The following is a 57,671-nucleotide window of genomic DNA, read 5'->3' as shown; positions in this document are numbered from 1 at the left end:
GTCGCGCACCTACGAGAAGGTGATCAACAGCATCCGCCATGGTGTGATCGAAACCCGCTACGCGATTTACCCGCAGCACAGCGGCACCCTGGCGATCCCGGCGCAGACCTTCAGCGCGACGCTGGTGGAATCGCGCCCGGCCCAGGAAAACACCCTGCAGGGCACCAAGCCCGGCAAGCTGATCCACGTCAGCTCTGCGGAGCTGCCCCTGGTGGTCAAACCCAAACCCGCGCTGTACCCGGCGGATACGCCCTGGTTGCCGGCGCGCAGCCTGACCCTGAGCGAAAACTGGAACCCGGAGCCTGAGCACGTGCAGGTCGGCGATTCGCTGACCCGCAGCCTCACGGTGAAGGCCGAGGGCCTGTCCAGCGCGCAACTGCCGGCCCTGCCCAGCACCGACATCAGCGGCTTGCGTCGCTACCCGGACCAACCGGTGCTCGGCAACCAGACCAACGACCGCGGCCTGATCGGCAGCCGTGAAGACCGCGAAGCCCTGGTGCCCAACCGTGCCGGCGCCCTGGAGCTGCCTGCCGTGGACGTGGTGTGGTGGAACACCCACGAAGACCACCTTGAGCGCACCAGCTTGCCGGCCCGCACCCTGCAGGTTGCCATCAACCCGAGCCTGGCCGTGGATACCCCCGCCACGCCAACGGTGATCACCGCGCCGGATGATGAACGCCTGTGGCTGTGGCAACTGAGCACATTGATCCTCGCCTGCACCACATTGCTGGGATTTGGCCTCTGGTGGCGCGCACGTCGCCAACCCGCTGTGCAACGCGCCGCGCAAACCGGCCCAAGCCCACGTACCCTGCTCGACGACCTCAAGCGCGCCACCCAGGCCAATGACCCGCAGGCCACCCGCCAGGCCCTCGACGCCTGGGCTCGCCAGCAGCCGGAAACGCTCGCAGACATGGCGGCGCGGTTTGTGCCGCTGTCGGATGCGTTGGATGGTTTGAACGGCGCACTGTACAGCGAGAGTGGGCATTTCTGGCTGGGTGAGGACTTGTGGCGTGCGGTCAAGGCCATTCCGGTGGCCGAGCGTGAACAAGACCCGGCCACCGACACGACCAGCCTGCCGCCGCTCTACCCCAAATAACCCCGATATCCCTGACACGACCCACATCAAAATAGGGGAAACCCTGGCTGGCCGCCTGCAACCAAAGCCTTAAGCAACGGCACAATCCTGTAGGAGCCGGCTTGCCGGCGATTGCGGTCTATCAGCCACATAGGCAGTAACGGGTCGGACGCTATCGCCGGCAAGCCGGCTCCTACAGCAGGTGCGCCGGGGCATTTACAGGTAAACTCCCCTCCTTTTCATCTTTTCCACGGAGTTCGCCTTGCGTCTGTTTCACACCTCCGACTGGCACCTGGGCCAAAACCTCCATGGCCAGGAACGCGACTTCGAACACGCCTGTTTCCTCAAATGGCTGTTGGACCAATTAAAGGACCATCAGCCGGATGCGCTGCTCATCGCCGGCGATATCTTCGACACGGTCAACCCGCCGCTCAAGGCCCAGGAGCGGCTGTATGACTTCATCATCAGCGCCCACGAGCAAAACCCGAAGCTGACCATCGTAATGATCGCCGGCAACCATGATTCCGGCTCGCGGATCGAGCTGCCCGCGCCGTTGATGCGTCGCCTGCGTACTCACGCCCTCGGCCGCGTGCTGTGGCTGGATGACGGCCAGCTGGACGCCGAACGCCTTCTGATCCCGCTGCCGGATGCCAAGGGCAAGGTCGCCGCCTGGTGCCTGGCCCTGCCCTTCCTGCGCCCGGCGGAAGTCACCGGTGCACACCTGGGTGACGATTACCTGCACGGTATCGGCCAGGTGCATGAAGGGTTGATCGCCGCCGCCAACGCCAAGCGCAAAAAAGGCCAGGCGCTGATTGCCATCAGTCACGCGCACATGGCCGGAGGCTCGGTGTCGGAAGACTCCGAGCGCAGCCTGATCATCGGCAATGCCGAGGCGTTGCCGGCCAAGCTCTTCGACAGAAGTGTCGCCTATGTTGCCCTCGGCCACTTGCACAAGCCGCAAAAGGTCAATGGCGAAGAGCGCATTCGCTACAGCGGTTCGCCGATTCCACTGTCATTTTCCGAAATCGGCTACAAGCACCAGGTGCTCGACGTGACGTTCCAGGGCCAATGCCTGGTGAGTGTCGAACCGATCCTGATCCCCCGCTCGGTCGACCTGCAACGCCTGGAAGCCGCCCCACTGGCGGAGATCCTCACGGCGCTGGCCGACTTGCCAGACGTCGACCTGCTCGCCGAAACCCAGCGCCATCCCTGGCTGGAAGTGCGCGTGCGCCTCGACGAGCCGCAGCCCGACCTGCGCCAGCAGATCGAAACCGCACTGCAAGGCAAAGCCGTGCGCCTGGTACGCATTGCCGCCGAGTACGCCGGCAAACGCGGCAGCGACGACACGGACGATGAGCGCCTGATCGAACTTGACCAGCTCACGCCCCAGGAACTGTTCAGCCGTGCCTGGCAGGACAGCTACGGCAGTGAAGTGGATGAACAGACTTTGAAGGATTTCGCCGTGCTGCTCCAGGAAGTGCAACAGGAGGGTGAACAGCCATGAAGATCCTCGCCATCCGCCTGAAAAACCTCGCCTCCCTGGCCGGCCCGTTTGAGATCGACTTCACCGCCGAGCCCCTCGCCAGTGCCGGGTTGTTCGCGATTACCGGGCCAACCGGCGCCGGTAAAAGCACCCTGCTCGATGCCCTGTGCCTGGCGCTGTTTGGCGCAGTGCCACGCCTGGGCGATACTGGCCAGGCGAAGATGCCGGATGCCGACAGCGATATTTCCATCGGTGACCCACGCACCCTGCTGCGGCGCGGCACTGGCGGCGGTTATGCCGAGGTGGATTTTGTCGGCGTCAACGGCCGCCGCTACCGTGCGCGCTGGGAAGCCAACCGCGCCCGCGACAAGGCCAGCGGCAAGTTGCAGAACAGCCGCCAGAGCCTGTTCGACCTGGATAGCGACCAATTGCTGGCCAGCCAGAAAACCGAATACAAGACTCAGCTGGAACTGGCCCTTGGCCTGAACTTCGAGCAGTTCACCCGCGCCGTGTTACTGGCGCAAAGTGAGTTCAGTGCCTTCCTCAAGGCCAACGACAACGAACGCAGCGAACTGCTGGAAAAACTCACTGACACGGCCCTCTACACCCAGCTCGGCCGGCGCGCCTTCGACAAGGCCAAAGAGGCCAGGGACGCCCACAAGCAGTTGCAGGACCAGGCCACCGGCGTGGTGCCCCTGGCGCCCGAAGACCGCGCCGAACTGGATCAGCAATTCGACGCCGCGCAACAACAGCTCAAGGCCGAGCAAGCACAACTCAAGCAGCTTGAGCTTCAGCACACCTGGCTCAAGGAACTGCGTGAATGGCAGGAACGCCAACTCGCCGCTAACGAACAGCTGCAACGCGCGCAGTCCGACTGGGACAACCAAGGGCCGCAACGCCAGGACCTGAGCCGCCTGGACCAGTTGGCACCGCAACGTCATCAATTCGCCCGCCAGGCCGAACTCAGCACGCTGCTCACCCCACTGGCCGCGCAGATCCAGCTGCATATTCAACAACAAGCCGACCTGCATACCCGCCAGGAACAGGCCCAGCAACAGCAAGCCACCGCGCAGAGCGCATTGGCGCAAGCCCTGAAAAACCAGGGCGATGCCGTGCCGTTGTTGCGCCAGGCGTTTGAACAGCAAAGCACCCTCGCCCACTTGAGCCAGGCACTGGCCAAGCGCACCGAGGACACACAGCAGCACGAACGGGCCTGCGCCGAAGGCCAGGCCCTGCTCAACGGTTTGCAGGAAAAACAGGGCCAGGTCGCCGAACGCCTGCACCGCTTGAGTGCCGAGCTTGAAAGCAGTGCTGCCCTCGCTCCACTGGGCGATGCCTGGAACGCCTACCGCGACCGCCTGCAACAGTTGGTTTTGATCGGTAATCGCCTGAACAAGGGTGAGGCCGAACTGCCGCAATTGGAACAGCGCGCCACCCTTGCCGCCGAACAGTTCACCCAGCAACGCGAAGCGCTCGACCTGCTGTATCAGGAAGCCGGCGCCGAACCCCACGCTGTGGCCGAGCAGATCCAGTTGCTGGCCAGTCTGCTCCAGGACAATCGCAAACAGCAGCGCGCCTTCGAAGACCTGGCGCGTCTGTGGGACACCCAGCAGCAACTGGACCAGCACGCCAGCGCACTGACGCAAAAGCTCACCGATGCTCAACAAAAACGCGAGCAACTGAACCAGACCGGCCTGCAGACCAAGGCTGAGCTGACCGTTGCCGAACAGACCCTGACCGTGACCAAGCAACTGCTGGAACGCCAGCGCCTGGCCCGCAGCGCGAGCGTCGAGGAATTGCGCGAGCAGTTGCAGGACGATCAGCCCTGCCCGGTGTGCGGCAGCCATGAACACCCGTACCACCAGCCCGAAGCCCTGCTGCAAAGCCTCGGTCGCCATGACGAAAACGAAGAAGCCACCGCGCAGAAAGCCGTCGACACCCTCAAGGAGACGCTTACGGAGCTGCGCGGTGAAGTGGGTGGCCTGATCGCCCAGCAAAAGGAATATCTGCACCAGCAGGAGCAGTTGGCGACGCAACAGCAAGCACTCAAACCCAGCCTGGATGCGCACCCACTGGCCGCCACCTTGTTCAACCAGGACGCCGCCAAACGCAGCGCCTGGCTTGACCAGCAACTGAGCCAACTGTCCCAGAGCATTACTCAGGACGAACAGCGTCAAGGCGCCCTGCTCAACCTGCAACAAAACGCCGGCCGCTTGCAGCAACAATTGCAGGCTGCCCAGGAAGCGAGCCAGCAGTCCCGCCAATTGCTGGTAGACCAGCAGCGTGAACTGGCCAGCGACCGCGAACGCCTGGAGCAGGAACTGAACGCGTTCACCAGCCTGTTGCCTGCCGACACCCTGGAAGGTCTGCGCGCCGAGCCCGCCGCCACGTTCATGCAGTTGGACCAGCAGGTCAGCCAGCGCCTTGAACAGCTGGGCCATCAACGTGATGAACTGGCCGAGCAACAAGAGCGTCAACAGGTCATCGAGAAAGAACAGACCCATCAGCAGCATCGCCAGCAACAACGCGACGCACTGATTCAGCAGGTTACCGAGCTGGCCGCACAACAACAGGCCGGCCAGGAAAAGCTCTGCGCATTGCTCGGCGAGCACAGCACTGCCGAGCAGTGGCAGCATCACCTGGATCAGGCCGTGACCCTGTCGCGCGACAGCGAGGCCGACGCCAACAAACAACTGCAAGCGCTCCACAACGCCCTGATCCAACTGGCCGGTGACCTCAAGTCCCAGCAGGAACGCGAACAGGCGATGCAGGCCGAGCAACAGACCCTCGACACGCGCATCAGCGAGTGGCGCGCCCTGCACCCGGAACTCGACGATGCAGGCCTCAACCGCTTGCTCGGCTACGATGACGCCCAGGTCAGCCAACTGCGCCAACAGGTGCAGCACAGCGAAAAAGCCGTCGAGCAGGCCAAGGTCTTGCTGCAAGAACGTGAGCAACGTCTCGCCGAACACCAGGCCTTGCACAATGGCAATCTCGACGCCGAGGCACTGGAGAGCGCCCTGGCCGCCCTCAACCAGCAATTGGCCGACAGCGAGAAAAGTTGCGCCGAATTACGTGCGCGCCAGTCCGAAGACCAGCGCCGCCAGGACGCCAACCAGGCCTTCGCCGAGCAGATCGCCAGGGCCTATGACGAGTGGCAGCGCTGGGCCCGCCTGAATGCGCTGATCGGCTCGGCCACTGGCGACACCTTCCGCAAGATCGCCCAGGCCTACAACCTCGACCTGCTGGTGCACCACGCCAATGTGCAGCTGCGCCAACTGGTGCGTCGCTACCGCCTCAAACGCGGCGGCAGCATGCTCGGCCTGCTGGTGATGGACACAGAAATGGGCGATGAGCTGCGCTCGGTGCATTCGTTGTCTGGCGGCGAAACGTTCCTGGTGTCCCTGGCGCTGGCACTCGGCCTGGCGTCGATGGCCTCCAGCACACTGAAGATCGAGTCGCTGTTTATCGATGAAGGCTTTGGCAGCCTGGACCCGGAATCGCTGCAATTGGCCATGGACGCCCTGGACGGCTTGCAGGCCCAAGGGCGCAAGGTGGCGGTGATCTCCCACGTGCAGGAAATGCACGAACGGATTCCGGTACAAATTCAGGTCAAGCGCCAGGGCAATGGCCTGAGCACCCTGGAGGTCAAGTGAACGAAGTGTTGCTGTATTCGTTCCGGCGCTGCCCGTACGCGATGCGGGCACGCCTGGCCCTGCGCTACGCCGGCGTGCCGGTACGTATCGTCGAGGTGAGCCTCAAGGCCAAGCCAGCGGAGATGCTGGCACTCTCGCCCAAGGGCACGGTGCCGGTGTTGAGTGTGGAGGGCGAGGTGATCGACGAAAGCCTGGCAATCATGCAGTGGGCGCTGGCCCGGCACGATCCGGATAATTGGCTGCTACAGGGTGATCCCGCGGTATTGGCGTTGATTGCCGAGAACGACCAAGGCTTCAAGTATCACTTGGATCGATACAAGTACGCCGAACGCTACCCGCAATTTCCAATGGAGCATTATCGGGCCGAGAGTGAGACGTTCTTGCAGAAGTTGGAGGGGTTACTGGCGGACCGCGCCTATTTGCTGGCCGATCACCCGAGCCTGGCGGACATGGCCCTGGCGCCGTTTGTGCGGCAGTTTGCCCATGTGGATCGGGATTGGTTTGCCAGTGCACCCTACCCTGGATTGCAGCGCTGGCTAGACGCGTTCCTGCAGTCACCGTTGTTCATCGGTGTAATGGCAAAGCATTAACCGGGATAAGCAGGCCTGTTGTGGTGAGCGGGCTCATCACACATGAGGCAGTATCAGCCTTCGACCAGGTTCAACAATCGCTCGCGCGCCAGCTCCGGCTCACCGTCCACCGGTTGCACGGAGGACAGGATGGGGGCGGAATAGAGGAACAGGATTACTGCGGCGAGTCGGAGTGCCATGCTGTCGATTCCAGGGAAAGCGCGTCAATATTTGAGCGCCAAATTTAAACACATGGCAATGTGATATCAATCTTTTTTATTCGGCAGATGCACAAACGCCAAACCACTCGAACGAGCCAGGCTTCGTTCCAGTGGTTTGGCGTCTGCAGGTGTGCAGGGTCAATCAGCGCTCATTGCTGGGTTTTGTGATCCAGCGCGGCGTAGAAGTTAGCGCTTTGTTGCAGGTATTTCTGGGTGTAGGCGCTGGTGCTGGATTTTTTGCCGGTGACTTCCACGCTGGCCGCCGCTGGCAGCGCGACAGTGGCGGAAACAGCAGAAGCGGCGATGATGGAGAAGAGATTCAGATTCATGTCGGTAACCCTTGTGTTCGTTTGGTTGGTGGCCGGGGAAGGCCTTGGAACCAAACTTACGCCCGGGGACCGAGCCTTAGAAATGCTTTGAAACAGTAGCCGCTATTAATAGAATTAATACAAAGGCTCAGGCCCCGCAATGCGGGGCCTGTGGCTTATTGACGCACCAGGAACTTGAGGTCGCTGGGCGCATCGATCGGCAATGTCTGCACGGTTTTACCCAGCAGGCCGGTCTTCGGGTCACGTTCGACCACCACGATTGCATTGCTCTTCTGGTTGGCGATCAGCAAAAACTTGCCGGTCGGGTCCAGGCTGAACTCGCGCGGGTGATCGCCTTCCACTGAACGACGCTGCACCTCCTTGAGGTGTGCGGTGGCCGGGTCAATGCTGAACACCAGCAATTGGTTGGCCGTACCACGGTTGCTCACATACAGGAACTTGCCGTCGCTTGAAGCGTGCAACGCGGCGCCGGCCTTGTCGGACACCGGCTGCCCGGCGGCGAAGTCCACCAGCTGAGTCTGGGTCAGCGTGCCATCGTTGTAGTCGAACACCGCGACCTGGGCGCTCATCTCGGTGGTCAGCCAGGCATGCTTGCCATCGGCGCTGAACAACAGGTGGCGCGGGCCACTGCCCGGCGGCAATTGCACCGAGGCCGGATCGGCCGGGGTCAAGGGCAGCTCATGGTTGGCCTTGGGGTCGTAGTGGTAGGCAAACACCTTGTCCGCCCCCAGGTCCTGCACAAACACATACTTGCCATCCGGCGATGACACCACCGAGTGCACGTGGTTTGACGCCTGGCGTTCCGGGTTTACGCGGCTGGCCGGGTGCCCGCTCAGTTGCACCGGGGGCGACAGCTTGCCCGTGACGTCGACCGGCAGCACCGCCAGGCTGCCGCCCGGGTCTTCCAGCACCGAATAGTTGGCCACGAACAGGTAACGCCCATCGGCGGCAACGCTGGAATGGGTCGGCTCATTGCCCAGGCTCTGCACCTGGTTGATCAAGGTCAGTTGGTGATTCTGCGGGTCGATGCTGTAGCTGCTCACGCGCCCCACCGGGTCTTTCTGGCCGGGGCCATTCTCATTGACCACAAACAGGCGCTTCTGGTCCTTGGAGATCGTCAGCCACGACGGGTTGGCAGCCTTGGCCGCCAGCACTGGCGGCCCCTGGAACCGACCGGTACGGCTGTCGAATTGCAGGCGATAGATCCCTTCACTGCTGCCGGCGGTGTAGCTGCCCACCAACAGTTCAAACGTGTCGGCCGGTGCAGCTTGCACCGACATCGCACCGACACTGCCCGCTATCAGCAGGGGCCAGAATTTACGCATCATCATCCGCTTCATCCTCGTCGTTATTGTTGCCGGTGAACGCGCTGAGGCAGATCAGGCGGTGCTCGCCCGAATCACCGGTAAGGGTCCAGCTTTGCAGCGTGTCGTCGAAGGTGGCTGCCCGTACCTGCTCCAGGCTGAAACGCCAGCGTTTTTCAGCACGGCCGTCCATGGCGGTGATCAGTAGTGTCTCGGCGTCCAGGCTGAAATCGAAGGCGTGCAGGCCGTCGATCTCCAGCATGTCGGCGTGTTCAAGGACGGTGGTCAGGGTCTCGGCAGTCATGGCAGTCAATCGTCTACGGGAAAGCGCCAATGATAGCCCAGCATGGCAGGTAGAGCGGCGCTTTCATCCATGGGGCTGCTGCAAACACCTGGAAACAGAAGGCTCAAGCTCCCGCCAATCCAAGTGCTCGCCGGCCTAAGCTCACTGCGGCGAAACAGTTGATAACGCATTGTCGCCCCGCCTGCATGAATGCTCGGTTATTTTTCCTGCCGTACTTGTTTGTCACCCACGCCAAGGAGGCGCCCGCATGCAATCGGTAAGAAACACTCCACGCCTGTACAGGGTTAACCTGCCCACCACGCCCCAACTTCCTGGCGTGCTTGCCCCCCCAGCCGAACCCGCAATCTCCACGGTTGCTCGCCCACAAATACGCACCTCTAGCGTCCAACCGACGTTAAGCTCGCGTTTTACGATCCCGCCGGCAAGCACAACAGAAAACGTCGTTGCCGCGCATTTCGCCAATCGCCCGACGCTACGTTCGGTGGTCGCAGGAATGCTGACCGATGCACTCAAGACCCAGTACCCCTCCCTGGATATCAATGTCGCCACGACTTCTCTGGCCGTCCCCAGCCAGGCCGCCCCCCTGCAGTACGTATTGACGCCTCTGCTCGACCTGGCCCTTGACCACCTGGCCTCGGGCACCGACCTGGATTTCACTGATCGCCATGGCGAGCCCTGCAAATGGATTGATACCCCCCACTTCAGGTTCCTCAAAATCATCGACGACAATGGTCTTCGCTCGCGCCTCCTGGATATGTCAACGGTGGAGTTGGCCATACGCGCCCTGCGGCCCAACCTGAAAAGCGCCTTCGCCCAAGCGCTGAGCCAGTATTGGGGCCAGGCCGCCTTCCGCACAGACCCGGCCAGCAGCCATTGGTCCTGGCTCAGCGATACGCTGCACACAACCCTGAGCATCGCCAGCCTGAGACAACCCGACCTGGATGAGCTGCAACGCCAGACGCTGGACCAGGTGACGCACTACCCGGACGCCGCGCAACGTCAGCAGGCGGCGGGAGACGACGCGGCGAAGGTCTACGTGATAGACACAACGTTGAGCAAGGGCGCAGTGAAGGCCACCCTCCTGAGTGCCGATCTGTTGATCACGCGCCAGGTCGGGGAGCGCACCATCGTCCTGCACGCAACAGCCGCAGGCAAGGTCACGCCCTATGCCTCGCTGGAAGCGTTCGCCAGCGCCTGGAGCCAGCAATTGGCGCAGCCATTCGATTTCGACCAGATGACCTGGCAGCGCAGAGCGATCGACGGCAACCTCTTCGATACCCAGGCCGCGATCATGCTCAACCAACAACTGGAAAACCTCGACGCCGTCACGCTGCCAGCCAGCAGCAGCCCTGAAGACCTGGCACAACTGTTCGCTGCCGCTACCGCCACCGCGCCCTGGTTCGTTGGCGCGCCCGTGCCGTCGACGTCGCACGCACGATCACTGGCCAGCAAGCTCCCCACCTGGCTCAAGCAAGCCAGCGACGCCGAACGCTTTGCCTACCAACGCCTCACCGCGTCCCTTGCCACCAGCGTACAGCGCAATGCGGGACGCACCTTCCTCGACAGTATCCCCGACATACGCCTCTATACCCAGCAGCAACTCGACCTGGCGCTGAGCACTAAAGGCTACGCCGCCAAAGATGTGGAGGTGGTGTTCAAGGTCCCCGTGGGCAACATGGGCAGTGGGTATATCGAACGGGTGAAGATGAGCCTTACTGACATGGCCTTGGAGAACCTTTCCGGCCTGCCCAAGGGCGAGATGGACGTCTACGTGCGCGGGCAACAGGTAGTCGACTCAAGCTTGCCGAAAATGCTCAAGGACCTTATCAGCAAGGTCGACATCGGCAAGCAGTATCCCGCCCTGCTGGAACGTGAACTGTTGAGTGGTACCGAGGCTGCCCAGCAACGGCAGGCGCGGTTCATAGATCAGGTGCCGATCCAGCTCGCCATGCAAGCGCTGGAATTGAAGCTCAAGGGCGATTCGGGCCTGAGCGCCCTCGGGTATCAGTATATCAACGCGGTTCTCCAGCCCGGGGCCGGCGCCAAACGCGTGGACGGCCAGGAGGTCACCGTGCGCCCACTGGCGTTTGTACGTAAACCGGGCGCGACACCGGATGTGGTCGAGAGCATGTTCCTGATCGAACCCCTGGATGCCAACCAAGGCCCACATATCCTCTACCAGCCCCAACTGCAACCGACGCTGCAGGAGTTTGCCAGCCGGGAAGCCTTGCTGGAGGCCATCCGCCAACCCGGCACGTTGCAACAGAACGTGCTGAACTGGCTTGCGGATCACCGCACGCGGGCGGTGTATGCCAACGGTGGTTTCAACATCCCCCATATTGCCCGCTACACCCGGTTCAATGAGTTCGACCCACCGGCGACCCCGGCGCCGACGACCCTGGCGGTCGATGGCTATGACGCCGCCAGTACCTTGCGCCAGGACCTGTTGACCGGTGACCTGGCCAAGCATCTGTTCCAATCCAACGCGCACAGCCTGGTCAACCTGGCAAACGGCCAATCCACCTCCGACACCGAAAGCCGCTGGGCGTCGTTCAAGGAGGTGGGCTTGTTGTTGCTCAATACATTGCTTCCGGTATTACGCGGCCCCGGCGCGATGGCTGGTTGGCTGATGCAACTGGCCAGCATGGAAAATGATATCGAGCAGATCAGTGAGCCCAACGGCAAGGACCGCTCCGCAGCGGTCGTCGACCTACTGGTCAACGTGGCCCTGTCGCTGGGTCACGTGAGTCCAACCACGCCCACCCGCACCTCGCGTTTTATCGATCGTCCCGAGGCATCGATTCCCTTGCGTCGTGAAGCAACTACCGCCCCCCGGACGGTCGATGCATCAATTCAGCAGGTTGCCCCCCTGGAAAACGGCCTGACAGTGGGCAACGATCATGACGCGTTCGACTTCGCTTTCTCCAACCCGCGAAGGCTGACGCCCGCCCAACGTGCCCATATTGAATCCTTCAGCGTCACTGCGCCGGCGCCGAGCGCAGAGCCGATCAACAACGGAGCCAGCAAAGGGCTCTTCAGCATCGACAACCACCTGTATGCACACATCGACAACCTATGGTACCGGGTGGCTCGGGACCTGGACGGCACCTTCATCATCGACCCGCAAAACAAGGCACGTACAGGGCCTCCCTTGAAGTCCGGCCCAGACGGCCGATGGTACCCGGATATCAGCCCCAAGCTAAAAGGCGGCATGCCCAGGCGCAAGAGCATAAAAGACATGATCAGGGAAAACGCCAGGGCCCAGAAAGAGATGATCGTCCAATACGAACAAAGCCGCCTGGAAGGCGAAAAAACCCAAAAAGCTCTCTTTGCAGCCGTTCGGGCGCTCAATAGAGATCTCGATGCATTCACCACCGCACGAAAAAAACTCATGGAGCAATGGGGGCTGAACAAAGGCGACACAGCAAGCCAATACGCCGCGACTTATGCAGAACAATTGCAATCTACGCGTAACCTCAGACTGAAGATTGACCAGGGTCTTCCCGAGCTGGAGAGGGCGGCCCAATCCGACATCGCCAGCAACGAAAGAACCATCGAACTCATCACCCCGAAAAAAATCGGTGCGATCGATGATTTCGCCCAGCTCAAGTCCATGCGTTCGTTGACCTATTCAAAGAGCATGCTGGGCTTGGTGCTGGTCAATAAGATTTACGCCCGACTTAACAATGACACTACCGAAATCAGTCTCAGCGGTGAGCCCTTGTCCGACATGATGAGTCGAGTCGGGTCAGGCGCAGAAAAAGCTACCTACGATGAGGCGATTGAAAACCTTAAGATCATCAATCAGGACCGCGAAGGTATGTGGAGGTCCCAGCAAGCACTTGTTGACCAACTCGAGAAATGGAAAAACGATTCGCCTTCCGCCAGACACAGCGCCGAGAAGTTCCTCAGCGAGCGGAAGATGGTTGCGCCGTCCATCGAAGCTAAAGCCTCGCAGCTGTCCATCATGGCCAATTTCAAGGAGTTGAGCATCATCGGGGGGGCTAACGCGCCGTCAAACTATGGCGTCTTTTTGAAGGAGCGGCTGCAATCGACCAGCCTGAGGCCCGTCAACCAAACCTTCCTTGACCAACATGAATATCAGGGCTACACGTTCACTGAACGCAAGGCTGCATTGACGACGGTGATCGACACCTACGAACAGTCACTGAACGACGTTGAGACCTTGCATGAACTTCACCCCGAGGTTTTTCGCGACGAATACCGCCCACTGTTCATCCAACGCGTCACTGAAGTCCTCGATGAAGCCAGGACCGACTTGGCCGATGCGCTGCGCGAAGAACAAGATTTGTCGCCCGTATTACCCAAGCGCGCCGACAAGCCGGAAAAAGACTCGAAACGGCGAGTCTTCACCACGCGGGACAAGCAAACCCTGATCGGGACATTGCGTGCCCCCACGGAAGGTCAGAATAATGTTATTGACGTGCTGGACCCGAAAACCGGACAGCCTATTGCGACCTATAACGAGCACCCGGCCCAGCGTGAATGGGTCAAGCAAGTTGCATATAAACCCCCCGTCGCTAAGCCGCCCCGACCGTCCCAGCCCCTGAATACCTACAAAAACGAGGTGAGGAAAATCATCGAGGACAGCGTCGACAACGAACGTACAATCGCGTTTCAGAAAAGAAAGCTCAATGATCCAACAAGACGCGACGGTCTCACCCCACTTGACTGGAACGACATGTGCGAGAACTTGGCTAACAGGCTCAAGGCAACGGCCCAGCAAGTTGAAACCGAGCATGGCAACAAGCCAGGCACAAAGGAGCTGGTCGCCCAATGGCGCGCAAAGTCCGATGAGCTGCTGCAAGAGGGACGTCAGCATACGGCCGACGGCTATAAGGTCCAAACACCGAGACAGGAAAATGTCGACTTCCTTTGGACGCACGGCTTCGTCGACATCAACCTGGTCAAACGCGCAATTCCTTCGGGATCCGGCGATGTGTTTACCGAGTATGCGGTGCGGGAAAAGGGTTCGCACGAGGTGCTGTGGTACGCGCACTTTCACTACCCGGACGCTGCGACGCCGCGCAATGCGTACACCGCGGCGCACCTGAAAATCCCGTCCCAGCGCTATGAGACGCAAAAGACGATGATTGCCAAGGCGGGCAACGACAAAAAAGAGGTGGAAAAGATCGTCCGTGCCCGGATCACACCGCCACTGGACGAAAAGCTCTTCTTGAAGTTATGACCGTGCCCGTCCCGACGCCGCGCCTGGCGCGACGTTGGGGCGGTCGACTTCAATGGGCGAACAACGAATTGCCCTTCTGCCCCGCCAGCTTCTCGGGCTTGATCAGGAACCGTGCCAGTGCCGGCAACAGCCACAGGGCACCGAACATGTTCCACAGCAGCATGAAGGTCAGCATCAGGCCCATGTCAGCCTGGAACTTGATCGCCGAGAAGATCCAGGTGCACACGCCGATCGCCAGGCACAGGCCGGTGAACAGCACGGCTTTGCCGGTGGACTTGAGCGTCTGGTAGTACGCCTCCTGCAGCGGCAGGCCCGCACGCAGGAAGCTTTCCAGACGGCTGTAGATGTAGATGCCGTAGTCCACGCCAATCCCCACGCCCAGGGCCACCACCGGCAAGGTCGCGACCTTGACGCCAATGCCCATGAACGCCATCAGCGCGTTGCCCAGCACCGAGGTCAGCACCAGCGGCAACACGATGCACAGGGTCGCCGCCCAGGAGCGGAAGGTGATCATGCACATGGTGGCCACGCACAGGTAAACCAGGATCAAGATGGTCAACTCCGACTCCTTGATCACCTCGTTGGTGGCGGCCTCGATCCCGGCGTTACCGGCGGCGAGGATGAATTCCAGGCCGTCCTGGTTGTTTTCCTTGGCGAAGTCCTGCACCGCATGCACGGCGCGGTCGAGGGTTTCGGCCTTGTGGTCATTGAGGAACACCAGCACCGGTGCCAGCGAGCAATTGTTGTTGTACAAGCCATCGGCGCGGGCGATGGAGTTGTTCAGTACATCCGGGTTGCGCGACAGGGTTTCCCATTTCAGGTTGCCCTCGTTCATGCCCTTGATCATTTGCTTGGACACGGTCACCAGCGAGATCGCCGACTGCACGCCCTCGGTGTTCTGCATCTTCCACATCAACTGGTCGATGGGCGCCATCGCTTCATACCGCGAGCAGCCTTCGGCCTTGGTCTTGACCATCACCACCAGTACGTCGGAGCTGGTGGAGTAATTGCTGATGATAAAGTTGTTGTCTTTGTTGTAGCGCGAGTCGGGACGCAGTTCCGGTGCGCCCTGGTCCAGGTCGCCAATCTTGAGGTTCTGGCTGTACCAAAGGCCGCCGCCAAAGGCGACCAGCGCCAGGGCGATGGAGATCGGTGCGACTTTCGGGTTGGCAAAGTTCGACAGCAGGCGCCAGAACGAATGTTCGCGGTTCGCGTCTTTCTTGCTCTTGGCGATGGCGCGCTTGCTGATGCCGACATAGGAAATCGCCACGGGCAGCAGGATCAGGTTGGTGAACACGATCACCGCAACGCCAATGGACGCGCCGATCGCCAGTTCGCGGATCACGCCGATGTCGATGATCAGCAGGGTGATGAAACCCACGGCGTCGGCCAGGATCGCGATCATCCCCGGCAGGAACAGTTGCCGGAAGGTGCGCCGCGCGGCGGTCAGGGCATTGTCCGCCTCGCTGGATTGCAGGGCGATACCGTTGATCTTCTGTACGCCGTGGGAGATACCGATGGCGAAGATCAGGAACGGCACCAGCATCGAATACGGATCAAGACCGAACCCGAAGAAGTGCATCAGCCCAAGCTGCCAGATCACCGCCACCAGCGTGGTGCTCAACACCGCGACGGTGCTGCGCAGGCAGTTGGTGAACCACAGCAACAGGATCAAGGTGATGATGAAGGCAATGCCGAAGAACATCACCACCATCACCAGCCCGTCGATCAGGTCACCGACCTTCTTGGCAAAGCCAACGATGTGGATCTTGACGTTGGGGTTCTGGGCTTCGAACTTGTCGCGGATCTTGTCTTCCAGTTCGTGGGAGAACTTGCGGTAGTCCAGGGCCAGTAACTTGCCCTGGTCCTGCGGGTCCGGGTAGGACTCCAGCAGCGGAATATCGACGATGCTCGACTTGAAGTCGTTGGCCACCAGGCGCCCGACCTGGCCAGACTTGAGCACGTTGTTGCGCAGTTGATCGAGGCTTGCCGGCGAGCCGTTGTAGCTCTGCGGGATCACTTCACCGCCGGCAAAGCCTTCTTCGGTCACTTCGGTCCAGCGCACGCTGGGGCTCCACAGCGACTTGAGGCCCGAGCGGTCGACGCCGGAGATGTAGAACACCTCGTCGTTGATCTGGCGCAGGGTCTCCATGTACTCCTGGGTGAATATGTCACCGTCCTTGGCCTCCACCGAGATGCGCACGGTGTTGCCCAGGTTGGCCAGGTCGTTGCGATGCTCCATCATCTTCTCGATGAAGGGGTGCTTGAGGGGGATCATCTTTTCGAAGCTGGTGGACGGGCGAATCAACGTCGCCTGCCAGAACAGGAAGATACTGACCAACAGGCAGATCACGATCACTGCCGGGCGATTGTTGAAGATCAGGCGCTCAAGAAAGGTCGCTTTATCGTTGTGATGACTGCTCATTCTTTCCCCGCCCTTATTATTGTTTTACGAGTTCGGCGCCGTTGGGCGCGGCGACGCGAACGCCACCCTGCCCCGCCAGAATCAAGTTGCCGTTGCCTGCCGCCGTGACGGACGACAGCGAAATACGGTCCGGACGGTTGAACACGCTGAAGGTCAGCCCATCGTCATGGCTAACCACCACGCTGCCGCCGTTACCCACGACGACGATGGCACCGTCATCCAGCAAGGTCGCGCCCGACAGGCCAAACTCCAGCGCTCCCCGCGCCGCGTTCAATTCGACGGGCTCCCAAGTGCTGCCGAAATCCGTGGAGCGGTACAAGTTGCCGCGCAAGCCATAAGCCAGCAGGGTCTGCGGTTGCGCTGTGCTGATCACGCCAAACAGCGAGCCCTCGTAGGGGCCTTCGAGTTTTTCCCAGGTCTGGCCGTCGTCGCTGGAGCGGAACATGCTGCCCTGCTCGCCGACGATGAACAGGCCGGCGTCCTTGATGTGGGCGATGGCGTTGAGGTGGTACTGGTCTTCGTTGTCGAGGCGGTCGCTGACGTCATTCCAGCTCTTGCCGCCGTCGGTGGTTTCGATCAGCGCACCGTAGGCGCCCACGGCCAGGCCGTGGCTGGCATCGTTGAACCACACATCCAACAAAGGAGCTTCACGCTTGAGGTCCTGGTATTGCTGGGTCCAAGTGGCACCGCCATCGGAACTGGCAAGGATTTGCGCATCATGGCCAACCGCCCAGCCCTGCTTGTCATCGACGAAAAACACCGCCGTGAGCAGTTGCCGGGTGGGGACTTTGGCTTGGGTCCAGGTAGTGCCCTGGTCATCGGAATAGAGGATATGCCCGCGATCACCGACCGCCACCAGGCGCTTGCCCGCATGGACCACGTCGATCATCAGGCCTTTGGCGGCCTTGGGGGATTCAATCGCAAAAGTGGTATCGCTGGCGGCCTGGACGGAGGTCGACAACGTGGCTGCCGTTATCCCCAGTCCAAACAGCGAGAGCGCTGCGGCCAGCATCGCAACCCTGCGTGCGGCGCGTGGGCGGCAAACAACCCAACCCATGACAGGCTCACTCATAGACCTTTCTCCCATTTATTATTGTTATCGCCTGCCTTCAAGGGCCTTGAAACCTGCAATCTAGAGCGCCTGGAGGAAGCAGGGGCCATCCTATCGGGCTTTCGAATCGTCTGACAATCGGCGCTACGTTATCTTTTGTTAACTGAGGGCCTTTCGTCAGCGCCTGAATATAGCTGCATTCGTGGGGGTGATCGTCAGCGCCTTAATGAATTTTTATTCCATCTATTGAAATTAGGGAATTTATATTCCATTAATAGGCCTTCTGAAAACAATAATGCAAAGGACCACGACGATGCGTGCACTCGGAATCGGCTTGATCGGTACAGGCTTCATGGGCCGCGCCCACGCCCTGGCTTTCAATAACGCCCGCGCGGTGTTCGAACTGCCGGTACACCTCAAGCTGGCCGCCCTGGCCGATGCCGACACCGAACGTGCCCAGCGTTGCGCCACAGCCTGGGGATTTGCCCAGGCCCATGGCGACTGGCAGGCGCTGGTCAACGACCCCAGTGTCGACGTCGTGGCCATCACCACGCCCAATCACCTGCACTACCCCATGGCGATGGCGGCCATTGCCGCTGGCAAGGCGGTGTACTGCGAAAAGCCCCTGGCCGTGAGCCTGGAACAGGCCGACGCCATGCGCCGCGCCGCCAGTGCCGCCGGGGTGGTGACGCGGGTGGGCTACAACTACCAGCACAATCCGATGATCACGCTGGCGCGGCAGATGATCGCCAACGGTGACCTCGGCGAGATCATCAGCTTCCAGGGTGAATTCAGCGAAGACTTCATGGCCGACCCCACCTCGCCATGGTCGTGGCGTTGCGAAGTCGAACATGCCGGCGGCGCCCTGGCGGACCTGGGCAGTCACTTGCTGTCGATGGCTCGTTATCTGGTAGGCGACGTGGTGAGTGTGTGTGCCGACACCCAGACCGTCCACGCCCGACGACCTGCCGTCAAAGGCAGTGCGGAGTTGAAACCCATCGCGGTGGATGACCAGGTGCACGCCCTGCTGCGCTTCGCCAATGGCGCGCGTGGAACGGTGAGCAGCAGTTGGCTCAAGCAGGGGTACAAAAACCACCTGAGTTTCGAAATCAGCGGGACCCATGGCACCTTGGCATTCGATCAAGAGCGCTTGAATGAACTACAGGTGTGTCGCGTCGGCCAGGACGGTTTCCAGCGTTTGCTCGCAGGCCCCGCCCTGCCCGGTTATGCGGCGTTCAGCCCGGCGGCGGGGCATCAGTTGGGCTACAACGAGTTGAAGACGCTGGAAGTTCAGGAGTTGATTCTGGCGCTGGCCGGTCAAGGTACAGATGGCACCGACTTTGAGGCAGCGTGGGAAGTGGAGCGGTTGGCGACGGCGATTCGCGTGGCGGCCAAAGAGGAGCGCTGGGTAACCGTGAACTCACGCTAAAATCCACCACAGAACTTTGTGGGAGCTGGCTTGCCTGCGATGGCGGCGTAACAGGTACACCGCTGTCGCAGGCATGCCAGCTCCCACATTTGAATCACCTAAACCTTCAAATTAGCGCAGTGCCCGGCGCAGGACTTTGCCGACGGTGGTCTTCGGCAGCTCAGTGGTGCGGAACTCCACATACCGGGGCACTTTGTACCCTGTCAGATACTCGCGGCAATGCGCCAGGATTTGCTCCTGGGTCAGGTTCGGGTCCTTGCGCACCACGATGATCTTCACTTTCTCCCCGGTCACGCCATCTTCCACCCCAATCGCAGCCACTTCCCCTACCCCAGGGTGCAGCGCCACCACGTCTTCGATTTCATTGGGGTACACGTTGAAACCCGAGACCAGGATCATGTCCTTCTTGCGATCAACCAGGCGAATGTAACCACGCTCGTCCATCACGCCGATATCACCGGTCGACAACCACCCTTCTGCATCCAGGACTTCGGCGGTGGCCTCCGGGCGCTTCCAGTAGCCCTGCATCACCTGCGGCCCACGTACCTGCAGTTCACCCTGCTCACCAATGTCGGCCAGCTCGCCGTCTTCGCGCACAAAACGTACCCAGGTCGACGGCAACGGCACACCGATGCTGCCGGTGAATTCCATCTCGCGCATGTGCGCAATGTTGATCGGGCTGATGCTTACCACCGGCGAACATTCAGTCAGGCCGTAGCCTTCGATGATCGGCAGCCCGGTGACTTCCTTCCAGCGCTTGGCCACCGCCGTGTGGGTGGCCATGCCGCCCGCGATCACCATGCGCAGGTCGGAAAAGTCCCGTGCGCAGAACTCTTTGTTTTCCAGCAAGCCGTTGAACAAGGTGTTGACCCCGGCAATGCCGTTGAAGCGTTCCTTGCGCAGGATCATCTGCACGCGCTTCACGTCCCGCGGGTTAGCGATCAGGATGTTGCGCCCGCCCAGGCACATGAACATCAGGCAATTCACCGTCAGCGAAAAGATGTGGTACAGCGGCAGCAAGGTGACGTTGGTTTCCTGCTTGTCTTGGTCCAATTGGTCACCGACCCAGGCCTTGGCTTGCAACAGGTTGGCGATAATATTGCGGTGGCTGAGCATCACGCCCTTGGCGTCGCCGGTGGTACCGCCGGTGTATTGCAAAAAGGCCAGGTCGTCGAGGTGCATCTCCACAGGAAAATGGTTAAGCCCACGGCCCTGTTTCAACGCCTGGTTGAAGCGTATCGAACCGCGCAAATTGAACGCGGGCACCTGTTTCTGCACGCGGCGCAGGATGAAATTCATCGCCGCGCCCTTGAAGGTACCCAGCAGGTCACCGATGGCGGCGATCACCACGCGCTTGACGCTGCTGCCAGTGATGACTTTCTCCAGGGTCTGCGCGAAGTTCTCAAAGATCACCACGGTTTCTGCGCCGCTGTCCTTGAGCAAATGCTTGAGTTCATGGGAGGTGTACAGCGGGTTGACGTTGACCACCACCGCGCCGGCCAGGATCGTACCCAGCAGGCAGATCGGGTACTGCAAGCAATTGGGCATCATCAGCGCCACGCGATCGCCCTTCTTGACGCCCTGCCCTTGCAGCCAGGCGGCGAAGGCATAGCCTTGCACCTGCCAGTCGGCGTAGGTCATTTCGGTGCCGATGCTGACGTAAGCCACCCGATCGCGAAACTTCTCCAGGTGCTCCAGGAACACCTCGCGCAGCGACGGGTAGTCCTCGATGCCGGCCTCGATATCCGCCGGGACGCCAGGCAGGTAAGCGTTCAACCAGATCCGTTCGGTATGTTCCAGGCTTACAGCGTTCATGGCAGTCTCCTTGTTGTTGTTTTTGATAGAGCTACTTTTCGACGATGGCGGTAATGCCCAGCCCGCCCGCCGCGCAGATGGAAATCAGGCCGCGTCCGCCGCCGTTCTCATGGATGATCTTGGCCAACGCCGCCAATTGCCGGCCCCCGGTGGCGGCGAAGGGATGGCCGCAACCAAGTGAGCCACCGTTGACGTTCATCTTGGCACGGTCGATGGCGCCCAGCGGTGCATCCAAGCCTAGGCGCTCGCGGCAATAATCGGCGTCTTCCCACGCCTTGAGCGTGCACAGCACCTGGGCGGCGAAGGCTTCGTGGATCTCGAAGAAATCGAAGTCATCGAAGCTCAGCCCTTCGCGCTTGAGCATGCGCGGCACCGCATAGGCCGGAGCCATCAGCAGGCCCTCGGTGCCATCGACGAAATTCACCGCCGCCGTTTCGCCGGTACGCAGATAGGCCAGCACCGGCCAGCCGTGCGCGGCCGCCCATTCCTCGCTGGCCAGCAGCACCACCGAGGCGCCATCGGTCAGCGGTGTTGAATTGCCCGCAGTGAGCGTGCCGTTTTGCCGGTCGTAGGCTGGGGACAGGCCGGCGAGTTTCTCCAGGCTCGCGTCGGCGCGCAGGTTATTGTCCCGGGCCAGGCCGCGATGGGGGCTGATCAGGTCATCGAAGAAACCGCGCTTGTAGGCCGCGTCCAGGCGTTGATGGCTGGTGAGGGTCAGTTCATCCTGGGCCAGGCGCTTGATCTGCCAGCGCTTGGCCATTTCTTCGCAGTGCTCGCCCATGGATAAACCGGTGCGCGGCTCGCCATTGCGCGGCAGCAATGGCTTGAAAAACATCGATGGCCGCACCTTGAGCAGCGCCTGCAACTTGGCGCCCATGCCCTTGGCGCGGTTGGCCGCGAGCAACGTGTGGCGCAGCGATTCGTTGATGCCGATCGGTGCGTCGGAGGTGGTGTCGGAACCGCCGGCGATGCCCACGTCGATCTGGCCCAGGGCGATCTTGTTCGCCACCAGCAAGGCCGCTTCCAGGCCGGTGCCACAGGCTTGCTGCACATCGTAGGCAGGCGTGTCCGGCGACAAGGTGGTGGACAGCAATGACTCGCGCGCCAGGTTGAAGTCCCGCGAATGCTTGATCACCGCCCCAGCGGCGAATTCGCCCAGGCGTTGGCCGTGCAGGTTGTAGCGGTCAACCAGGCCCTGCAGGGCGGCGACCAGCAGGTCCTGGTTGCTGTCGTGGGCGTACACCGTGTTGGAGCGAGCAAACGGGATGCGGTTGCCGCCGATAATCGCGACGCGACGAACCGGGGCCGGGTTGAAGCTGTAGTCACTCATTCCAGGTTCTCTTTCCAGATGAAAAGGCCACGCATATGGGGTTTGTCGCCGGCGAAATTGCGCACTTCGAATTCGCGGCGCGGGCCGGTCACCGGGTGACTCCAAAGAGCAACCTGGCCAGGCAGGAAAATCGGCAACTTGAAGTCACAATGCGCCTCGGCCTGGTCCAGCCCGCCGGGCGGTTGCTGTGCGGCGAGTGCGCGACCCAGGGTCCACATGCCGTGGGCGATGGCGCGGCGAAAGCCGAAGAGCTTGGCGCCGATCAGCGAGGTGTGAATCGGGTTGAAATCCCCTGACACCTTGGCAAAGCGCCGGCCCAGGTCAGCCGGCAACACCCAGCGCTGGGTACGTAGCAAACCGTCCTCCTGCAGCGGCAATACGTCGTCCCACGGTTCACCGACCGGGTCCTTGACGTCCCGGCGCAGGTACAGGCTGTCGCTTTCCCACACCAATGTGTCAGCGCCGTACGCACGGGTGGCGATGCTCAGCGCCTGGCCCTTGGGATGGGCAACCCAGCGCTCGCTATACACTTCCAGCCGCAACGCCTGGCCTGGGTGCAAGCGCTGGTGCTGACGAATGCGATTGGCCAGGTGCACCATGCCGCTGGCCGGGTACGGGAAGCTCGGCCGCGTCAGCAGCATCAGGTGCAATGGGAACGCCAGCACGTGGGGGTAGGACAACGGCACGCCCTGCTCGCGGCGAAAACCACAGGCGCGGCCATAGGCTTCAATATCAGCGGCAGACAACTGCGCCGCCGAGCGCACCAGGCGTTCCTTGGGCAGTACGGGCGCACCGTCGAGCTTGGGTTTACGCAAGGCGCGTACGCCATCGAGCAGCAAGCGCGTACGTGATGGCGGCGGGTCAATGATCTGCGTTACGTAGTCCATGGACTCAGGCTCCCAGCAGGCTTTGGCCGCACACACGGATGACCTGGCCGTTGACCCCGCCCGACGCCGGGTGTGCGAGCCAGGCAATGGTCTCGGCCACATCAATAGGTTGCCCGCCCTGGGACATCGAGTTCATGCGCCGCCCGGCTTCGCGGATCATCAGCGGGATTTTCGCGGTCATCTGCGTCTCGATAAACCCGGGTGCCACCGCATTCACCGTGACGTGCTGCGCCGCCGCTCGCGGTGCCAGGCCCTGCACCAAGCCGATCACCCCAGCCTTGGAGGTGGCGTAATTGCTTTGCCCAAGGTTGCCCGCGATGCCGGAAATCGACGACACGCAGACGATGCGCCCGCCGGGGTTCAGGCCCTGGCTGTCCAGCAGCGCATGGCTGAGTTGCAACGGCGCCTCTAAGTTCACGGCCAGCACACTGCGCCAAGCCTCCTCGGTCATCTTGGCGATGGTCTTGTCACGGGTGATCCCGGCGTTGTGCACCACCACATCGAAGGCGCCGTATTGGCTGACGTGGGCCTGCAACAGCGAGGCGGCATCGGTTGCGGTGATGTCCAGCGGCAGCGCCGAGCCGCCGACACTTTCCGCTGCCTGTTGCAGCGACGCCTGGGCCTGGGGCACGTCCACGCACACCACATGGGCGCCGTCCCGTGCCAACACCTGGGCAATCGCCAGGCCGATACCACGGGAAGCGCCGGTGACCAGCGCGCGACGGCCGGCGAAAGGTTTGTCCCAATTGACGCTGACCTGGCCGTCGACCGGTGTCTCCAGGCGGATCACCTGCCCCGAGACATAGGCCGAACGGCGCGACAGGAAGAACCGCAGGCTGCTGTCCAGCGCAGCTTCGGCGCCGGGGGCCACGTAGACCAATTGCACGGTGATCGCGCGCCGCAGCTCCTTGGCCAGCGAACGCACCAAGCCTTCAAGGGCGCGCTGGGCGATGGCCTGGGGCAAGTCCTGGCAGTGTTCCGGCGCGGTGCCGAGCACCACCACGCGGCCATGGTGGCCAATGCGCTTGGCATTGGCGTGGAAGAACACGTACAACTCATCCAATTGGTGCAGGTCGGTCACGGCACTTGCATCAAACACCGCGCCCTGCACCTTGACCGTGGACGGCGCCTTAAGCGTGGCCGGCGTGGCGATGACGGTGTCGGTGGCCGCGAACACCCGCTGCACCTCGACGGCCAGGCGCCCTGCCCCGGCGACGATCACCGGGTTGACCAGCCCTTGCTGGCCGCTGCGATGACGTTGCAGCGGCAAGGGCTGCGGCAAGCCGACGGCCTGGGCCAGGCGCCGGCCCCATGGGGAATTGACGAACGAAAGGTAGCTGTCACTCATAGAGACATTCACTCACAACACATTCTGACCGTGAAAATCCGATCCCTTGTGGGCGCTGGCTTGCCTGCGATACAGGCAACTCGGTGTATCAGTCGTACCGAGGTGATGCCTTCGCAGGCAAGCCAGCTCCCACCTTGACCGTGATTTTCCTAATTGACCGAGGCGTTTTCGCTTTGGTTGTTGCGACGTTTCGTCGTCGGTTCCAACGCCTGCTTGCGCTGCTGCAACGCTTCCAGCAAGCCGAAGTCCTGGGGGAAGTCGTCCACCTGGATGCCGTGGTCGGCGTATTCCACATAGCGCCCCAGCAAGGTGTCTTCGTCGTCGCTGATCAGGTCCAGTGCCCGCGCCTTGACGCGCCAGGCGGTGAAGGCCGTGGCCGAGATCGGCATCGGCGCGATCAGGCCCTGCTTGACCGCCGGCTTGAGTCGGGCGTCGATCAACTCGACTTGCGGCAGCAGGCGGAAGCCCAGTTCGCCGTAGGCCAACTTGTCGATTTCCGGACGGGGTATGTAGGAATTGGCCAATAGTCGGTCGCGGGTTTCGCCCGGTGTCTGCACCACATCAGCAACTTCGGCCAGCAGGCGGTCCGACGGTTTGCGCAGCGGGATACCGAACGGGAACGTCAACGCCTTCAGCACGCCTGCAGCCACTTTCGACGGGTAGTTATCGAGCACTTCGGCCAGCGCTTCATGGGCGCGCAACAACGCGTCCTGGGCCGCCCAGTGCACCAGCGGCAGGTCTGCCTGGGGCCGGCCGTCATCCTCGAAGCGCTTGAGCACGCAGGACAGGATGTACAGCTGCGACAGAATATCGCCCAGGCGCCCGGTGATACTTTCCTTGCGCTTGAGGGCACCGCCCAGCACGCCCATGGAAATGTCCGATGTCAGCGCAAGCACCACCGACAGGCGATTGGCCTGGCGGTAGTAGGACGCCAGTGCCGGGTCGGTCTTGGCCGGGGCGGAAATCAACCGCCCGCCTGTCAGGGCATGCACCGCTGCGCGCACGGTATTGGCCAGCACAAAGCTCACGTGGCCGAACATCGCGCTGTCAAACGCTTCCAGCGCCTGGCGCCGGTCCGGGTTGCGCGCGGCTTCCATCTCACGGAACACATAGGGATGGCAGCGGATCAGGCCCTGGCCAAAGATGATCAGGCAGCGCGTCATGATGTTCGCGCCCTCTACCGTAATCGCGATGGGGCTTTGCTGATAGGCACGGGCCAGGAAGTTGTTCGGGCCCATGCAGATGCCCTTGCCGGCGACGATGTCCATGCCGTCATTGACGATGATCCGCGCCCGCTCGGTGACGTGGTACTTGGCTATGGCCGAGATCACCGAAGGTTTCTCTCCCGCATCCAGGGACGCCACCGAGACCTTGCGCACCGCATCGCAGGCATACAGGTGCCCGGCCATGCGTGCCAGCGGCGCTTGCACGCCTTCGAACTTGCCGATGGGCAGGCCGAACTGCTTGCGCATCGCCGCGTAGGCGGTGGTGCCGCGCACAGCGACCTTGCCCAGGCCGACGTTGGCCGACGGCAGGGAAATCGCCCGGCCGGCTGCCAGGCATTCCATCAACATGCGCCAGCCGTTGCCGACTTGCTCGCGGCCACCGATCACCCATTCCAGCGGGATGAATACATCCTTGCCGGTGGTAGGACCGTTCTGGAACACGGCGTTGAGTGGCCAATGGCGGCGACCGCTGTTTACCCCCGGATGGGACGTCGGGATCAACGCACAGGTGATCCCCAGCGAGCCGGGCTGGCCAAGCAAGCCATCCGGGTCTTCGGCGCGAAACGCCAGGCCGAGCACAGTGGCAATCGGGCCCAGGGTGATGTAGCGCTTGTCCCAGGTCACACGGAAGCCCAGGACTTCCTCGCCTTCATGGTTACCTTTGCAGACGGTGCCCAAGTCGGGAATCGCCCCGGCATCGGACCCCGCATACGGGCTGGTGAGGGCAAAGCACGGGATGTCCTCACCCCGCGCCAGGCGCGGCAGGTAGTAATTGCGCTGGGCATCGGTGCCGTAGTGCAGCAGCAATTCGGCGGGGCCGAGGGAATTGGGCACCATCACCGAAATGGCGGCCGCCGAGCAACGCGTCGACAGCTTCATCACCACCTGCGAGTGCGCGTAGTGGGAGAAGCCTTTGCCGCCGTATTGCTTGGGAATGATCATGCCGAGGAAGCCGGCCTCCTTGGTGTATTGCCAACCTTCAGGCGACATGTCCTGCCACACCTGGGTGGTTTCCCAATCGTTGGCAATGTCGCACAGGGTTTCGACTTCGTTATCGAGGAAGGCTTGTTCTTCGGCGCTCAGGCTGGCCGGTGCGGCTTGCAGCAAGCGCTGCCAGTTGGGCTTGCCGCTGAACAGCTCGGCGTCCCACCACACGGTGCCGGACTCGATGGCGGCGCGCTCAGTGTCCGACATTGCCGGCATGATTGTACGAAACAGGCCCAAGGCCTTGCTGGTCAGCAAGGTGCGGCGCAGGGGTTTGATCGTCATCAGCAGCGCGGGCGCGACCACCAGCACCGCCGCGACAGTGGCGCCGAACCCGGCAACCACGTTGAGTAGGTAACCCGCTACCAGCCAGACCAGGCCTGCACCCAACCAGTGAAGGGCAACGGCTTGTCGATACGCCAGGGCAATCGCAGCTGCGAAACCCACCAATAACCAGATAACCATGGGATACCTCTACTTGATTCAGGGCAAGGCTTGGGTGCGGCAGGTCGGAATGACCCGCGACGTAAAACCACCTTACAAACTCGGGAGAAAAAATTAAAATATTATTTTAAATTTTTATTTAATTTCCAGGCAAAAAAAATAGCCGCTGAACCCGTCAGCCAGATTTCAGTGGGCCGTTGGAATTGGAACGGGTCGCATGGGCGACCCGTCGATGTGGTAAACCCGCGGAGCAACAGAAAGATGCGCTGACTGACTGCTCCACCACCCCATGCATTAGAACTTGTAAGTGGCCGACAGGCTGACAACCTCACCTTTGCTGTCGACTTTGCCATCCAGGCGCGCGGCGCCCAGGCGGTCGACGTTGACGGTTTTGAGCTTCACCTGCTCGACAAATTGCCGTGAGTAGGCACCGTCGATACTCAAGCCGGGGATGGCCTTGATATCGTAGCCAAAGCCAAGAGAAGCGAAGTAACGATCGCCGTCGGGGATACGTGGGTCACGCGTGGAATTGCGAGTGGGGGTCTGGTCATAGGCAACACCGGCGCGCAGGGTGAAGTCATCGGTAAGCTTATAGTCGCCCCCCAGGGAATACATCATGACGTCCCGGTACTTGTAGGGAATCGATACGATGGTATTGCCATCGGACTTCAGGGTCAGCGCCTTGAATGACGACCATTGGGTCCACAGCATACTGGCGCCGAGGCTGAATCGGTCGTTGAACACATGCACCCAGTCGATGGCGGCGGTGGCCGGAATGTCCAACTGAGTGGATGCGTTCGCGCCGTCCGGAAACAGTTTGAGGCCGGGGTAAGCACGCTCGACCAGCGTCAAGCCATCCCCTCCGGCATCGGTCATCAGCAGCCTGCTGCCTGGATCAGCATAGATGTTGTATTTGCCTTCCATTTTGTTCTTGATCTTGGCGTGGTAGTTGAAACCCAGCGTGTCTTTCTCAGTGGGTTTCCAGGCCAGGCCGGCGAACCAGCCCACCGAGGTGTTATCGACCTTGACGCGCATCAGCGACTGCCCTACCCCCGATGGGAACGGGATGCCGAGACCACCCAGCCCCGGCGAGACCGCCGCCGCCGCATACAGGTCGACGTTCTGGCTCACGAACCCTGTACTGTGCTGAACAATGGCCCCTGCACCAATAGAAAACTGGTCATTGACCTTGAAGGACAGCGAGCCGGTCAAGCCTACGGTTTCAATTTTGGTGTCAACGGCAAAGTCACGGCCTTTCCAATCCTGATCCCAAGTGGACTTCATGCCCTGCGGGACGACCTGACTCAAGCCAAAACTGAAGCGATCATTGATGGGTATAACCAAGAAACCGGTGGGCAACCAAGCCGTAAAGCCCGCTTCACCCCCATTGCCTTCACGCGGCGTGGAGGTCACACCGCCGAATTCGTCCATGACCCCGGTGGACGTCGGGTCCCCTTTGTAGTCATAGGCATTTCCCTTGAATTTGATATTGACACGCGCATAGATAACGTTCTGCTGCGCGATGGTTTGGTCAATGAACGCCATGGCGGCCGGGTTGTTGTAGGCTGAGGAAGGGTCATTCTTGAACAGTGAACCACCGCCAAACGCACGGCCCCAGCCTTGCGCGCCAAATGTAGGAGTCGAGTACCCGCCAGCCTGAACGGGCCCGGCTGCGACCATAAACCCGCTCAACAACGCCAGGCCAAGTAACGCCTGGGCCTGTTGTTTCTTATTATTCATGCTCCACTCCTTATTATTTTTATCCACCACAGCCGGAATCACCGCCTTGGCTTGCCTTAACAAGTGCCCCTTGCAGGGCACTTGCGTTTCAACGTGTGATCATCACGTCAAGCGCACGCCTATCAAGGGTTGACAGTGAGCGTTGGGGTTGGCGTCGCGGTCAGCGCAGTGATTTTGCAACTGCCGACGGTTTGTGCCGATGGAACAGTGATGGTGTGGGTGCTGTTGTTGTAGACCACATTGATGGTGGCGGGAGCGCTTGCGCAGTTGCTGACGATCTTGAAGTTCACGCCCGAAACAGTGCCTGCAAAGGTGTCAGGCCCGGTGGCGGTGGAGGCGGTCAAGGTCCATGGCAAACCCAGCAACACTGGCACACCGCAAAGTGGGTTGGAGCCGCTCACAGTGGCACCGGTGATCGAAGCGTTGGCACCACTCGCAGCCACGCTGCCGGTAAAGACGATGGTGCAAGCCACGGGCGCCCCGAACGACGCAGGCGATGTAACAGTGATAGCACCTGCGGGCGTGGTGAAACCCGCGCCAGGAGGAGAAATGGTAGCGGCATTCACCATGGAAGCAGCACCCATGCAAACAGTCAAAGCAGTCAACGACACGAGAGTTTTCAAGCTTTTCATTGTTTTTCCTCACATGTTATGGCGAATTCATTTCGCCAGGGGTAATGGCCATGATCGAGAGGTCACGGTGAAACTGCAGAACTTCCCTTTCCAGCCAAATCTCAATTCAATTACCGAAACAACATCTAACGCTTATTCAACAACTTTGAAGTTCGGCGGCATCTTGATCGACACCGTCTTGATCTTGCAGTCTTCGCCAATCGGCACATTGGCGGCCTCCAACTTGCCAGTGGCGTTATCCCAGGTACCGTCGGCGGTCGAAGGGCCGCACTTGCCGCCGAGGCCGAATGCATGCACATCGACGCTGATCTTCGACATGGAGCCGCTCTTGGTGTCTTTGGCCACTAAGATCCATGGCAAGTTGGTGGCTTCGACCCGGCTGCACTTGAGGCCACCGTCGAATTCAACTTTGTCCACGTTCACTGATGAACCATCGGCTGCGACCTTGCCGGCCACCTTGATGGTGCAATCGGCGCTGATAAGCGCACCTTTGGAGAAGCTGATGGGACCCTGGGCCGTAAAGGCGCTACCAGCCGGCTCGATACGCGCGGCCTGGGCCTGGTGGTAGACGATCAGGCCCAGCGCGGCCAACACGATGTGGGTGGTGAACTTGGCAGGTGCTTGCATGGTGTACGTCCTTCCCTTTAATTATTTTTGTTCGGGTCAAACAACGTTCTTGCAACTGTTCTGGAAAACCTCGGGCAATCGAGGCCTGCGCGGCACGCAGGCCCCGAGCACGCAAACAATGTGTTACTTGAACTTAAAAAGGTTTGGCGCTGTTGCTGTACTTCTCCAGGTACTTCAACCGTTGTGAAGGTTGAAGATTGGTCAGGGTGATATCCCCGGCGTAATGATTCAATACACGATGGTCCATGCGGCGGCGCCACAAGTACGGCACATACGCCCAGACAATCATGCTCGCGTAGCCATAAGGAAGTTGCGGCGATTCATCAAAGTGGCGCAACGACTGGTAACTACGGGTCGGGTTGGCATGGTGATCAGAGTGCCGTTGAAGTTGGAACAGGAAGATATTGGTGACAATACGGTTGCTGTTCCAAGAATGCCGTGGCGAGCAACGCTCATACCGACCATTGGGCAACTTCTGGCGTTTAAGCCCGTAGTGCTCGACGTAGTTGACCACTTCCAGCAGCGAGAAGCCGTAGATGCCCTGGATGATCAGGAACGGAATCACCGCCGCCCCCAGCCAGTAAATCATCGCGCCCCACAACACCACGCTGTACATCCAGGCGCTGAGTACGCCGTTCTGCCAGTGCCATGCCGGCAGGCCGAGCTTGCGCAGGCGTTCACGCTCCAGGTTCCACGCCGAGCGGGCACTGAACCAGACCGAGCGTGGCAGGAAAGCCCAGAAGCTCTCCCCAAGGCGCGAGCTGGCCGGGTCTTCCGGCGTGGCGACGCGCACGTGATGCCCACGGTTGTGTTCGGTGTAGAAGTGCCCATAGAAAGTCGGGGCCAGGGTGACCTTGGCCAGGAATACTTCCAGCGCATTGGGCTTGTGCCCCAGTTCATGGGCCGTGTTGATCGCAATGCCGGTGGCGGCGCCAGTCGACATGGCCATCCCCAGGTAGGTAAACCAGCTCGGCTCGCCGTGCAGTTGGGTGCGGGCGGTGATGTAACTGGCGGCGTGGGACAACCCACTGGACGGATCCATGTTCGCGGCAGCCTGCAACAGGCCGCCCTGGATGATCCAGTCGATACCGCCAGCGGCGAGCCAGCCGGTGACCACCACCGACGAGATCACGAACACCACGCCGGTGTAGACGATCCAACGGTAGTAGCTCTGGGATTCCAGGTGGGTGACGGCGGACTCAGGAGGGTTGCTCACGTCTTCACCGAGCAAGCCATCGATGAGCGGGATCAAGCCGAAGATCACCAATACACCAACCCACCAGAGTTGCTGGATACCGGTGGTGATAGCCAGGGCACCAGAGAGCAGAGGCGTGGCCAGTGGCATAATGCCCAACCACCACAGGTGACGCTTGCCGTCGGTCCATACGCTTGGTGCTGCCAGAGTCTGGTTCATGGCAGCCTCCGTGGCAGGGGGGCAGAAAACAGGTTCAGGGAGCGCTGAATGCTCCGGGAATTCAACCATGCGATAAAAGACGTTTTTTTCATTTTTATTCGCTCTTAGGCATTTCAAAAATCATTTCAAAATAAACATTGAAATATTTTTTTAAAGAAATAGCGCGGAATCGATAGGTCGTCAACTACTTTTTCGAACCCTGTTGAACGTGACTCGGCAGTCTCTTTTTCAGCCGTTTGGTCAGGTCTCTAGGGCAAGCATTTGGGACGAACCGCTGCGCAGTGAGGGACACGATTATTTGTTCGCCAAGGCGAACGGTGGATGCAGGATCGCGGCGCTTTCCGGAGGTCGCACACGCTTGGCCAACTGCTGCACCGCCTCCACGACTCTTGCGGTGGCGGTGATCGGCAACATATGCCCGCGCCCTTCCACCACCTGCAGCTTCAGGCCCGGGACCTTGTCGGCCAGGGCCTGGCCGTGTTTGCGAAAGTCCAGGACCTTGTCCCGCGCGCCATAGATCAAACTGATGGGCAGCGTCAGTTGCGGGTAGCGCTTGACCATGTCCGGCAGGTCATCGTTGACCCGGGCAATCTCGCTGGACGCGGCGTAGAAGTTGTCGGGCCGCATGCCCAGCAGCCCGCCGCCGCGGGTGGCGAAATCCCCGGGGGCCGTGTCGGGGGCGAACACGCCCTTGACCACTGAGCGGCGCGTCAGCAGGCCCATGGGCACGGTTAGCGTGTAGGACACCCATCGCCGCAGCCAGGCCGGTCGCACCGCCAGTGACCAGAACACCAAGGGCAACCTGGGTTGTGGATGGGTCAGTGGCGCCACCAGCACCAGCCCCGATACGGCGTGGGGATGGTCAAGCGCCAGCGCCAGGGAAATGGCGCCGCCGAGGGAATGCCCCAGCACCAGGGGCTTATCCAGGCCCAGCGTATGGATAAAGGCCGCCACTTGCCGTGCCTGGGCAGGCAGGTCAGCGGCGGTACCTTTATGGCGCGTGGAATAGCCCGACCCCGAACGGTCGAGGGTGATAACGCGAAACTGCTCACGCAGTTGTCCGGACAAGGCGTAGGTCAGGTTGCGACTGCTGCCCATCAGCCCGTGAATCATCACCAGCGGCGGGCCCTTGCCCTCCTCGTAATAATGAAAGCGCTCGCCCTCGACCTCCACGAAGCGCCCATTGATCGGAACAGCGGCCTCGATACGCCGCGTCATCCATGTGCTGAAGCCCCATAAAACGGCGCTCGCGCCTATAAATACAGCCGCAGCGATAACCCATTCAACAGCCATAGCTCGGTCCTCTGCATCCCTGCAGCTGGCGACCCGACCGGTATTGATCGGGCCTCAGCCATCGTCCACACCCTGGACCTGAACTTCGTGCCTGTCCGTCGGACAGCGCGCACATGAGGAACCTGGGACTAGCGTAGGCGATATTTTCAGGTAGATTATTTAAAATCTTTTTTAAAATAAGTAATTCAATTTTTCTTTGCAATGGTGTTCTATCTAAAAGACACAACAAGAAAAGGCGCACACCCGATGCCGACGAGGGACTACTTATGACTGCCCAGCGTGACTCAATCGACATCGCCATCATCGGCTCCGGCTTTGCCGGACTGTGCATGGCGATCAAGCTCAAGGAAGCCGGGTTTACCGACTTCTTCGTTGCCGAGCAGGCCGACACCCTCGGCGGCACCTGGCGGGACAACCACTACCCCGGCTGCGCCTGCGATGTGCAGTCCCATGTGTATTCGTTTTCCTTCGCGCCCAACCCGGACTGGACGCGGCAGTTCGCGCCGCAAGCGGAAATCCGTGCGTACCTGGAGCAATGCGCCGCGCGTTTTGGCCTGGCGCCCTACTTGCGTTTCGGTATGGGGCTTACACGTGCCGTGTTCGATGAGCAGCAGCAACGCTGGCAGTTGAGCTTCGGCGATGGCCGCCAGGTCAGTGCGCGGGTGCTGGTGTCGGGCATGGGCGGCCTGTCGCGCCCGGCGCTGCCGGATATTCCGGGCCTGGACAGTTTCAAGGGCAAGCGCTTTCACTCCCAACAGTGGGACCACAGCTACTCCCTGAAGGGCAAACGCGTGGCGGTGATCGGCACCGGCGCCAGTGCCATCCAGTTTGTGCCGCAGATTGCAGCGCAGGTGGCCCATCTGGACCTGTTCCAGCGCACCCCGCCGTGGATCATGCCCAAGCCCGACCGGCCGATTTCTCCCGTCGAGCGCTGGCTGTTCAAGCACCTGCCCTTCACCCAGCGCCTGGTGCGCAGCGCGTTTTACTGGGCGCTGGAAGGCCGTGTGGTCGGCTTTGCCCTGCACCCGCGGCTGATGAAGATGGTGCAGAAAATCGCCCTGCGCCACCTGCACAGGCAAGTGGCCCGTCCGTCCCTGCGCAAGACCCTGACCCCGGACTACACCATCGGCTGCAAGCGGGTGCTGATTTCCAATGACTACTACCCCGCCTTGTCGCGCAGCAATGTCGAGGTGGTGACCGAGCGCGTGCTGCGCATCGAAGCGGACGGAGTGTTCACCCGCGACGGCATCAAGCACCCGGCGGATTGCCTGATCTTCGGCACCGGCTTCCAGGCCACCGATCCCCTACCCCGCGACTGCATCATCGGGCGCGGTGGCGTGGACCTGATGGACACCTGGCAAGACGGCGCCCATGCGTACAAGGGCACCACGGTGCCTGGCTATCCCAACCTGTTCCTGATCGTCGGGCCCAACACGGGCCTGGGGCACAACTCGATGATCCTGATGATTGAAGCCCAGGTGACCTACATCCTCGATGCGCTCCAGCAAATGCAACGGCATCGCATCGCCACCGTGGACGTCAAGGCCGCCGTGGAGAGCACCTACAACCAGCAACTGCAAGCCAAGCTCAAGCGCACCATCTGGAACACCGGCGGTTGCCAGAGCTGGTACCTCGACCCGCGCACCGGCAAGAACACCACCCTGTGGCCCGGCTCGACCTGGCGCTTCAAACAGGTAACGCGCCAGTTTGCGCTCAAGGATTACGTGGCCGACCTGCTACCGGTCAATCCGCCCAGCCGGCCCGTGTCGGCCCCCCACTCCACCCCGGAAGGCAGCCTGTCATGAAGTCATTCAATGGCCGTGTAGCGGCAATTACCGGCGCGGCATCCGGCATGGGCCGCGCCCTGGCAGTGGCCCTGGCGCGGGAAGGTTGCCACCTGGCGCTCGCGGATAAAAACGGCCAGGGACTGGAGCAGACCCTGGCGCTGATCAAGTCCTCGACCCTGGCCCCCGTGGTGATCACCACCCAGGTGTTGGATGTCTCCGATCGCCAGGCCATGGAGGATTGGGCCGCGCACTGCGTGGCTGAACACGGCCAGGTCAACCTGGTGTTCAACAATGCCGGGGTTGCCCTGTCGAGCACCGTCGAGGGCGTGGACTATGCCGACCTGGAATGGATCGTCGGCATCAATTTCTGGGGGGTGGTCCACGGCACCAAGGCGTTCCTGCCGTACTTGAAAGCGTCAGGCGAAGGCCACGTGATCAACACCTCCAGCGTGTTCGGCCTGTTTGCCCAACCGGGCATGAGTGGCTACAACGCCACCAAGTTTGCGGTGCGCGGCTTTACCGAATCCCTGCGCCAGGAATTGGACATGCAGCGCTGCGGCGTGTCGGCCACCTGCGTGCACCCCGGCGGCATTCGCACCGATATCTGCCGCAGCAGCCGCATCGACGCGAACATGACCGGTTTCCTGATCCACAGCGAACAGCAGGCTCGTGCCGATTTCGAAAAGCTGTTTATTACCGACGCCGACCAGGCCGCCAAGGTGATCCTGCACGGCGTGCGCAAAAACAAGCGTCGCGTGCTGATCGGCCGAGACGCGTATTTCCTCGACCTGCTCGCCCGTTGCCTGCCGGCGGCCTATCAAGCGCTGGTGGTGTTCGCCAGCAAGCGCATGGCCCCCAAGCCGCGCACGCCGGTGTTTGAAACCAATGACGAGCCTCGCCTCTGAACAGGAGCACGCACTATGTTGCCGATCCGCCGTGACATCCGTTTCGCCCTGCCCGCCGAGCGCATCAAGGACTGGCATGAACAGGGTCCATTCATTACGCATTTTTTCAATGCGCTGTCGTTGCTGTTCCCCCAGGGCGAGCTGTTTTTCATGGACAGCGTGCGCCACTACCGCCAGCACATCGACGACCCTGAACTGAAAAAAGAGATCCAGGGCTTTATCGGCCAAGAGGCCATGCACAGCCGCGAGCACGTGGCCTACAACGATCTGTTGCAACGTGCAGGGCTGCCGGCGCACACCCTGGACCGGCGTCTTAAATTCATCCTCGACCTGCAGAAGAAACACCTGCCGCCGTCCTTCAACCTGGCGGTGACCATCGCCCTTGAACACTACACCGCGATGCTTGCAGAAATACTCTTGAGCGACCCGTCGCGCTTTGGCGACTCACTCAAGGGCTACCAGCAGATGTGGTACTGGCACGCCCTGGAGGAAACCGAGCACAAAGCCGTGGCCTTCGATGTGTGGAACCGCGTGATCAAGCCCGGGCCCAAGCGCTACCTGCTGCGCACCGGGACCATGCTGACCACCACGGTATTCTTCTGGCTGGTGGTGTTTGACTTCCACCTGCGCCTGCTGATTGCCGACCGCAAAGCCGGTGGGCACGTGAAGGGCTTCTGGCGCATGTTGAAATTTCTATATGGGCCAAGGGGTGTTTTCCCACGGATGCTGGTGCCATGGCTGCACTACTTCAAGCCCGGCTTCCACCCTTGGGACCACGACAACCGTGCGCGCCTGGCCGGCATCGATGGGCTGCTCAAGGACATCGAGCAGACTCAACGCGGTTATTAAACCTGTGCCAAGGCGGCGCGCTCACGCACAAAGCCTTCCAACTGATCACCCGGCAGCGCCTTGCTGAAATACCAGCCTTGGATAATCAACTCGGCGCCGCTGTTCAGGAAGGCCAATTGCTCGGCAGTCTCGACGCCCTCCACCACCACGCCCAGGTTCAGCGCCTCACAGAAGCGCAGCATGCCGGTCATGACCTGGGCGCCCTTGGGGTCGTGCTGGGCCACCACGAAGCTGCGGTCGATCTTGATGAAGTCGACCGGAAACTGGTGCAGGTAACTCAAGGCCGAAAACCCGGTGCCGAAGTCGTCGATGTAGACCTTGGCACCGATGGCCTGCAGTTTCTGGATGGTCTGGCGCGTGACCTGGATATCGCTCACCAACGCGTCTTCGGTGATTTCCACCGACACCTGCCCATGGGCCTGGGCGAGGATGTCCACCAGGCGCTCGCCGTACGCCGCGTCGGTGAGGGTCGCGCTGGAAATATTGATGGTCATAGGCAAGGCAAAACCGAGCTTCTGCCACTTCTGGTACTGGCGAACCGCCTGGGACGCCACCCACACATCCACGTCAGGCATCAGCCGCGCCTGGGCCAGCCACTGCAGGAACTCCCACGGCGAATGCACCGTGCCCTGAGCATCGCGGGCGCGCATCAGCGCTTCACAACCGGTGCACAGGCCGGTGCGGGTCGAAACCTGCGGCTGGAATTCAAGGTAGAACTCGTAGTCGCTGATCTGCTGGATGCGGCTCAGCTCGGTGGCCTGGCGCGCCAGGTTTTTGTGGGAGGCGAGTATCGGGTCCAGCTCTCGCAGCCGGCCCTTTTCCTCAAGCCCACGGAAGGTCATGTCCAGGGACTTGAGGTACACCGTGCCGCCTTCGGTGGCTTGGCGATGAATTGCGCGCACATACGGCGCATACACGAGGGTGCCCAGGCCCAGCAGCGCCACTTGCAAGACCACCGCAGCCAAATCGCCGTGGGTACTGAGGTAGGCATTGAGCAACACCGGCGCCGTGAATGGCACGCTGACCACCGCCGGCGACACCCACCCCATCTGCACCACCGTCAACGCCACCATGGCGTTCAACGCGGGCACGATCAGAAACGGAATGAACAAACGCGGGTTGAGGATGATCGGCAAACCGAACAACAGCACCTCACTGACGTTGAACAGCGACAGCGGCAGGCTCGCCACTGCCAACAGGCGCATGGATTGGCTCTTGGAGAACAGCAGGATCGCCAGCAACAGGCACAAGGCCCCACCCGAGCCGCCGATAAACGCAAAGCTGCCCAACAGGCCACTGTTCAACACATATTTGATCGGCTCACCCGCCGCCAGTGCCACATTGTTGAGCACCACCGCCTGGTCCAGTACATCGAACAGCGGTTGCATGGCGTACACGCCGTGGATGCCGAAAAACCACAGCAGCGAATTCATCAGGGTTACGAACAAGCCGCTGCCGTAGGGCGACTGCAGCGCGTCGAGCACTTGGGGGCCTTGCAACTGCGCTACATACGGAATCTGCAGCAACAAAGACAGCACCACCACCAATGCCAGGGCGGTGATAGCGCCCGGCAACACCATATTGATGGCGCCCCGCAGGTTGTGCCCCACCAGGTCTTCATTGACCAGCCGGGTCCAGCGAAACCGGTGCAGCCAGGCAATCGCCGGCACATTCAGCAACGGCGATGCAATCGCGATAAACAGTACGAAGGTGGCCGAAGCCCTAGGGTAGTCGCGCAGGATAAAGGTCGCCACCACCACATGGGACAGGCACAGGAACGCCACCGGCAGTTGCGGCAGACGATGCTGGATCGCCAGCATATAACCGATGGAAGCGGCGACCAGCAGCGGGATCACCGAGCTGATCTGGTTGTGCAGGCCCGCCAGGAACGCCACCACTTGCGGGTCGAAGCCAAGGACGCGGGCGCATTCGGACAGGATCAGAAAGCCCGCCGACACCAGCAGGCATGGCAGGATCCACAACAACCCTTCGCGAATCGCTCGCAGCGACTCGGTGCTGGCCAACGCAGCCAGACGTTGCGTGAAGAACAGCTTGAACAGCGTTTGTGCCATGACCCATCCCTCTGCCCATCGCCCACTGTCCCTGAAAGGCAGGGCCGGAAACACGGGCTAACGCTACACGTCCTGGCACGATGAGCGAAAGCCTTTTGCCATTCAATCGGGTGAATTTTTCCGTAGCGGACGACAGGTAATTCCCTGATTTTGCCAAATAATTGAATGTCCATCCCCAAGCACATCCCGGGATCTGCTTCAATGAGGGCTATATGAACGTCACCCTGCCCCTCTCTTTGTTTGGAGTAAGCCCTTGTCACAACCCGGTGATAACCACCAGCTCGCGCTGGACAGATTCCTCGACGAACACCCCGATGTCGCCACCGAACTCAATAGCCTGAACCCGCTGGCCGCCCAGGCCAAGGGCGAAACCCTGGCCCAATACCGCGCCGAGCGGCTGCATGAAGCCTTCGAAGCAGAGGCCGAGCGCCAGGGCCTTTTCGCCTGGGAACTGACCCTCAAGCTCACCACCGAATCCGCCGAGGCCTTCGAGGCCCAGCGCCTTGAGGTGCACAAAGAGGTGGCGCAGATGGCAGGCCTGAGCTGGACCGAGTACTGCCAGCTGCATGACCTGTCCGGTTGACGCATTACCCCAGGAACCAGCGACGCCGACGGTCCGCAAAAGCTTCACGCAGTTCAGCGATGCCGACCGTACGCTGCTCAGGGTCCATCGCCAACGCTGAGCATAAAGACGACCAGCAATGCCTGGGAAGTTGCCTGGGCCGAGGCAGCCGTTGATGGCCCTGGCGATTACCGGGGCGTCGCCCCTCGGCCAGTTCATAAAGCACACAGGCCGCCCCATACAGGTCGGCACTGGCCGACGGCGCCCCTCCTGCCAGTAACTCCGGCGCGGCATAGGCCGGTGTCCAGGCGTTCAGGCGGCTGCGGCTCAAGCTGGGTAGCCCGGCCCTCGCCTGCACCTCGGCATGCCCCAGGCCAAAGTCGAACAGGCGCACCCCCTGCTCGCCCATCATGATGTTCGCCGGTTTCACATCGCCATGCAGAACACCTTGTCGATGGGTGTAATCCAGAGCGTCCAGCAGTTGCAAGGCCATGGGCTGCAACGCGTGCCAGGGCAGCCCCTGGGGGCACTCCGGCAGCATGCGGTCCAGTGTCAGGCCTGGCATGACTTCCATGGTGAAGAATGCCAATTGGTGATCCGTGTCGACCTCGAAAGAAAACACACGGACGACATGATCATGGCGCAGGCTGCGGGTCAGGGCGAACTCGCTGTACAGCAACACATGCGCGTCGGCGCACAGGGAAAGCGTGTCACCCAACAGCTTCACCGCCACCCGGCAGTCCGGCTCGCCGAACGCCTCATGCAGCAGGTCGCGGCCACGATAGACCACGCCCATGCCGCCAGTGCCGAGGATTCGTTCAAGCTGATAGCGTCCCGCAAGCAAGCATGGCAAAGCGGTTACCGCGCTCATGACTGGACCACCACGGCAGTCAGGTCATCCGGCGCCGGCCCACGCAGCACATCGCTGAACAACCGGTCCACCACCCGGCGTGGCGTGCCTGCGCTCATGGCACTGCCCAGCGTACTGTGGCTGAGTCCTTGGTACAGCCCATCACTGCACAACAAAAACACATCCCCGGCGTGGACACCCAGTTCCAGTACCTCAAGGCTCAGCGGCTGGCGGGCGCCAATCGCGCGGGTCAAGGCTTTCGCGCCGGGATGAGCCTGGGCCAGCTCGGCACTCAAGTGCTGTTTATCCATCAGGTGCTGCTGCAAGGAGTGGTCACGCGACAGCTGATACAGGCGCTGCGCGCGCCAGAGATAACAGCGACTGTCTCCGGCCCAGATACACGCCGCGCGATTGTGTTCGAGCACCAGCACAACGACCGTGCTGCCGATGACGCTCGACAGGCCATCAGCGGGTTGCAACTGGCTGTCGAGGCCGCGCAGGCAGCCTTGGACAGCCTTGACCCGTTGGTCGAAGCCGCCCTCGCCCGACAGCGCAGCAAGGCTGCGGACGACCCGTTGACTGGCAACATGCCCGGCAGTATGGCCGCCCATGCCGTCGGCAACTGCCCAGCAACCGCGTTGCGGGCAGTCGAGGAAGGCATCCTCATTACGCGCGCGACGCTTGCCTTGCGCCGTTTGCCCGGCGCTTCGCCAGGAGTGCGCGCGGTTCACAGCTGCTCCGGCAGGCGGAAGGTCCGCCATGTCGCCATCTGGAACGGGCTGGGGTTGCGTTGGCTGGTGAGCAGGTAATTGGCACGCAAGCCGGCAAGGTCAGCCTTGAGGATCTGTGCGTCCCTGCCGCTGGCGGCCTCGCTTTGCATCAGCTCGAAAAGCCGGAACAGCGACCAGGCGCCCCGGTCTTTTTCGATGCCCAATGGACGCTCTGCACCGCGCTCCAGTATCAGGCTGCTACGACCGTTATCGGTGTCGATCGGCCAACGGAAGGCCACTGGCACGATCGGGCCATGCCGGTATTCCAACTGCTGATCGCCTACCCGCAGCGTCGCCCGGCTGACAGCCTGGTCCAGGCTGTAGGGGGCCAGCGTAAACCGAACGGCCCAATCGCCCTGGTCCTCGGTGAAAAAACCTTGGCGGATGGTCTGGGCCTTGGCCAGTTGGTCCAGCAGCGAACGCGACACCGGCAAACTCTGCCCCTCCAGGCCACGCAAACGATAGCGGTTGCCCTCGGCACTGACGAAGGGCCGCAGGAAGCCGTCATAGAAGCGTTCCATTGTCCCTCGCGGTTTGAAGAAGGCCTGGAAATCATCCAGGGCAACGTCGGCGCCGGCATGGGCATTGAACGGGTAGCGTTGCCGAATCGCCTTCGCGTAGAACCCATGGAGTTCACTTTGATAACGCTGATTGACATACACATAGGCGTCATCCAGCAGGTGGCGCCAACTTTGCTCGGCAACTCCTTCGAACCAGCCTTTGAGCGGTGCAGGCAAGCGCATGGCCGTATCTCTCAGGTTGCCCAAGAGCGGCTGCTGCCCCTCCATGCGCTGCCTGGCCAGCTTGTACGCTGCCTGCTCCGGCGAACTCTCCCGGCTCAGTGTCGACAATTGCAGCTGCAGCTCGTCCAGCAAGCGCAATGCCTGCGTCAACTCGCCAGCGGGGTTCTGCTCGTCATCGAGCAATTGATGCAATGACTCGAAGCGGCGCTGCAATGCACGTCGGGCGGTATCCGCCGGCACCACGCTGTTCAGCACGCTTGTGGCTGCCGAGCCTATCGCACCGGCGTGCTGGCTAACCGCCTCAAACCGCTGCGAGGCCGGCACTAGCCGGGTGTTTTCGCGCACCTGCTGCAACAGCTGTACCACCCCCGACTGGCTGGAGGAAAGGCTCGCCAATTGCTGCACACCCTGCCTCAGATTGTCACTTTCCACGGGCCGGATTTGACCAAGGGCTTCACTCCAGGCGTCGGCGTATTCACTGAAGTAGCGTTGCTCCAACGCCTGCATCAACTTACGCAGCGCCATTGCGCTGAGATCAGTTGCCTCCCCAAGCACCCAGTTATCCTGGGCAATGGCATTGACCAACTGAGGGCCCTGTCGCTCGAAATACTCCAGGTACTTTTTGGTATAGAAACCCGGGATGGGTGACTCGACCCTGGAGAACGCAGGGCCTGCCGCCAAGTGGTAGGGCTCCAGACTCCGCGCTTGCTCACGCAGGGCACGGTAGACCACCTCGGCCAGTGATTCACCGCGTAACGCCAGGCGAGCCTGGGCTACCGATTCATCGTTCAACGGCACTTGAAAGGGTTGCTCAAGGAGCCGCATGAAGTGTTCGCTCAGTCGCTTATGTGCCGATGTATCCCCCGCATTCCCACCAGGCCATTGCCCGGCTACATAGTCCGCCAGCCAGGCCGTGTCACGTCGCTCGCGCAGGTTGAGCATCAGGTAGGCGCGTAGGCTATCCAACAGACGCTCGCGATCATCCAGGCTCGCTTGCACCTGCTTTTCGAGCAGTGAGGCGACAAAGGGCAGCAGTTGCTGACGCAGGGATTCTTCATAGGCGCCAACCAACAGCGGACGACTGACGTCGCCTTGATACAAACCGCCCCGATCAACCCAGCGCGCCTCTCCCAGCGATGGAAATACGTTTGTCGCAGCCCGTCGACCGTCCAGCAGCGCCAGCAATGCCGGGCTCTCGTCCACGCCGAGTGGGGTTGAGGGCGTGGGGCTGGTCAATTCCAACAGTTGAACCAGCCGCTGATGGTTAAACGAATAGCTGTGCGTCCATAGCACTGCCGCTGCACCGATGGCGATTGATGCTGCCAGCGCCAATGCCCCGTGGCGTCGACGTATGCGCTGCCGCTCCGGGGTGTGCAACCCGGCAAGATCAGCCTCGGCAAAAATCACGCGATTGAACAGGCCCTGGACAAAATGAGCACGGCCCTCAGCCGTCTTCGAGCTGGTCAGGTAGAACCCTCGCAGGCCGTTGATGCGCTGATAGCGATGGGCGGAAAACGCAGTCTCGATAAACAGGCCCATGCAATCGCCGAGGCGTGCGACCTGCCGGGGGAAATCCAGCATCTGGCCCCGTCGCTCAAGGTTTCGTTCCTGATGCAGACGCGGGATCAGCTCGGCGCCAAGGCGCTGCAGCATCGCGTCGAACGCTTCGCGCACTTCGGCGACATCAATGCTGGTCGTGCCGGCTGCCAGGCAACCGCCGAGCACATCGTCGGTGCTGTCACCCTGTTGTGCATCGAAGAACTCGGCAAATCCAGGCAACCGATCAGCCTGGGTCAGCGCCAGGTAAACCGGCACGTCCACATGCAATATCTGCTGAATGTCCTGCAAGCGGGTGTGTACGTTACGCGCATGCTGCTGCAGGTCGTGTTCATTGCTACGCAACAGGGTATCGACTGACAGCGTCACCACGACGCCATTGAGCGGCCGAGATCGGCGCCACGACTTGAGCAAGCCCAGCAATGTCGACCACCCTGCTCCATCGACCGAAGGATCAGGCTGGTCCAGGTAGCGGCCAGCCATTTCGATCAGTACGGCGTCGTCCGCGAAATACCAGTCACAGTGGTGGCTCGTGCCTGGGCGCGCCGCTTCGGTCAGGTCGAGAGGCGACTTCAACCCATTGGCTGATAGCAACGCCGTCTTGCCGCTACCCTGCTCACCGATCAACAGATACCAAGGCAGTTCGTTGCGTGAGCGTTCGCTGCGTTCACCGTAGCAGCGTGAGGTTTTCAGTGTTTGCAGGGCCTCTTTGAAACGCCCGCGCATGTGCCCTACTTCATTGCTGATCAATGCCTGCCGTTGATGACGTTGGTGATGCTCAGGCTGATCCAGGCGAACAGCGCGGCGTGCCCCCACCCCAACCATCGCCAGCCCCCAAAGCAACAACAGCCCGCTGACGGTCAGCAAACGGGCGGTGGCGCTTTGCCAGAAACGGTAGTCATCCACCGCCAGCAATGGCCCGAAAAACCAGACCAGCAGCGCACTGGAAAACACCAGTAACAGGCTCCACGCCCAACTCTTGCGCAGCACCGTGCCCGCGCCCTTGAAGAATGCGTTCATTCATTGCTCCCTGCGTTACAACGGCGTCTGAGACGAAGCTGACACCAAAGGTTGAAAAGGTTGCAGCGCTGCCATGCGCTCCTGGCCCAGCACCCAGGCAAAGCCGGAATACATCACAAGCAAACAGGCCAGCACACCGACGGCAACCCAAGTAGTAGAAATCAAGTGAACGCGCGGTCGGGATACCTTCATCGAAGCGGGTGAAAGGGAGACCGGCAGTCGCTCACCGCGCACATGCCGGATCTGGCGATACACCGCATCTTGCATACTCTCAAGCTGCACCCTGCCCCGCTCCATGACCCGGTATTTGCCCTCGAACCCCAACGACAGGCTCACGTACATGAGTTCCAGCATCGCCACATGCTTGACAGGATCTCGGGACAAGCGCTCCAGCAACTGGAAGAATTTTTCACCGCCGAAGGTTTCGTTGTGAAAGCGACTCAACAGGCTCGTCTTTGACCAATCGCTGCGACTGCCCCAGGACGTGGTGACCACCGCTTCATCAATCACACTGCAGAGCACATAGCGCGCCGACATCACCTGGCTATTTTCGGCGCCTTGGTGGAGGGCCCGCGCCTCAAACGCGTTGATCCCGGATGAAAGCTGGTCATTCAGCGCCACCAGGCTTTCCCTGGCGGGCCCGGCCTTCAGTTGCACAACCTGCAACAAGAGTTCCCAGGCCGCTGCCAGGAGAATGTTGGAGCCCACGTCGAAGCTTTGCGCGCCCTGCAAGTGGGCGCTATAGATCATGCGGTCTTCCAACTGCTCGAAACGTGGCGGCGACGGGAAGTCCGTGACAGCCCCGTGCGCAGGCCCTAGCCCATCTCGGTCGAGCAGTACGGTTTTTTCGTCCTGCGGGTATTCACTGTCCATCGCCATGGCGTTCAGTTCCTGATAGCCCAGAAGTTGAGTTGCAGCTCGGCAAACTCGCCGCTGGCGTGAAAGGCGAAACCGCCTGACTGCTCCAGTTGCGCAATGTCGCGTGGGCTGAGTTCAAGCATGAAATAGGTCTTGCCGGCATGAAACGGAATTTGCCGCGGCGCTACCGGCAGTGGCTTGACCTTGATGCCGGCGAGGTGCAGGTTCACCAACTCGCGGATGCGTTCCACGGGACCAATCTTGAGGTGCGCTGGCAGACGATGGCGCAGCTCCTCTGTGTCGCACTGGGCAGTGGCCGCCAGAATGAACGTGGCCGAGCCGAGTAACTTGAGATCGCTCACTGGACAGACCAGCACCCCGTACTGGCGCGGTTGCAGCGTCAGTTCGATGGCATGCTGTTCCAGCACCAATGAAAGCAAGGTGCGAAGCCCTTCCATCAGCCCACGGAAGCTCGCGCCTTGATCACCGTGCTGGTAGTGCACCAAGCACTGCGCGCGTTTGTTGTCGCTGGCGAACGTCGACAGCTCGCCAAGAATTGACAGCAACTCACGAAATACCTGCTCGGGACGGACCTGCGCCTGGCCCAGGTAGTGACGCAAAATCAACTCCGCACGATTGATCAATTGCAGCATCAGAAAATCACCAACTTGAGCCCCGGCAGAGGCACCACTGCCCTGGATGCGGGCAGCGATCGCGTCGCCCCGGTTGGCCAGCAGGCTGATCACTTCCTTGATACAGGAGGACACATAGCCAGCGTCTTGGAGACAGAGAAACGTCGGCACAAAATCCGACTCCAGCCGCACCCCCCCTTCATGGGTCGAATCCAGCACTTGGGCGACCTGCAGTTTCACGTAGGACGGATCACTGGGTTGCTCCCCCAACACCAGGCGCAAATCCGGGCGCGCACAGTGGACCTGGCACAGGGAATCGACCCCGGCATTGGTGTCCCCGATCTCGGTTTCATAGGCGACGTAGCGCGCCAGTACATCGCTTTGCTCCTGTCTGCGCACTTCCACCTGATTGTCCGTCGCCAGCGGCAACGCCAGGTAGACCGCTTGCCTGCCTGCGTTGGCAGGTACCTGTAGCACCAGGGGTTCCATGGCACCGCTCAGCTCGAACAGGCTGCCATCGGGCAATACACCGCTGGCCTGGGTAACAACCACCTTGCCCAGGTTGAGGTATTGCACGTCCACTTCCAGGGTCAGGAAACCCCAGGCATCGCGGCTCAGCAGACGCGTGCGGTTGAGTTGCCGGTGGAAGTAACGGTCGTTGTGTTGCAAGTGCTGGGGTCTGAGCAGCATGCCTTCTTGCCAGATAACGTTATGGGTTTGCATCTCAGTCCTCCATTCTGTCGGTATGAGGGGGTGCGATGCGCATACCCTGCTGGTCCAGCACGATTTCGGCGCGGGTCCGCTGCCCGGGGACCACAGGCAGCACCAGCCGCCATTGCACGTGGGGCAAGTCACGATAGGCCGCCAGCACACCCACATAACGGCTGTGTGGCCCGACGCTGAGCTTGAGCGCAGCCTGTTCACCGGGCCGCAGCTCCAGCTCCTCACTGCCTACCCAGTCCTTGGGCAGCGTCTGTTCGGCCCGGCCATAGAGGCTGAAGAAGTCGGCGTTTTCGAAGGCAACGGGGTGGCGCAACTCAAGCAAGTGCACCACCACTGGCGATGGACGGCCATGAAGGTCGGGGTTGACGTCGTCGCTGGCCGTCACCGTCAGGTCCAGTTTGGTCAGGGTCGACAAAGGTGAAAGCGTGCTGCACCCAGCCAACAGGCCAAGCACCAGCAGCATTGAGCTAGCAGTGACTCGAGACATGAACATCATCCTGGGTAACCGGCATGCAGCGTGGAGACCAGGCGCACCTGCTCCTCGTAGGCCTTGGAAAAATCGGTGCGTAATAACTGCTCGCCCAGGGACGTATCTTCAGCCAGCCGTTGATAGTGCCGTTGGTAGGCTCGCCAATGCATGCCATCGGTGTGGAACCGCGAGGGCTTGCCTTCGCGCTCGAAACACAACAACAGATGCCCTGGCGCAAAGGCCGCCAACGCGCTCCTTACGGTGGTTCGACAGGCGACGACCAGGGCCAGTTGATGAACCTGCAGGTCTCGACACACCTGGGCAACGGCCTGCTCGGCAGGCAGTTGCCCAGGTTCGCCAGTCCCCAACAGCGACGACACGACAGCCTGGGTGTCGGCACAGTCGTCCAACGGGTTGCGGGTATGACGCACCGGGACCACCAACGCGCCCTGGATCTCACTGTTCAGCTCATCACGGGTGCGAAGGCTTTGCTGCAAACCTTCGAGGGTTTGCCTGAACAGGCCCGCGACCTTGATCGCCAGGGCTTCGCGCCCCGGTGTATCGAGTGTGTCGACCTGGACGCCCAATACCTGCGCGAACTGTGACCAGAATGCGTCCGAGTTGGCAGGTGCAGCCATTGCCGGGAGAGACGCAGTCACTTGTTCGTCCGGCTCAGCCCACCTTGGCAATACCAAGTGGTCGCGGTCCACGGGCCCTTGGCACAGCGAGGGTGGCATCGCCTGTGCGGAGGTGTCCAAGGTGTCCGGCAGCACTGACGTATCACCACGCAACTGCTCGCGATCCAGCTCATGAACAGGGTCAAGTCCCAGAAATGCATCGTCTGGAATCACGTCATCCCTGGCGACAGGTTGCCGGGCAGGTTCGATCAGGCGGGCACGGATATCCAGGGTGCCCAATTGGTACACATCCCCCTCACTGATCAACCGTGCCTGCCCCTTGCACAGCCGCTCCATCCTGCCGGATACGCCGATACCGTTGCTGCTGATATCCGTCAGGAAGTACTGGCCCTCTCGATAGCTGACCAAACCGTGATGGCTGGAAATCAAGCGATTGGCGTCCGGGATGATCCAATCGCACCCCGTCCCACGACCGATCACGCCGCCGACGCCGTCAAACGTCTTGCGCGCCGGCGGAAGATCGCTGGCGGTACTACAGACTTCGAATACTAATTGCATGGCTGCGCGCCCCTGTTCACTGGCCACGACGGACCGCCTCGGGGTCACCCAGCGGACGGTAGTCGGCATCATCAAAGACATAGTTGGCGTTGCAGCCACTCAACAGACACAGCACAAGCACAACGGCTTGCCACCGATGAAAAGGCATCAGGTTTCTCCCATGAAATTAAGCCGCCCATATGTTCCCCACTCAGCACTCCTCACGGGCATCTCCAATCGGGATCTTCAGGCGTGCCAGACGGTAGAGCAGCGTGCGCCGTGCGACGCCCAACTCACGTGCCGTGCGCGTGCGATTGCCACGGTTCTTGTGCAGGCAATCGATCAGGAACACCCGCTCGACCCGTTCAAGGCGCTGGCGCAACGTCGCATCGACGGGCTCATTGGCAGGGGGTACCGACAAGGACAAGTGCGCCGGCAGAATCACGCCGTCATCACAGAGCAGCACCGCGCGTTCCACCAGGCATTTGAGTTCACGGACATTGCCGGGGAACGCATGGCTCGAGAGTTGATCAAGGGCGGCGTTGGACCACATCACCGGCGCATGCCCAAGCGCGATAGACGCGTTTTGCGCGAATTCACGGGCCAACAGCAACACATCGCCTTCGCGTTCACGCAAGGGTGGCAGCTCGATGGGAAACTGTGCCAGCCGGTAGTAAAGGTCTTCGCGAAAACTGCCTTGGGCGACCATCGCCGCGAGGTCTCGGTGGGTGGCTGCGATGATGCGCACATCGACCTTATGTGCCGCAGTGGCGCCCAACGGGCGAACTTCGCCCTCTTGCAGGACCCGCAATAACTTGGCCTGCAGTGACAGCGGCATATCACCGATTTCGTCCAGCAGCAGCGTGCCGCCGTCAGCCGTGTCGAACAGCCCGGTGTGATTGCGCTCAGCCCCCGTGAATGCCCCCTTGCGATAGCCGAACAGCTCACTCTCCAGCAGCCCTTCGGGAAACGCCGCGCAGTTTTGCACCACGAACGCCTTGCGGTTGCGGGGGCCGGCAGCGTGGATCGCGCGCGCCACCACCTCCTTGCCGGTGCCGGTTTCGCCGCGCAGTAGCACGGTATAGGGCGCATGCAGAACCTTGCCGATCAGCCGATACGTTTCGTCCATCGCGGTGCTGCTGCCGATCAGACCCAACGCTGCACGGGGTGGCGGCATGCAGTCACGCGGTGGACTCAAACAGCCTTCGAAACGCTTGCGCCGCTGCAACGCTAGTTGAATCAGGGCAAAGCTGCCCAGTTGGCTTAAGGCGTCGCTGCAATCCTGCAAATTTTGCGGACGCTGGCTGGCACACAGCAACACACCGATGATGGACTTGCCCCGATTGAACAACGGGACGCATGACAACGCTCGCCAAGGTGACGCCAGCGCAGGCAGGAAGCCGCAGTCGAATACGCTGCCGGTGAGATCTTCCAGGCTGAATGCCACTCGGTGATTGAGCACATGATTCAACACCTGTTCATGCTGAAAGTCTTTGGTGCAGGCCTCATTGATCGCGGGCTGCACGCCGGGCAAATGCTCGGCAATCAGCTCAAGCCGACCGGTAGCTTCATTGCGCCAGTACAACTGGCTGAGTTCGCATTGGCTCAATTGCGCCACTGCCGAGACACATAGGCCGGGCAACGTGGTTTCTTCGCCGTCGATGCCCAGGCGGATGAACCAGGCGAGCAGTTGGTCGGCGTTGGCGTGGGGCTGGACGATCGGGGCAAGCGCGGTATCCCTCATTGGCTGAACTCACAAAGGGGATAGCCCTCACTGTCCAGGCGAGCATGCACCTGTGACAGCGTTTCGCCTTGGGCCATGGCTTCCAGCAGTCGATCCACCACCTGTGGCAAGAGATGGCGCTCAATCCATTGGTCAATGTAACGGGCACCGCTGTCAGCGTGGGTGCACCGCTCGGCCATGTGTGCGACCAGCTCCGGTGTATAGCTGAAGGCAAGCTTGCGCAGGTGCAAGCGTTGTCCCAGGCTTTCGAGCTTGAGCCTTGCCAGGTCATGCAGGATTTCGTCCGAGATCGGGTAATACGGCACCACGTGCATCCGAGCCAGCAACGCAGGCTTGAAGTGGTCGCGCAGCAGCGGGCGAATCGCTTCTTGCAATACCTGCACATCTGGCCGCTGGCCGCCTGCGCATAACTGGCCGATGCACTCACTGCCCAAATTGGATGTCATCAGGATCAGGGTGTTGCGAAAGTCGATCTCCCGCCCCTCCCCGTCATTGGCCAAGCCCTTGTCGAAAATCTGATAGAACAGGTTCAGCACTTCGGGGTCCGCCTTCTCGACCTCATCGAGCAGCACCACCGAATACGGGCGTTGGCGTACGGCCTCGGTCAGCCTGCCGCCCTCGCCGAAACCGACATAACCGGGTGGCGCGCCAATCAACCGCGACAGCGAATGTTTTTCCTGGAATTCGGACATGTTGAGCGTGGTGACAAAACGCTCACCACCGTACAGCAAGTCGCCAAGCGCCAGCGCAGTCTCGGTCTTGCCCACCCCACTCGGGCCTGCCAGCAAGAAGACACCCACCGGTGCGTCGGCCTTATTGAGCCCGGCAGCGACGGCCCGCTGGTTGCGGTCCAGGGCCTGTATCGCTTGCTCCTGGCCACGAACGCGCAAACGCAACGCATCGGCAAAGCCCAGTACCCGTGCACTGTGCTCGAATGCCAGTTGCTCAACCGGGATACCGGTCCAGGCACTGATGACCTGGGCCACCAGGCGCGGGCACACCTGCGGCGCCAATGCCTGCTGGTCTCGCCAGCCTTGCTCCAGGTGTTGACGCTCGTCGTTCGCGGCGTGCATGCGCAGGCTCAGCGCGTGCAAGGCCTGTTCGTCCACACAGAGCCCGGCGTCCCGATCACGCGTCAATGCCTGCTGTTGCCGCGCACCTTCGGCCAGCTCGGCGTTCAGGTGTTGCAGTGCATCGGGCGGTGTCTCCCGACGGGTACGCAAACGAGCGCAGGCGGTGTCGAGCACATCCACCGCCTTGTCGGGTAACTGCCGCCCGGCCAGGTAGCGGGCGCTCATCTGCGCCGCTGCGACGACAGCATCGTCGCGCACGTAAACACCGTGGCTGCGCTCATACACCGGAACCAACCCGCGCAGGATCGAAATCGCCTGGTCGACACTCGGTTCCCCAACCCGCACAGGTTGAAAACGCCGCGCCAACGCCGGATCTTTCTCGACGTATTTCTTGTATTCCGTCCAGGTGGTCGCGGCGATGGTGCGCAGCTCACCACGGGCCAGGGCCGGCTTGAGCAGATTGGCGGCATCCGACGCACCGGCCTGGGCGCCAGCTCCCACCAGCGTATGCGCCTCGTCAATGAACAGGATCACTGGTTTTGCCGAGGCATTGACCTCGTCGATGACCCCCTTGAGGCGCCGCTCGAACTCGCCCTTGATACTCGCCCCGGCCTGGAGCAACCCCATGTCCAGGGTCAACACCCGCACGTCCTTGAGCGCGCCCGGCACCTGTGCGGCGGCGACACGCAGCGCGAGACCTTCGACAACGGCCGTCTTGCCCACACCGGCTTCACCGACAAGGATCGGATTGTTCTTGCGCCGACGCATGAGTATGTCTATCAACTGACCGATCTCGGCGTCACGGCACAACACCGGGTCGATATGACCTTCGCGAGCCTGGCGTGTCAGGTCATGGGTGAAGCGCCCCAGCAAGGACTCACTGCTCGGCGCAGGCGTCGTTTCGGGCGCCTGGCTCAATGCAAACCCGAGCACACGCGTGGCATCCAAACGGTTCAACAACCGCTGATAGGCACTGCCTGCGTATTGCAGCGGGTGACGCAACAGCGCCAGCAGCAACGCTGCGTGATCGACGTCAGTCCGTCGCAGCTCCAGATGGGCAACCATCAATGCCTGTTGCAACCATTGCACGAGCGCCGGGGCAAACACCGGATTGCGCGATGCGCTCGCCTCGCCTTTCGGTTGCAGCGCTGCTTGCAAGTCGCCGACCTCGATGTCCGCATCCGCCAAGGCACGCATCAACAGGCCGTCGTGATGTTCCAGCAGGGTCAGCAACAGGTCCTCTACAAGCACTTCCCTGCCGCCGCGCGTGACGCACCGTTCGGCTGCACGCTCCAGGTCTCGACGGGTCGGAAGGGTCAATGTCTGGATAAGTTGTTGCAGGTCCACATTCATCATAATGATTCATCCCTAGTGAGCGGTGCCCGGCACAATGACCACACCGTCGGCGCATTCATGCGCCAGCCAACTGGTCCAGCCGAGGCGGCATACGTTGTTTTCACCCAGGTGCAACGGCCTGATTTCAGCCTTCGCCATTACAAGCCGCAGGTCATATTCCAAGGGGTCACGCACTGTCAGCCGCACCAATGAGCACAGCAGCGGGTAATCAGCGCCAGTGGGCAGAAAACCATGGAACTGCTGCCAGCCCAGGCCTTGCAGATGCACCCTGAACTTGCCGCTGCGATCGACTACCCGGCTCCCCAGCACGTGGTCGTGGCCAAGCATGCTGTTCGCCGCACCGAGGCGATTTCGCTGTGACGCAGCGATGACCACCCGGCGCTGGACCCACTGCTCGATGAACAAGCGGTTGTGCTTGAAGTAGTAACGCAGCACCGTCTCGATCAAGGCGGCCGAGTGCGCCCGCAGGCTGAGCAGCCCCAGGTAGGGCAGCAGCCGTGTGCAGTTCAATGGCGCAGCACTGCGAATCTGCTGCCCTCTCAACCCGACCAATGCAAACATCTGCTCGGAAAAAGAATCCCTGGCGTCTGCCTGGAAACACGTCCGATAGCGATACTTGCGCCAGATCGGCAGCATCAGCCGTTGCAGACGGTGGTGAAACACGTCAAGGAAGTCGCGGGTCGCCTTGCCAGCAGCCCCGTCGGCACACGCCTGCTCAGAATAAAATGCCGGCAAGGGCGACCCCGCGCCACACAGGCCCAACACGTTCAGGCGCAAACGCGCACGCAATTGATCGTGCTCAATGAAAAACTCCACCCGATCAATATCGTGTCCGGGAAAACCAAGGCCCGGGTTGGCTTGAAATTCCAACAGGTCGTACAGCGCGTCGTCATCCAGCAGCGGATGGGCATCACGCAGGCGCTTGATCACCTGCAAAACCGCCTGGAACAGCGTGTATTCGCGAATGCCTCGGCACAGTTGCGTCAAAGCAGGGGTTGCAGCCCCATCCGTGGTGGCCATAGGTACACGTCTCCTTGTGTGCTGGTGACTCTCAGTTCGTGAAAGGCGTTGAGGCTGGCGTAAAGCGCAAAGAATTCGTTAAGCACTGACGCAAACACAAACACTTCGCCCTGCCCCAGAAAGCCCTGTGGGTCGATGACCAAGTCGATGCGCACGCCGCGAAACGGCACGCCACGGTGCAGCCGATCGACAGCTGCGTGACTGACCGATCGCATCGCGCCCAACCGCCTTGCGCTGACCTTCTGGGCTTGCCGATCGTGGTAGCGCGGCACGTCGTAGGTTTCGAGGACTACCCGCAAGGCATTGATGTCACTCAGTGACAGGTAGTTGAGCGACATGTTGCTGATCAGTCGCCACAGAAAGTCCTGGTCCAGGGGGGCGGAGAAGCTGGCAGTCGGTGCGCAGATATTGCGGAACGACAACCCCTCGGGCATCTGTTCGCCAGGCTGGTTGATGTCGCCTACCTGCAACTGGCGCGGCAGGTTGTGATTGGTGCACGTCAACTCGATCGACACTGTTTGCTGGTCCAGCACCAGCCCGCTGCCGAACCCTAGCCAGGTATCGAGCCCGGCATGCTGTGCCGAAGGCCGCTGGCGAATGCTGTAGCTTGGAACCCGTCCGGACAGGTGGGTATCGCCGTCATGCTCGAAGGACTCGATCGGCACGTAGGCCTGGTACCCAAGCCCTCCAGGCTGCCAACCGGTGACGCGGTCTACGGAAAAGACACACGCATTCTCCCGTGAGTATTCGCCAGGAATCAGCAGGTACTCATCCTGCTTGCCATCCAGGCGAATCGGCACTGCATCATGCTTGAACAGGTTGACGATGGGTGTGCAGTACAGCTTCACGTTTTCCAGGGTAGGCTTCTGGGACTCACGCCACGAGCAGCGCAGTTCAAAACGCAACACCACACCCTGCACCTGCTTGAGCAACTCGCCAGGCAATCGACGCAGTACGTCCAAGCCCCCCACGTCGACAAACAGGTATTTGTCGGGAAAGGCGAAGTATTCCTGCAGGTGTCGATACCCGCGAAAGGTATTCTGCGGATACGGGATCAAGGCTTGCTCCTCACTGAACCCCACAGGCTGCACCTGATCGGCACCCAGCCGGAATGACAGTGCCTGCCCGTCCTCCCCAGTCACTGGCAGGCCATCGTCGCCGAAAGGCAGCACCTCGATGCTTTCAAGTTGACGCAACAGGCTCAGGTACAGCGCCTGGCTGATATAGCGATCTCCCGCCAGATGCAGGCGCAGTTGATCAAAGGTCCACTCGCTGAAATTGCCTTCGGCGCTCATGCCCAGGCGCAGGCTCAATACCGCCCGCTCGCCCTGGGCAATGTGCTCCAGCGCACTCAGTTGCAGCGGCAGGACCTGCGTGTCGTAGCAGGTACGAAAGCGGCAGCGTTCTTCATTGACCGAGGTGCTTTCAACCGTTGTGTCCCGCGCGACCCACACACCTGGGCCTGAGTGTTTGAGCGGATCAAATTGCAGGATGCTGAACGCAGGGACCGGGCGCATGTAGTTGGGCCAGAGCAAATGCATCAACGAATGCGTCAGCTCTGGAAGCTCGTCATCCAGTTTCTGACGCAAGCGACCGGTGAGAAACGCAAAGCCCTCCAGCAATCGCTCGACGTCCGGGTCCTGGCCAGACTCTGCAAGAAAAGGCGCGAGCGCCGGGTTGCGCTCGCTGAACCGTCGCCCGAGCTGCCGCAAGGCACTGAGCTCGCTTTGGTAAAAACGGTTAAACGACATCCGGCAATACCTCGACCCGGCCGCCATCACTCAGGCGTGCGGTAAACACCACGGGCTGCCGGGAACCCTTGACCACCAGCGTCGCCTCAATAGCGAACGCCAGGGCCAAAGCGTCATGGTCCCGAGGCAATGACCTGACCCGCACGTCCTTCAAACGCGGCTCGTAAGCCCGGATGAATCGCTCGATCAATAGGCGCGACTGACTCAACGATTCATGCAGGCTCTGGCTCATGTCATTGAGGTCGGGCAAGCCGTAGTCCGGCAATGTCTGCGCACTGCCCGCACGGATGCTGAGCATTTTCCCCAGATGGATGGCGACAGAGGTCACGCCAGAGTCGGGGTTGGCTGCCGGGCGTTCGAGTCGCTCGAAAAGGCTTCGGTGGTAGGTCATTCCCTGGGCTCTGCTCATTCTTTATCGAGCTTGCCAACCAGGGACAGCGTGAAGTCAGCCCCCATGTATTTGAAATGCGGTCGCACGCTCAGGTTGACGCGGTACCAGCCGGGCTCGCCTTCGACGTCACTGACCACAATGCGGGCTGCGCGCAGGGGCCGTCGCCCACGGACTTCGGCACTGGGGTTGTCCTGGTCGGCGACGTACTGGCGAATCCATTTATTGAGCTCCAACTCCAGATCGGTGCGCTCCTTCCACGAACCCAGTTGTTCACGCTGAAGCACCTTGAGGTAGTGGGCCAGGCGATTGACCACCATCATGTAGGGCAACTGCGTACCCAGGCGGTAATTCAGCTCGGCTTCCTTACCCTCTGGACTGATGCCGAAATATTTCGGCTTTTGAACCGAGCTGGCGGAGAAGAACGCGGCATTGTCACTGCCCTTGCGCATCGTCAAGGCGATGAAGCCCTCTTGCGCAAGCTCGTACTCGCGGCGGTCGGAGACCAGTACTTCAGTCGGTATCTTGGTTTCGATCTCCCCCATGCTCTGGAAGTGATGCAACGGCAAGTCTTCTACCGCCCCACCGCTTTGCGGGCCGATGATATTCGGGCACCAACGGAACCGCGCGAAACTGTCGGTCAAGCGCGTGGCAAACGCATAGGCCGTATTGCCCCACAGGTAGTACTCGTGGCTGTTGACCACGTTTTCCTGGTAGGCGAAGGTCTTCACCGGACATTCAAGGGGATCATAGGGCGTACGAAGCAAGAAACGCGGCACCGTCAGCCCGATGTAGCGTGCGTCTTCGCTCTGGCGAAAACTTTGCCACTTGGCAAATTGCGGGCCTTCGAAATGGTCCTTCAGATCCTTGAGGTCCGGCAGGCCGGTGAAGCTTTCCAACCCGAAGAACGCCGGCCCCGCAGCGGCAATAAACGGCGCATGTGCCATGCAGGCCACGCTGGACGCGTACTGCATCAGCTTCACGTCAGGCGCACTGGGGGACAGGAAGTAATTGGCGATGATCGCGCCGACGGGCTGGCCACCAAACTGGCCGTATTCAGCGCCGTAAATGTGTTTGTACAACCCGGACTGGGTCACTTCCGGTGAGTCTTCAAAGTCGTCCAGCAAGTCTTGGCGTGAGACGTTCAGCAGCTCAATCTTGATGTTTTCGCGGAAGTTGGTGCGGTCAACCAACAACTGCAGCCCCTTCCAGGACGCTTCCAGAGCCTGGAAGTCCGGGTGGTGCAGGATCTCGTCCATCTGCAGGCTCAGTTTCGTATCGATCTCGGCGATCATCCGGTCGACCAGACGCTTCTTGACCGGCTCGCCCTGGTTCTGCGGCTTGATCAATTCTTCGATAAACGCCGAGACGCCTCGCTTGGCAATGCCATACGCCTCGTCGTCCACGTTCAGCAGGGTCTGGGCAACGATGGTGTCGAGAATGCTGTGGTGTTCAGCGGTTTGTGCCGGCAGCGAGTGTTGTTGTGTGGTCATGCGGTCAGTGTCCTTTTACTGAAGAATGTCAGGCGACGGGAGTGTCCAGCCCCAGCTCCGCCAGGACCCTGGCGCGGGAATCGTCATCTGCCAGGGCCTGTTCGATTGCCTTGCGAAAGCTCGGCGTGTTTCCCAAGGGCCCTTTGAGCGCCATCAGTGCTTCGCGCAGGGCCATGAGTTTGTGTAACTCGGGAACCTGCTCAACCAGGTTCGCGGGGTTGAAATCCTTCATGGAATTAATACGCAGCTGAATCGCCAGCTCCTCTACGTCCGCCTCTTCCTGCAAACGGTTGGGTACGTTCAGCGTCAGGCTCAATGCCTGCTTGGCCAGCACGTCATCGAGGGTGTTCTTATCGATCGCGATGGGCTTGCGGTCTTCAAGCTTGCGTGCATCCTCACGCTGGGTGAAATCCCCCAGCACCAACAGTTTCAACGGCAGCTCAACGTCTTCCTGCGCCCCGCCGGTGGCGGGTTTGAAGGTGATGTTGATACGTTCCTTGGGGGCTACCGAACCTTCTTTGGCCATGGTGTCTCTCCTTTTTCAAGTGGCTCGAAAGCCTATTCAAGTACCGCTTCCAGATCGAAGAGGCACAGCCTGCGGTGGGTGTCTTCCTTGCGCTCGCGCACGGCGTGGTCTTGCGGCAGGAGGTCGCAGCAGCGGTACAGAAGCTGCATCACGTGAAGCGCCAGCTCCGGCTCCCAACGCTCCAGGCCGGTACGTTGCAGTTCGAGGTCCAGGTGTTCGAGCTGGATCTTCGCCAGCTCATGCTTGCCCGCGTTGATACACAGGCGCGCCTGGGCCAACCGCCAATAAAAGCGTGCGCGATCACTGTGCGCGGCTTGCATGCCGGGTTTGAGACCTTGAATAGCAGCCTTGAGCCCGTCTTTTCGAAGGCGAGGCGCGGCAGCCTGCAAGGCGAGCTCCCAGGGTTCGGCTTCGGCATCCACGACCACCGCGGGCGACTCAGGGTTTTGCAGGTGACGCGTCACTTGCAGCGTGATCCAGTCGCGAGTGGCGGCGTCGGCAAACGGTAAGCCGTCGTGAAAGCAAAACGCTGGCAAGTCCGGCAAGCGTTGCA

43 protein-coding genes (2 of these 43 cut by a window edge) are annotated in these 57,671 nt (G+C 61.1%); 10 read left to right on the top strand and 33 right to left on the bottom strand.

What is annotated here, in order from left to right:
* From AC0IYN_RS24070 to AC0IYN_RS24055, 4 genes are all read left to right on the top strand, one after another.
* A protein-coding gene (locus tag AC0IYN_RS24070) for a BatD family protein (protein ID WP_406598048.1) crosses the window boundary here: on the top strand, positions 1-1,096 show its 3' portion. 545 nt of this gene lie to the left of the window's left edge; the window shows 1,096 of its 1,641 coding nt (coding positions 546-1,641); its start codon lies off the left edge, out of view; it ends in the stop codon at positions 1,094-1,096.
* Between the two features lie 241 nt (positions 1,097-1,337).
* Positions 1,338-2,579, top strand: a complete 1,242-nt coding sequence (locus AC0IYN_RS24065) for an exonuclease SbcCD subunit D C-terminal domain-containing protein (protein WP_457238778.1) — start codon at positions 1,338-1,340, stop codon at positions 2,577-2,579.
* A complete protein-coding gene (locus AC0IYN_RS24060) occupies positions 2,576-6,214 on the top strand; it encodes an AAA family ATPase (RefSeq protein ID WP_471843592.1) in 3,639 nt (1,212 codons plus the stop codon). The genes AC0IYN_RS24065 and AC0IYN_RS24060 overlap by 4 nt, the downstream gene beginning before the upstream one ends.
* Positions 6,211-6,804, top strand: coding sequence for a glutathione S-transferase (locus AC0IYN_RS24055; RefSeq protein ID WP_406598045.1), 594 nt, complete (start codon positions 6,211-6,213; stop codon positions 6,802-6,804). The genes AC0IYN_RS24060 and AC0IYN_RS24055 overlap by 4 nt, the downstream gene beginning before the upstream one ends.
* Positions 6,805-6,857: 53 nt before the next feature.
* Here the strand turns inward: AC0IYN_RS24055 and AC0IYN_RS24050 are convergent, their stop codons facing one another.
* From AC0IYN_RS24050 to AC0IYN_RS24035, 4 genes are all read right to left on the bottom strand, one after another.
* Complete coding sequence (locus AC0IYN_RS24050; protein ID WP_406598044.1) at positions 6,858-6,983, bottom strand: hypothetical protein; 126 nt, start codon at positions 6,981-6,983, stop codon at positions 6,858-6,860.
* A gap of 170 nt (positions 6,984-7,153) precedes the next feature.
* Positions 7,154-7,333: a hypothetical protein gene (locus AC0IYN_RS24045; RefSeq protein ID WP_010210027.1), complete on the bottom strand. Its 180-nt coding sequence runs from the start codon at positions 7,331-7,333 to the stop codon at positions 7,154-7,156.
* Between the two features lie 155 nt (positions 7,334-7,488).
* The gene (locus AC0IYN_RS24040) at positions 7,489-8,664 is read right to left on the bottom strand and encodes a lactonase family protein (protein ID WP_458375377.1); all 1,176 of its coding nucleotides are present in this window, start codon (positions 8,662-8,664) and stop codon (positions 7,489-7,491) included.
* Positions 8,651-8,941, bottom strand: coding sequence for a DUF5629 family protein (locus tag AC0IYN_RS24035; protein WP_078048759.1), 291 nt, complete (start codon positions 8,939-8,941; stop codon positions 8,651-8,653). The genes AC0IYN_RS24040 and AC0IYN_RS24035 overlap by 14 nt, the downstream gene beginning before the upstream one ends.
* Positions 8,942-9,188: 247 nt before the next feature.
* Here AC0IYN_RS24035 and AC0IYN_RS24030 point away from each other — a divergent pair, with 247 nt between their 5' ends.
* Positions 9,189-14,150, top strand: coding sequence for a dermonecrotic toxin domain-containing protein (locus AC0IYN_RS24030; RefSeq protein WP_471843587.1), 4,962 nt, complete (start codon positions 9,189-9,191; stop codon positions 14,148-14,150).
* 49 nt (positions 14,151-14,199) lie between these two features.
* Here the strand turns inward: AC0IYN_RS24030 and AC0IYN_RS24025 are convergent, their stop codons facing one another.
* Positions 14,200-16,575, bottom strand: a complete 2,376-nt coding sequence (locus tag AC0IYN_RS24025; RefSeq protein WP_406598040.1) for an efflux RND transporter permease subunit — start codon at positions 16,573-16,575, stop codon at positions 14,200-14,202.
* Between the two features lie 16 nt (positions 16,576-16,591).
* Positions 16,592-17,632 carry a WD40/YVTN/BNR-like repeat-containing protein gene (locus tag AC0IYN_RS24020; protein ID WP_457238799.1) on the bottom strand — a complete coding sequence of 347 codons (1,041 nt, stop codon included), beginning with the start codon at positions 17,630-17,632 and terminating at the stop codon, positions 16,592-16,594.
* Between the two features lie 307 nt (positions 17,633-17,939).
* Between AC0IYN_RS24020 and AC0IYN_RS24015 the strand changes: the two genes are divergently transcribed.
* Entirely contained in the window at positions 17,940-19,055 is a 1,116-nt protein-coding gene (locus AC0IYN_RS24015) for a Gfo/Idh/MocA family protein (RefSeq protein WP_406598039.1), read from the top strand.
* 111 nt (positions 19,056-19,166) lie between these two features.
* Here the strand turns inward: AC0IYN_RS24015 and AC0IYN_RS24010 are convergent, their stop codons facing one another.
* The 10 genes from AC0IYN_RS24010 to AC0IYN_RS23965 all read right to left on the bottom strand — a co-directional run bounded on the left by AC0IYN_RS24010 (position 19,167) and on the right by AC0IYN_RS23965 (position 32,795).
* The gene (locus tag AC0IYN_RS24010) at positions 19,167-20,870 is read right to left on the bottom strand and encodes an AMP-binding protein (RefSeq protein ID WP_471843584.1); all 1,704 of its coding nucleotides are present in this window, start codon (positions 20,868-20,870) and stop codon (positions 19,167-19,169) included.
* Positions 20,871-20,901: 31 nt separating this feature from the next.
* Positions 20,902-22,200 (bottom strand): acetyl-CoA C-acetyltransferase, encoded by a 1,299-nt coding sequence (locus AC0IYN_RS24005; RefSeq protein ID WP_457231953.1) that lies wholly within the window; start codon positions 22,198-22,200, stop codon positions 20,902-20,904.
* Positions 22,197-23,087: a MaoC/PaaZ C-terminal domain-containing protein gene (locus AC0IYN_RS24000; protein WP_457266772.1), complete on the bottom strand. Its 891-nt coding sequence runs from the start codon at positions 23,085-23,087 to the stop codon at positions 22,197-22,199. Before AC0IYN_RS24000 ends, AC0IYN_RS24005 begins: the two co-directional genes overlap by 4 nt.
* Before the next feature lie 4 nt (positions 23,088-23,091).
* A complete protein-coding gene (locus tag AC0IYN_RS23995) occupies positions 23,092-24,435 on the bottom strand; it encodes a 3-oxoacyl-ACP reductase (RefSeq protein ID WP_406598035.1) in 1,344 nt (447 codons plus the stop codon).
* 149 nt (positions 24,436-24,584) lie between these two features.
* Positions 24,585-27,110: an acyl-CoA dehydrogenase gene (locus AC0IYN_RS23990; RefSeq protein ID WP_471843581.1), complete on the bottom strand. Its 2,526-nt coding sequence runs from the start codon at positions 27,108-27,110 to the stop codon at positions 24,585-24,587.
* Positions 27,111-27,383: 273 nt separating this feature from the next.
* Positions 27,384-28,829 carry an outer membrane protein transport protein gene (locus AC0IYN_RS23985; protein WP_406598033.1) on the bottom strand — a complete coding sequence of 482 codons (1,446 nt, stop codon included), beginning with the start codon at positions 28,827-28,829 and terminating at the stop codon, positions 27,384-27,386.
* A gap of 122 nt (positions 28,830-28,951) precedes the next feature.
* Positions 28,952-29,461 (bottom strand): alkane oxidation protein activator PraB, encoded by a 510-nt coding sequence (gene praB / locus AC0IYN_RS23980; protein WP_095016522.1) that lies wholly within the window; start codon positions 29,459-29,461, stop codon positions 28,952-28,954.
* 132 nt (positions 29,462-29,593) lie between these two features.
* Entirely contained in the window at positions 29,594-30,088 is a 495-nt protein-coding gene (gene praA, locus AC0IYN_RS23975) for an alkane oxidation protein activator PraA (protein ID WP_471843578.1), read from the bottom strand.
* 133 nt (positions 30,089-30,221) lie between these two features.
* Positions 30,222-31,502 carry an alkane 1-monooxygenase gene (locus AC0IYN_RS23970; protein WP_471843576.1) on the bottom strand — a complete coding sequence of 427 codons (1,281 nt, stop codon included), beginning with the start codon at positions 31,500-31,502 and terminating at the stop codon, positions 30,222-30,224.
* A 294-nt stretch (positions 31,503-31,796) separates the two neighbouring features.
* Positions 31,797-32,795: an alpha/beta fold hydrolase gene (locus AC0IYN_RS23965; RefSeq protein WP_471843574.1), complete on the bottom strand. Its 999-nt coding sequence runs from the start codon at positions 32,793-32,795 to the stop codon at positions 31,797-31,799.
* Between the two features lie 266 nt (positions 32,796-33,061).
* Here AC0IYN_RS23965 and AC0IYN_RS23960 point away from each other — a divergent pair, with 266 nt between their 5' ends.
* From AC0IYN_RS23960 to AC0IYN_RS23950, 3 genes are read left to right on the top strand one after another with little or no spacing between them, the layout of a single operon-like run.
* Positions 33,062-34,600, top strand: a complete 1,539-nt coding sequence (locus tag AC0IYN_RS23960; protein ID WP_406598030.1) for a flavin-containing monooxygenase — start codon at positions 33,062-33,064, stop codon at positions 34,598-34,600.
* Positions 34,597-35,487: an SDR family NAD(P)-dependent oxidoreductase gene (locus AC0IYN_RS23955; RefSeq protein ID WP_406598029.1), complete on the top strand. Its 891-nt coding sequence runs from the start codon at positions 34,597-34,599 to the stop codon at positions 35,485-35,487. The genes AC0IYN_RS23960 and AC0IYN_RS23955 overlap by 4 nt, the downstream gene beginning before the upstream one ends.
* A 15-nt stretch (positions 35,488-35,502) precedes the next feature.
* Positions 35,503-36,336, top strand: coding sequence for a metal-dependent hydrolase (locus AC0IYN_RS23950; protein ID WP_406598028.1), 834 nt, complete (start codon positions 35,503-35,505; stop codon positions 36,334-36,336).
* Here AC0IYN_RS23950 and AC0IYN_RS23945 read toward each other — a convergent pair.
* Complete coding sequence (locus AC0IYN_RS23945) at positions 36,333-38,408, bottom strand: PTS sugar transporter subunit IIC/EAL domain-containing protein (RefSeq protein ID WP_457238789.1); 2,076 nt, start codon at positions 38,406-38,408, stop codon at positions 36,333-36,335. The genes AC0IYN_RS23950 and AC0IYN_RS23945 overlap by 4 nt on opposite strands.
* A gap of 253 nt (positions 38,409-38,661) precedes the next feature.
* Here AC0IYN_RS23945 and AC0IYN_RS23940 point away from each other — a divergent pair, with 253 nt between their 5' ends.
* Positions 38,662-38,991, top strand: a complete 330-nt coding sequence (locus tag AC0IYN_RS23940; protein WP_406598026.1) for a DUF6388 family protein — start codon at positions 38,662-38,664, stop codon at positions 38,989-38,991.
* Between the two features lie 4 nt (positions 38,992-38,995).
* Here the strand turns inward: AC0IYN_RS23940 and AC0IYN_RS23935 are convergent, their stop codons facing one another.
* The 16 genes in view from AC0IYN_RS23935 to tssA are tightly spaced (at most 42 nt apart) and all read right to left on the bottom strand, a layout consistent with a single transcriptional unit that may run on beyond the window.
* Positions 38,996-39,841, bottom strand: a complete 846-nt coding sequence (locus AC0IYN_RS23935; RefSeq protein WP_406598025.1) for a serine/threonine-protein kinase — start codon at positions 39,839-39,841, stop codon at positions 38,996-38,998.
* The gene (locus AC0IYN_RS23930) at positions 39,838-40,581 is read right to left on the bottom strand and encodes a PP2C family protein-serine/threonine phosphatase (RefSeq protein WP_457247950.1); all 744 of its coding nucleotides are present in this window, start codon (positions 40,579-40,581) and stop codon (positions 39,838-39,840) included. The genes AC0IYN_RS23935 and AC0IYN_RS23930 overlap by 4 nt, the downstream gene beginning before the upstream one ends.
* A complete protein-coding gene (gene tssM, locus AC0IYN_RS23925) occupies positions 40,548-43,910 on the bottom strand; it encodes a type VI secretion system membrane subunit TssM (RefSeq protein ID WP_471843569.1) in 3,363 nt (1,120 codons plus the stop codon). Before tssM ends, AC0IYN_RS23930 begins: the two co-directional genes overlap by 34 nt.
* A gap of 15 nt (positions 43,911-43,925) precedes the next feature.
* Positions 43,926-44,789, bottom strand: coding sequence for a type IVB secretion system protein IcmH/DotU (gene icmH / locus AC0IYN_RS23920; RefSeq protein ID WP_471843567.1), 864 nt, complete (start codon positions 44,787-44,789; stop codon positions 43,926-43,928).
* A 5-nt stretch (positions 44,790-44,794) separates the two neighbouring features.
* On the bottom strand, positions 44,795-46,123 hold the full coding sequence (tssK, locus tag AC0IYN_RS23915; protein WP_458375389.1) for a type VI secretion system baseplate subunit TssK: 1,329 nt from the start codon (positions 46,121-46,123) through the stop codon (positions 44,795-44,797).
* Between the two features lies 1 nt (position 46,124).
* Positions 46,125-46,610: a type VI secretion system lipoprotein TssJ gene (gene tssJ, locus AC0IYN_RS23910; protein ID WP_471843565.1), complete on the bottom strand. Its 486-nt coding sequence runs from the start codon at positions 46,608-46,610 to the stop codon at positions 46,125-46,127.
* A 5-nt stretch (positions 46,611-46,615) separates the two neighbouring features.
* Positions 46,616-47,788, bottom strand: a complete 1,173-nt coding sequence (gene tagH / locus AC0IYN_RS23905; protein WP_471843563.1) for a type VI secretion system-associated FHA domain protein TagH — start codon at positions 47,786-47,788, stop codon at positions 46,616-46,618.
* 16 nt (positions 47,789-47,804) lie between these two features.
* The gene (locus tag AC0IYN_RS23900) at positions 47,805-47,936 is read right to left on the bottom strand and encodes a type VI secretion protein (protein ID WP_406598018.1); all 132 of its coding nucleotides are present in this window, start codon (positions 47,934-47,936) and stop codon (positions 47,805-47,807) included.
* 42 nt (positions 47,937-47,978) lie between these two features.
* Positions 47,979-49,511: a sigma-54 interaction domain-containing protein gene (locus AC0IYN_RS23895; protein ID WP_471843561.1), complete on the bottom strand. Its 1,533-nt coding sequence runs from the start codon at positions 49,509-49,511 to the stop codon at positions 47,979-47,981.
* Positions 49,508-51,940: an AAA family ATPase gene (locus tag AC0IYN_RS23890; protein ID WP_471843558.1), complete on the bottom strand. Its 2,433-nt coding sequence runs from the start codon at positions 51,938-51,940 to the stop codon at positions 49,508-49,510. Before AC0IYN_RS23890 ends, AC0IYN_RS23895 begins: the two co-directional genes overlap by 4 nt.
* 12 nt (positions 51,941-51,952) lie before the next feature.
* Positions 51,953-52,960, bottom strand: a complete 1,008-nt coding sequence (tssG, locus tag AC0IYN_RS23885) for a type VI secretion system baseplate subunit TssG (protein WP_471843556.1) — start codon at positions 52,958-52,960, stop codon at positions 51,953-51,955.
* A complete protein-coding gene (gene tssF, locus AC0IYN_RS23880) occupies positions 52,924-54,711 on the bottom strand; it encodes a type VI secretion system baseplate subunit TssF (RefSeq protein WP_471843554.1) in 1,788 nt (595 codons plus the stop codon). The genes tssG and tssF overlap by 37 nt, the downstream gene beginning before the upstream one ends.
* Complete coding sequence (gene tssE, locus AC0IYN_RS23875; RefSeq protein WP_471843552.1) at positions 54,701-55,102, bottom strand: type VI secretion system baseplate subunit TssE; 402 nt, start codon at positions 55,100-55,102, stop codon at positions 54,701-54,703. Before tssE ends, tssF begins: the two co-directional genes overlap by 11 nt.
* Positions 55,103-55,116: 14 nt before the next feature.
* Entirely contained in the window at positions 55,117-56,592 is a 1,476-nt protein-coding gene (tssC, locus tag AC0IYN_RS23870) for a type VI secretion system contractile sheath large subunit (protein ID WP_471843550.1), read from the bottom strand.
* A gap of 28 nt (positions 56,593-56,620) precedes the next feature.
* Positions 56,621-57,118: a type VI secretion system contractile sheath small subunit gene (tssB, locus tag AC0IYN_RS23865; protein ID WP_078048791.1), complete on the bottom strand. Its 498-nt coding sequence runs from the start codon at positions 57,116-57,118 to the stop codon at positions 56,621-56,623.
* A 32-nt stretch (positions 57,119-57,150) separates the two neighbouring features.
* Positions 57,151-57,671, bottom strand: the 3' end of a protein-coding gene (gene tssA / locus AC0IYN_RS23860; protein ID WP_457266763.1) for a type VI secretion system protein TssA. Its footprint extends 1,033 nt past the window's final position; the window shows 521 of its 1,554 coding nt (coding positions 1,034-1,554); the start codon falls outside the window, past its right edge; its stop codon occupies positions 57,151-57,153.

It is taken from the genome of Pseudomonas sp. AC112, assembly GCF_979253545.1.
The sequence above is the reverse complement of the archived record's forward strand: the minus strand, read 5'-3'. Positions and strand labels throughout refer to the sequence as shown.

Bases quoted from the DNA above. Each gene is read 5' to 3' on its own strand.
- AC0IYN_RS24060 (WP_471843592.1), top strand. From the start codon at position 2,576: ATGAAGATCCTCGCCATCCGCCTGAAAAACCTCGCCTCCCTGGCCGGC.
- AC0IYN_RS24050 (WP_406598044.1), bottom strand. From the start codon at position 6,983: ATGGCACTCCGACTCGCCGCAGTAATCCTGTTCCTCTATTCCGCCCCC.
- AC0IYN_RS24045 (WP_010210027.1), bottom strand. From the start codon at position 7,333: ATGAATCTGAATCTCTTCTCCATCATCGCCGCTTCTGCTGTTTCCGCC.
- AC0IYN_RS24040 (WP_458375377.1), bottom strand. From the start codon at position 8,664: ATGATGATGCGTAAATTCTGGCCCCTGCTGATAGCGGGCAGTGTCGGT.
- AC0IYN_RS24035 (WP_078048759.1), bottom strand. From the start codon at position 8,941: ATGACTGCCGAGACCCTGACCACCGTCCTTGAACACGCCGACATGCTG.
- AC0IYN_RS24030 (WP_471843587.1), top strand. From the start codon at position 9,189: ATGCAATCGGTAAGAAACACTCCACGCCTGTACAGGGTTAACCTGCCC.
- AC0IYN_RS24025 (WP_406598040.1), bottom strand. From the start codon at position 16,575: ATGAGCAGTCATCACAACGATAAAGCGACCTTTCTTGAGCGCCTGATC.
- AC0IYN_RS24020 (WP_457238799.1), bottom strand. From the start codon at position 17,632: ATGGGTTGGGTTGTTTGCCGCCCACGCGCCGCACGCAGGGTTGCGATG.
- AC0IYN_RS24015 (WP_406598039.1), top strand. From the start codon at position 17,940: ATGCGTGCACTCGGAATCGGCTTGATCGGTACAGGCTTCATGGGCCGC.
- AC0IYN_RS24010 (WP_471843584.1), bottom strand. From the start codon at position 20,870: ATGAACGCTGTAAGCCTGGAACATACCGAACGGATCTGGTTGAACGCT.
- AC0IYN_RS24005 (WP_457231953.1), bottom strand. From the start codon at position 22,200: ATGAGTGACTACAGCTTCAACCCGGCCCCGGTTCGTCGCGTCGCGATT.
- AC0IYN_RS24000 (WP_457266772.1), bottom strand. From the start codon at position 23,087: ATGGACTACGTAACGCAGATCATTGACCCGCCGCCATCACGTACGCGC.
- AC0IYN_RS23995 (WP_406598035.1), bottom strand. From the start codon at position 24,435: ATGAGTGACAGCTACCTTTCGTTCGTCAATTCCCCATGGGGCCGGCGC.
- AC0IYN_RS23990 (WP_471843581.1), bottom strand. From the start codon at position 27,110: ATGGTTATCTGGTTATTGGTGGGTTTCGCAGCTGCGATTGCCCTGGCG.
- AC0IYN_RS23985 (WP_406598033.1), bottom strand. From the start codon at position 28,829: ATGAATAATAAGAAACAACAGGCCCAGGCGTTACTTGGCCTGGCGTTG.
- praB (WP_095016522.1), bottom strand. From the start codon at position 29,461: ATGAAAAGCTTGAAAACTCTCGTGTCGTTGACTGCTTTGACTGTTTGC.
- praA (WP_471843578.1), bottom strand. From the start codon at position 30,088: ATGCAAGCACCTGCCAAGTTCACCACCCACATCGTGTTGGCCGCGCTG.
- AC0IYN_RS23970 (WP_471843576.1), bottom strand. From the start codon at position 31,502: ATGAACCAGACTCTGGCAGCACCAAGCGTATGGACCGACGGCAAGCGT.
- AC0IYN_RS23965 (WP_471843574.1), bottom strand. From the start codon at position 32,795: ATGGCTGTTGAATGGGTTATCGCTGCGGCTGTATTTATAGGCGCGAGC.
- AC0IYN_RS23960 (WP_406598030.1), top strand. From the start codon at position 33,062: ATGACTGCCCAGCGTGACTCAATCGACATCGCCATCATCGGCTCCGGC.
- AC0IYN_RS23955 (WP_406598029.1), top strand. From the start codon at position 34,597: ATGAAGTCATTCAATGGCCGTGTAGCGGCAATTACCGGCGCGGCATCC.
- AC0IYN_RS23950 (WP_406598028.1), top strand. From the start codon at position 35,503: ATGTTGCCGATCCGCCGTGACATCCGTTTCGCCCTGCCCGCCGAGCGC.
- AC0IYN_RS23945 (WP_457238789.1), bottom strand. From the start codon at position 38,408: ATGGCACAAACGCTGTTCAAGCTGTTCTTCACGCAACGTCTGGCTGCG.
- AC0IYN_RS23935 (WP_406598025.1), bottom strand. From the start codon at position 39,841: ATGAGCGCGGTAACCGCTTTGCCATGCTTGCTTGCGGGACGCTATCAG.
- AC0IYN_RS23930 (WP_457247950.1), bottom strand. From the start codon at position 40,581: ATGGCGGACCTTCCGCCTGCCGGAGCAGCTGTGAACCGCGCGCACTCC.
- tssM (WP_471843569.1), bottom strand. From the start codon at position 43,910: ATGAACGCATTCTTCAAGGGCGCGGGCACGGTGCTGCGCAAGAGTTGG.
- icmH (WP_471843567.1), bottom strand. From the start codon at position 44,789: ATGGCGATGGACAGTGAATACCCGCAGGACGAAAAAACCGTACTGCTC.
- tssK (WP_458375389.1), bottom strand. From the start codon at position 46,123: ATGCAAACCCATAACGTTATCTGGCAAGAAGGCATGCTGCTCAGACCC.
- tssJ (WP_471843565.1), bottom strand. From the start codon at position 46,610: ATGTCTCGAGTCACTGCTAGCTCAATGCTGCTGGTGCTTGGCCTGTTG.
- tagH (WP_471843563.1), bottom strand. From the start codon at position 47,788: ATGCAATTAGTATTCGAAGTCTGTAGTACCGCCAGCGATCTTCCGCCG.
- AC0IYN_RS23900 (WP_406598018.1), bottom strand. From the start codon at position 47,936: ATGCCTTTTCATCGGTGGCAAGCCGTTGTGCTTGTGCTGTGTCTGTTG.
- AC0IYN_RS23895 (WP_471843561.1), bottom strand. From the start codon at position 49,511: ATGAGGGATACCGCGCTTGCCCCGATCGTCCAGCCCCACGCCAACGCC.
- AC0IYN_RS23890 (WP_471843558.1), bottom strand. From the start codon at position 51,940: ATGATGAATGTGGACCTGCAACAACTTATCCAGACATTGACCCTTCCG.
- tssG (WP_471843556.1), bottom strand. From the start codon at position 52,960: ATGGCCACCACGGATGGGGCTGCAACCCCTGCTTTGACGCAACTGTGC.
- tssF (WP_471843554.1), bottom strand. From the start codon at position 54,711: ATGTCGTTTAACCGTTTTTACCAAAGCGAGCTCAGTGCCTTGCGGCAG.
- tssE (WP_471843552.1), bottom strand. From the start codon at position 55,102: ATGACCTACCACCGAAGCCTTTTCGAGCGACTCGAACGCCCGGCAGCC.
- tssC (WP_471843550.1), bottom strand. From the start codon at position 56,592: ATGACCACACAACAACACTCGCTGCCGGCACAAACCGCTGAACACCAC.
- tssB (WP_078048791.1), bottom strand. From the start codon at position 57,118: ATGGCCAAAGAAGGTTCGGTAGCCCCCAAGGAACGTATCAACATCACC.